This is a genomic window from Motiliproteus sediminis, from assembly GCF_017912535.1.
In the GTDB taxonomy this organism is placed as follows: Bacteria; Pseudomonadota; Gammaproteobacteria; order Pseudomonadales; family Balneatricaceae; genus Motiliproteus; species Motiliproteus sediminis.
Genome location: NZ_JAERQK010000005.1, coordinates 109,303 through 166,369, shown reverse-complemented (window position 1 = coordinate 166,369; position 57,067 = coordinate 109,303). Strand labels below are relative to the sequence as shown.

The window sequence follows — 57,067 nt, the reverse complement described above, 5'->3', positions numbered from 1 at the left end:
TTGAGGAGCGTCTGGAAAGAGTGCTGCAGCAGACCGATCTCAACAACTATGCCTCCGTGCGCGACCTGATCCTGCGCCAGGAAGCCAGCTACCAGCTGTTTATCTCGGCTCTGCAGCAGGGGATGTACGACCTATCCCGCATGATCAAGGGCTCGCGCACCTGGTACGAGGTCTACAAGGAAGACCTGGATCGGGTTGCGGCAGAGAGCAAGGAGCGCTATCTACGCCTGCAGGAGCTAACCCCCGAGGGCCCAGAGCCAACTCAGTGATCGCTGCGCCAGCCGGCAGCGAGGCGCTGAAGCGACATCTCGGTACTCTGCTCACCTAGCGACAGGTATAGCTGATCTTCGCTACGGGTCACACCAAGCTCAAAACCGCTGCCCAGATGAGCGGCCAACGTCTCCAGTACCGCCCAGTCCAACAGCACCACCTGCATCGCATCAACCCCCTTCATCGCGCTGCCGTGCTGCTGCCACCACCGCAGCGCCTGCGGGCCATAAAGGTAAAGACTCAAACGCTCCACCCGCCGCACCTGCTTCTCCAGCCGCTCTTCGTCCGGCTGGCCGAGATCGATCCAGTGAATCACCCGTTCGTCCTGGTCCCGTAGCCAGATCGGCGCCTCGCCGGTGGACGAAATACCACCTCCAAACGCCAGCCCCGGTTCGTACTCCAGTGCATAGGCGATCAGCCGCGCCAGCAAGCGCTCGATCTTCTCCGAGGGATGCAGGACCGGTGACAGCTCCAGAGTTTGGTAGCAGTAGCGGGTCTCATCGGCGATACAAAGTTTGCCCCGCAGTAGTCGCGAACCCTTGCCCATCAGTTCACCTCACCAGGTGTAGCCGGTAGTTGCCAATTGATCGGCTCGCGCCCCTGCGCTTCCAGGTAGCGATTGGCGGCAGAGAAGTGGCGACAACCAAAAAAACCGCGATGGGCCGACAAGGGTGACGGGTGAGGTGCTTTCAACACACAGTGGCGTTCGCTATCAATAAAGGCACCCTTCTTCTGCGCGTAGCTGCCCCAGAGCAGGAACACTACGTTGTCGCACTGCTCGTTGACGATATGGATCACCCGATCGGTAAACTGCTCCCAGCCCTTGCCCTGGTGAGCGTTGGCCTGCCCCTGCTCCACCGTCAGCACCGCGTTAAGCAGCAGTACCCCTTGCCGCGCCCAGGACTCCAGATAACCGTGAGCCACAGGCTGCACGCCGATATCGCTGGCCAGCTCTTTGTAGATATTCACCAGCGAAGGCGGCACCTTAACCCCCGGTTTGACCGAAAAGCAGAGCCCGTGGGCCTGATTGGGACCGTGATAGGGATCCTGCCCCAGAATAACCACCTTGACCTGATCCAGCGGGGTGTAATTGAGGGCGTTGAAGCAATCTCTTGAATGGGGGTAGATCACCTTACGGGCGGCTTTTTCCGCTTGCAGGAATTCACGCAGAGCACCCATGTAGGGCTGTTCAAACTCGGGCCCCAACTGCTGCAACCAGCCGGGTTCGATATTGGGGTTATGGGGCACGGACAGCCTCCAGTTCGTTTAACCAGTCATCGTAGGTGTAGACGCGGCGATGCCACGGCGAATAGTAGCGAAACCGCCCCGGCGCATGGGCAATCACACCGGAGATCACCACGGCTGTAATCAGCACGCCAGGGGCTGCGGTCGCAGGCAGCAACAACCCCAGCCCGAGAGTCACGCATTTCAGCGCGATAAACAGCCCTCGCAGTTGAATCAGCCAGATACCGTGGGACCAGACTTCGCTCAGCAACAACGCCGCACCGGAGAGCAGCGTCAGCAGCAGATAGGGGTGCCACAGGGCGGGATCAATGGGGTAGAGATAAGCCCCACCGACGCCGGCAACGCCAACCAGATGCAGGGTGCGTAGACCGATACGGGTCCAGCGCCCCCCCGGCAGTTCGCGCATGCGGCGGGGAAACAAGCCGCCCGGCGGTATCACTGCACGGGCGGGCGCACTCATCAGCTACGCGGCTGTTCGGGGCGCATATGGGGGAACAACAACACATCGCGGATCGACGGCGAGTCGGTGAAATACATCACCAGACGGTCAATACCGATCCCCTCACCCGCGGTGGGCGGCAGGCCGTACTCCAGGGCATTGATGTAGTCGGCATCAAAATGCATCGCCTCGTCGTCACCGGCGTCTTTCTCGGCCACCTGGGCACGGAAGCGCTCGGCCTGATCTTCGGAATCGTTAAGCTCGGAGAAACCGTTGGCGATCTCTCGCCCGCCCAAGAAGAACTCGAAGCGGTCGGTAACGAAGGGGTTGTCGTCGTTGCGGCGTGCCAGTGGTGAGACCTCGGTCGGGTACTCGGTGATAAAGGTCGGTTGATGCAGACGGTGCTCAACGGTTTTTTCAAAGATCTCGATCTGCAGCTTGCCCAGCCCCCAGCTGTCCTTGACCGGGATATCCATCCGCGCGGCGATCTCACGCGCGGCGTGTTCATTGGCCAGTGCTTCCGCCTTGATGTCGGGATTGAAGTGCAGAATGGAATCGAATACCGACATCCGCTGGAACGGCTTGCCCAGATCGTATTCCAGGGTTTCCATTATCTCGCCGTTTTGATCGCGCACGGTGTTGACCAGCGTGGTGCTGCCGAGGATGTTCTGCGCCAGCGTGCGCAGCATATCTTCGGTCAGATCCATCAGGTCGCGATAATCGGCGTAGGCCTGGTAGAACTCCAGCATGGTGAATTCGGGGTTGTGGCGGGTGGAAAGCCCTTCGTTACGGAAGTTACGGTTGATCTCGAACACCCGCTCGAAGCCACCAACCACCAGCCGCTTGAGGTACAGTTCCGGCGCGATACGCAGGTACATATCGATATCCAGCGCGTTATGGTGAGTCACAAATGGCCGCGCGGTGGCGCCGCCCGGGATCACCTGCAGCATGGGTGTTTCTGCCTCGACGAAGCGACGTTCCGCCAGATACTGACGGATGCCCGACACCACCTTGGCGCGGATTTCGAACACCCGGCGGGATTCATCATTGGTGATCAGGTCCACGTAGCGCTGACGGTAGCGCATCTCGGTATCCTGCAGCCCCTTGTGCTTATCCGGCAGCGGGCGCAGGTTTTTGGTCAGCAGTATGGTCTCTTCCATATCGACGTACAGATCGCCCTTGCCGGACTTGTGCAGCTGCCCTTTGATGCCAACGATGTCACCCAAATCAAGCGACTTGGCAAAGGGTCGAGCGGCTTTGTTGACGTAGAGCTGGATCCGTCCGGTCATATCCTGCAGCACCGCGAAGGCACCGCGGTTGAGCATCACCCGGCCAGCGACGGCAACCTTGATGCCAGCGGCTTCCAGCTCCTCTTTGCTCTTGTCACCGTGAGCGTCCTGCAGATCCTGGGCGTAGCTGTCACGGCGAAAGCTGTTGGGAAAGCCGTTGGATTGGGTATCAGCCTCGCGGATCGCCTTGAGTTTTTCACGACGCTCGGCGACCAGACGATTATCGTCAGTTTGGGTACCCGGCTGCTGGCTGTTGTCAGACATGAAAGTAAAACCTTAGCTAATGAATTCGATAATTAGAGGCCGGCCTTGAGGCTGGCTTCGATAAACTGGTCAAGATCACCGTCCAGCACTTTGTCGCAGTTGCTGGTCTGAACCCCGGTACGCAGATCTTTGATCCGCTGATCATCCAGCACGTAGGAGCGGATCTGGCTGCCCCAGCCGATGTCGGACTTGCTGTCCTCCACCGCTTGCGCGGCCTCGGTCCGCTTGAGCATCTCATGCTCGTACAGTTTCGCCCGCAGCATCTTCCAGCATTTGTCGCGGTTCTGGTGCTGGGAGCGCTCGCTCTGACACTGCACCACGATACCGGTGGGTTCGTGGGTCAGGCGCACTGCGGAGTCGGTTTTGTTGACGTGCTGACCGCCGGCGCCCGAGGCACGATAGGTATCGGTACGCACATCAGCCGGATTGATCTCGATCTCAATGGTGTCGTCGATCTCCGGCGACACGAACACCGACGAAAACGAGGTGTGACGGCGGTTGCCGGAATCGAACGGCGACTTACGCACCAGACGGTGAACCCCGGTTTCGGTACGCAGCCAGCCAAAGGCGTACTCCCCCTGAAAGCTGATGGTGGCACTCTTGATACCGGCCACTTCACCGGCACTGACCTCCTCAAGCTCCACCTTGAAGCCCTTATCCTCGCCCCAGCGCAGGTACATCCGCAGCAGCATGTTGGCCCAGTCCTGCGCCTCGGTGCCGCCGGAGCCGGCCTGAATATCGAGATAGGCGTTGTTGGGGTCCATCTCACCGGAGAACATGCGACGAAATTCCAGCGTTTCCAGTCGCGCCTCTAGACCCGCCACTTCGGACTGGACCTCGGCGACCGTGTCCTCGTCCTGCTCCTCCACCGCCATCTCCAGCAGTTCGCGCAGCTCGGCCACGCCGCTTTCCAGCTCGTCAATGGTCTTGACCACGGTTTCCAGCGCCGAGCGCTCTTTACCCAACGCCTGCGCCCGTTCGGGCTCGTCCCACACAGACGGCTGCTCCAGCTCGCGCTCGACCTCTACCAGGCGCTCATGCTTGGTTTCATAGTCGAGATAGTTTTTCAGGGTAAGAGTCCGCGACTCAATATCTTTGAGCTGTTGAACGATGGGATTAACTTCGATCATCTGCGCCTTCGATCTGCCAAAGGAAAAGCGCCGATTTTACCGTAATGAGGGCGGGGTTTGAATAGCGAAAGACGAAACATGGCGGCAACAAACGCCCCATAGTTACTAGCGTTTCAGCCGTCTACCAGCGCCTCCAGCGACTCCTTGAGGGGAGGATAGTCAGTGATCAGCTTCGCCAGCTGCTTGCGGGGTATCCACAGCAGGTCCACGGCACTCAGAGCCCGCAGTTCGGTGCGCTGAAACCCTTCCAGCAACGCATTGATACCCGCATGACTACCGGGCCCCAACAAGTCGACTGTACGTTCATCTCCAGCATCCAGGTGAACCCGCTCAACCGTTCCACGGGCAATAATGATCAACCCGTCTCCGCCCAAACCCTGCGACAGAATCACCTCACCGGGTTCGTAGATCCGCTGCTCTACCGCATCGGCCAGGTAGCTGATTGCGGTGTCGCTGAGCTGCTGGGTCCACTCACAATCACGCAACAAGGTGTGCGGATCGGGAAAGGGTGAGCGATCCAGTGGCAGGTGATGCCGCTGATGCAACACCTCCTTGATCAACCCCAGCAAGCGGTCGGATTCGGCATCGTCCAGTAGCGCCCGATCCCGCAGCTCTTCGATCATGAACTTCTTCTGGATCAGCAGCGTGCGAAAGGCGCTGTGGGTTTCCGCTCGCCGGGCGATCTCGGGAAACCCCTCGCGCAGGGCCGCCAACAAGCGAAAGCCCTCGCGTTTGCCCAGCAACACCTGCTCCCGCAATCGCCGGCGCAGATCATCATCAGGTGCCAGCTCCGGAATAAACTCCAGCACCTCATTTTGCGCATGGATATAACCACGCAGCACATCATAACTCAGCAGCAGATGACGATACGCTACGTGCGACCCCCACTCCGCCAGTGCCGGAACCCGATGTAACCAGCGCGCCAGCCAGGTGGCCCGACCGTAATCCTCCAAACCGTCACGGGGATGAATCTGCGGCTTACCATCAAGCGCACGCTCGACCAGCTCTATCAGGCGCATGCAGGCCACCCGCCCCAGATAACCATCACGGTACTGCTGCCAGTAACTCTGCCGCTCTGCCTCCAGCAAACGCCGGCGTGACTCGGTATCCAGGTCAGCACTGGTCGGGGGCTCATGCAGTTCGCGCAGGTCGGACTCAGGCAGCAGTGGCGCTAGCGCCCGCTGCTTGACCACCTCCCAGTCCGCCAACTCGGTTAACGACCGTTTGCGCAGCTCCGGCAAGCGGCGCTCCAGCGCCGAACGCATCTGATCCTCCGCCTGCTCGATCATCGCCAGTTTGGCACGCGGCAAGCGATCGATCCCCAGGCGGCGGAACAACCAGCCCAGCGTGCTGCCATTGATCAGGATGGTCAGCGCTACAATCCCGGCGGTGAGAAACAGCACCTGCTCACCCCAGGGTGAACCGATCGCCGGTTCCCGCGCAACGATCAACGCCAGCGCAAGCGCCACCGCCCCTCGAAGCCCACCCCAGCAGAGCACCAGCTGCTTGTCGCGCGACAGCCCAACCCCCTGGCGCCGCAATACCGGCCCCAGGATCCACACCGCAGTGGCACGAATCAGTTGCAAACCGGCGTAAATCAGCAACAACCACCACCAGGTGACGGCATCAAAGGCCTCTACCCGGTCAGCAATCAACAGACCGACTATCAAGAAGATCAGCGTATTGGCCAGGTGCGCCAGCATGCCCCAGAAGTGATGCAGAAACTCCACTGCCTCGGGCGAGAAACTGGCGCGACCACGACCTGCCACCAGAATCCCCAGCGCTACCACCGCCACCACCCCCGAGGTGTGCAGTGCCTCGGCGGCAAAAAATGCCAGATAGGCCACCGCGATCGAGATGGTGGTTTCCAGCAGCGGGTCGTTGTAGATCCGCGAGACAAAAAACAGCGCCCCCCGGCCGATCAAATAGCCGACGCCAGCGCCAAGCACCACGATGCGGAGAAAGTCGAGCGGCACCCCCCACCACCCCAATACGCTCTCCGCCATACCACTGCCGGTCATGATCCCGAAACAGAGAGTAAACACCACGATGGCGGTACCATCATTGAACAGGGATTCGCCTTCCAGCAGGGTTTCCAGACGCTTGCGGGAACTGACCTCACGCAGTAAAGCCACCACGGCCACCGGATCCGTGGCGCTGATCAAGGCACCAAACATAAAAGCCAGCGGCCAGCTCCAATCCCAGGGCAACAGCCAGCGTACCATCAGCGCCGTGAGCAACGCGCAGATCAGCATACCGGGGACCGCCAGCCAGACGATCTGCGGCAGGGTTCGCCGGAGTAGATGGGGCTGCAGTGAATAGGCCGATTCAAAGATCAGAATCGGCAGAAAGAGAAACAGGATCAGATGGGGATCGAGGTCGGTCAGCTGGGACAGGGTAGCATCTAGCCGCGGCCAGCTCTGATGGTCGATCCAGATACGATCGACCACCCCGACCAGCAGCCCCAGAGCGAGCAGAGCGACAGAGTAAGGAATGGCCGTTGCGCGGATCAGGTAGCGGGTCAGCGCCCCCAACAGCAGGGCTGCCACGATGAGCAGAACCAGCTCAACACTTCCCTCTGTCATCCCCGTTCCTTAGCCTGACTCACGTTAGCGCCAGCATAGCGGTGTTTGCTCTGAACCGCCATGCCATGCCCGGCCAGACGGAGTTATCAGCTACCCCAGTTGGTAATCGCCGCTTCCACGTCGTTGTACTGGTCCATGTAATGGGCAAACTGATTACGCATCACCAGCCCGATATTGACCCCCTCGACGACGATATTTTCCACCAGCCAGCTGCCCTCTCCCGTGATGAACATGGAGTACACCACCGCGTAGGACTCTCCGCCCGTGAGACGAATTGTCATCGGCACCTTGGCCAGGCTCTGCTGTTCATTGAAAACCGGTGCCGCCACCTCGACCGCTTCGAGCCGGTCCAGATGCTCCAGCCCTTTGCTGTAGGTAGACACCAGTGTCTTTTTAAATACCTCGGTGAAGCGCAGGTGCTGCTCATTGCTGGCTCGACGGGCATACTTGCCCATCACCTTGCGTGCCACCCGGGGAAAGTCCACCACCGGCGTCAGTTCACGCTCCATCAGCGCAAATAACTGCTCTTCCGGCATCCCAGCCACCAGTTGGCGACTATCGATCAACTGACGCAACGAGGTATAGCTGTTCTGGATTACCTGTTCCGGCCCGGGACCCGCGTGCACCGCAGTTGCCCACCAGGCCAACACAGCCCACAGGGGCCACCACCAATTTACCCTGCGCATCGATACCTCCTCGGTGCGGGTTTTAGCCGATTATTGCTGTTTGGAGCCGATAGCAGCGAAAAGATTCAGCCGCCAAAGTTTTTTATCGCAACCAGACCCCATACCGTGACGGTCAGACTCAAGGAGAGAAACACCGCCGCCGAGCCGATATCCTTGGCGCGCCCGGATAAAACATGCGGTTCGTCGCCGACCCGATCGACCACCGCCTCCAGCGCCGAATTGATCAGCTCGGCCAACAGCACGATAAACAAAGTTGCCAGCAGCAGCGCCATCTCCGCCAGATCCGCGGCCACCAGATAGGACAGCGGCGCCAGCAGCAACGCCAGCACCAGCTCCTGCCGGAACGCGGCTTCGTGGCGCCAGGCGGCGCGAAAACCCTGCCAGGAATAACGGGCGGCGTAGAGGATCCGGACGATGCCGGTACGTCCGGGCTTGCTCATGAATCGAGACCGAACTCACGCGTCAACTGCGCCACCCAAAGCTCGACCCGCTCTTCGGTCAACTCGCTCTGGCTGTCCTCGTCAATCGCCAGCCCGACAAACTGCTCGCCGCTGCCGGTCAACGCTTTGGAAGCGGTAAACTCGTACCCGGCCACCGGCCAGTATCCCACCATGCTCGCCCCTTGTGCCACCAGCTTGTCGTGCAGCAATCCCATGGCATCGACAAACCACTCACCATAGCCGATCTGGTCGCCCAACCCGTATAGCGCAACCTGCTTGCCACTAAAATCGAGCTGGTCAATATCGTCCCAGACATCTTCCCACTCGGATTGCACTTCACCGTAATCCCAGGTGGGGATTCCCATGATGACATGCGAATATTGCTCGACCAGGCTCAGGGGCTCATCGGCGATATCAAACAAGGCCACCTGGTCGCTCCCCAGCAACCGCTGGATCCGCTCAGCGACATCTTCCGTATTACCGGTGGTGGAACCGTAAAAAAGCGCTATCTTCACACCCGCTCTCTCTGTATAGGCAAACAAAAAGGCAGCCGAGGCTGCCTTAACGATTAAGCATCAGATTACTTCTTGGGCGCAAAGGCGTCGAAGGTATCCTGGGTTACCTTCTCCATCTTATCCCGCGCCTCCTGCAGCGCCGCCAGATTTTCGCTGCTGGTTTTGACCAGGGTTTCTTCAACAATTCGCGCAAAATTGCGCTGCAGATCGATCAGCTCTTCCGTGGAGTGACACGCGGGAAGATCCTGAGTCTGCTGCATGGTCGCCTTGACACAGTTCTGGGCACACTCCATCTGCAGCCGGGTCAGTTTTTCGAGCATCTTGGTCTGTATCTCGACCAGCTCTTTCATCGGTCCCAGTGACTCGTTGAGCTTTTTCGACATATCCTGAAACATGAATCCACCCTGTCTCTATACTTGGTGTTATCAATCGATTATAAGCAATGGCCCGAGTTGCTGTACAGCAACAGCGAAGGCGTCATCATCCAGTCACAACCAACCCCGGGAGAATTACACCATGCGCTTGCTGCACACCATGCTACGCGTGACCGACCTGGAAAAATCGATCACCTTTTATACCGAACTACTGGGTATGCGCCTGCTGCGACGCAAAGATTTCCCCGAGGGTAAGTTTACCCTTGCCTTTCTGGGCTACGGCGACGAGTCGGACCATACAGTGCTAGAGCTAACCCACAATTGGGAGGTTGCCAGTTATGACCTCGGCACCGCCTACGGCCATATCGCCATTGAGGTCGAAGACGTTTACGCCGCCTGCGACGACATCAAAAGCCGCGGCGGACAGGTGGTACGCGAGCCGGGGCCGATGAAGCACGGCAGTACCATTCTCGCCTTTGTCGAAGATCCTGACGGCTACAAAATCGAGCTGCTCGGCGGTGGCCGCTAAACGTCATCAAGCTGACACAAGGGGGTGATTAACTGTGCCCCATGCTCACCCTCGGACGCTCCCTGCTGTTAGCCTCTGCAACACTCTCCCCGAGTGCATCCACTTTAGCGACCGCCTCCTGCTCCGATGGCGGCGTTAAGCTGCCACCCCAGGTCCGGATCGATCAACAGCAGCTGCAACTCAACGGTTATGGCACCCGGGACAAGTGGGTATGGCCCGTGTACGTAGCCTCACTTTACCTTTCCGAGCCGCAGGGCGACCCAAAGTCCTTGTTGCAAGCTCCCGGCCCCAAACGCCTGTCCCTGCATTTTCTGCACGAAGTACCCGCCGCCAAGCTTGCCGAAGGCTGGCTTGATGGTTTCAACGCCAATCACACCGCCGCGGAGCTCGCAGCGCTCCAACCCGCCCTGCAGCAAAGTGCGACCTACTTTACCGACATGCAGCCGGGGGACCGGGTCGACCTGGACTACAGTCCCGATCAAGGTACCCGGCTCATGATCAACGGCTCACTCAAGGGCACACTGACCGGCGAGGCTTTTTACCAGGGTGTCCTGAAAGTCTGGCTCGGCGAGCAGCCGACTCAGAACAGCCTGCGCCGATGCCTGCTTGGAATCAGGACCACAGACAGCTGAAAAATGCGGCAAGTGCGGCTAGAATAGCCGCCCCACCATCGACCTGGTACCTAAGATGCCGAACGCCCAATCCCTGCCAGTAGCGCCGCTCTGGCGTCGCCTTGCCGCCATGACTTACGACTCATTGCTGATAGTGGCGCTGTGGATGATGGTGGGTGCCATCGGCGTGGCGTTGAACGGCGGCGAAGAGGTTGGCGGGCCGTTTTTCAACAGCACCCTGTTCCTGATCACCTTTCTGTTTTTCGGCGTGTTCTGGACCCGCAGCGGCCAGACCCTGGGAATGATGGCCTGGCGCTTGCGGGTAGAAAGTGACGACGGTCGGGGCATCAGTTGGATGCAGGCACTGTTGCGCTTTTTCACCGCGGGCCTTTCAGCACTCGTGCTGGGACTGGGATACTGGTGGATGTTGATCGACAAGCAGCAGCGCACCTGGCAGGACCGCTACTCCGAGACCCGCGTGGTGGTGCTACCCAAGCGCAGCAAAAAGTAGCGCATGTTCAACCGGCCCGGCGCAACATCAACGCGCCGGCGACCACACAGACACTGATCGGCGTCAACGCAGCCAACATCGGCGAGAACCCGAATACCAGACTCGCCGGACCCAGCAGATCCTGACTGAACTTGAACAGCAGTCCGACCATTACCCCGACCATAATTCGCTGCCCCAGGGTGACACTGCGCATCGACCCGAACACGAACGAAGTTGCTATCAGCACCAGACCAAAGATCGCCACCGGCATCAACAGCTTGTTCCACAGCGCAAAGCGGTAGCGTCCTGCATTGACGCCCTGCGCATCGAGGTAATCGCTGTAGCTCGCCAGCCCCTGCACCGACATGTTAATCGGCTGCATCGCCAGGTAGCGCAGCAGTTCGGGACGCAGTTCGATCTGCCACACTTCGGAAGCCACATGACGGGTGCGGGTCCGCTCCGCATCGAAATAGGTGGTACTCACCTGCTTGAGGTCCCAGCCGTCACCCCGGTAGTGGCCAAGGCGGGCATAGCTGGCTTCCAGCAACTGGCGCTCGGGACTGATCCGGTAGCGAGTCACCCCGTGCAGGGTTCCGTCGCTCTCCACCGCGTTGGCGTTGATATACCAGTCACCTTCCCGATGCCACAGATTCCACTGGCTGTAGGTAGTGTCGCTGCTGCTGCGCACCTTGGCCTTCAGCACCTCCGCCTGAGGTTCGGTTACCGGGATCACCAGCTCGCCCAGTGCCGCGACCAACGCCACCAGCAGCAACACCGGCTGCATGACGCTGCCCAGAATACGCAGTTTCGAGACCCCTGCAGCGCGCAGCACCGTCAACTCCGAACTGGAGGCCAGAAAGCCCAGTCCCGCCAGACAACCGACCAGCAGAGCCAGCGCGCTGAACTCGTAGATCCGTCCCGGCAGCGTCAACAACAGGTACTGGGAGATGGTAGCGGCGGTATGCTGACTGTTGTCTTTGCTGAGATTGTCGATCAGGGCAAACAGGGAGTCCAACGACACGATCAGCAGCAACACCAGCAGACAGGCCGACAGGACGGTCGAACCGATATAGCGATCCAGGCGATTCATGCCTTGCCTCCCCGGCGCCATACCAGCCCACCCAGCACCGAGCCGATAGCGTCAAACAGCCGCTGCCAAGCGCCACCAAACAGGTGCAGATTGGCCGCAAGCGCCAGCACCAGCCCGTGCACCGCCCAAAGCGCAGCGGGAGACAACCCCTGCTTTTCGATCTTGCTGCGGACACTGGTCAACGCCGCAAGGTACATCAGGTAAATCAGAATCGAGGGCAGCATCCGGGCGTAACGCCCCTGCCGCGGGTTGACGCGACTCAGCGGCACCGCCAGCAGAGTCACCACAATGCAAAGCACCGGTAACGACAAGCGCCAATGCAACTGGGCGCGGTAATCGTCGCGCCCCCCCTGCAACAAGGTTACCGTGGGCAAGGCCTCGGCCTGCGCCACTTCGTCCCTAACCCTCGATTCACGCATCTTGACGCCATACTCTTTAAACCGGATCTCGCGATAATCGGCTCGCCCCGGCACCCCTTCATAACGCACACCGTCATACAGAATCAGAAATCGGCTGCCGCTGTCGGGATCGATGAACTGCAACGCTCGATCGGCGGCAACCACCCCTTGCCGGGGCTCACCCTCATGTCTGCTGCGATCCGCCATAAAGACGTTACGAGCGACCTGGCGCTCCTGTTCCATCCGCTCCACATAGGTGGCGCGGTTGCGTCCCTGAATCTGGAACTGACCCGTGGTCAGGGCGTCAAAATCGGTCGCCGATTCCTGCTCCTTCAGAATCCGCTCGACCTTGGCTGCCCCCAACGGCGTCACCCACAAGCTCAGAGCGCCCACCAGCAGCGCCACCAGTAGCGCAGGCCCCAAGGTCAGCCACTGCAACCGGGCAGGACTAATGCCACAGGCATTAAGCACCGCGATCTCGTTTTCAAGGTAAAGGCGACCGTAACTGAGCAGAATCCCCAGAAACAGCCCCAACGGCAGGATCAGCTCCAGAAACCCCGGTATACGCAGCCCGATCAACTGGAACAGCACACCCGCAGCCAATTCACCGGAGGCGGCATCAGCCAGATACTTGATGAACCGGCCGCTCATGATGATCAGCAGCAACACGCCGGTCACCGCCACCATGGTGGTCAGGACTTCACGTGCCAGATAACGAAAAATGATCAACGAAGACTCACCTTGTAGCCCGCCATAGCGGCCGTGAATATTCTGCAAAATGGACTGATTTGACGTACACTCTCGACACTATTTTCAATGCCTTGGCGTATGGGCGGCATTATCCACCAATACGCGATTAAAGTCTTGCGGAGAGAGCATGGAATTCACGATTAGCTGCGACCCGATCGCCACCCACACCACCGACTGCCTGATCCTCGGGGTCGCCGACGGCGGCAAACTGGGCAAGATTGCCAAAGCCGTCGACAAGGCCAGCAAGGGCGCCCTGAAAACGATCATCGGCAACGGCGACATCAGCGGTAAAGTTGCCTCCACTCTGTTACTCCAGCAACTACCCGGATTAGCCGCCAAACGCGTGCTGCTGATCGGTACCGGCAAAGCCGGCGAGCGCAGCGCTGCGAACTACCGCAAGCTGCTCGGCGCGGCTCTTAATGTGCTCAAGCAAACAGGAATCGCCAGTGCCACCTTCGCACTTGAAGAGGACACGGTAGACGAGCGCGACTGTTACTGGCGCAGCCGTCGACTGGTGGAGCAGGTCGCCGCGGGGCTCTACCAGTTCGATCGAATGAAGAGCAAGAAAGCGGACCCGGTCAAACTGGAAACCGTCGCCATCTACACCAGCGAAGCCGACGAGGAAACCGGCGAGCTGGCGATTCGCGAAGGCGCCGCCATCGCCAACGGCGTCAGCACTGCGCGCGACCTCGGCAACCTGCCCGGTAACGTCTGCACCCCCACCTACCTGGCCGAACAAGCCATCGCCCTTGGTGAAGAGTACGACAACGTCAGTGTCGAAATCCTCGACGAAGAGCAGATGCGCGAACTCGGCATGCATTCGCTGCTATCGGTATCCGCCGGTAGTGACCAGCCAGCCAAACTGATCGTGATCCAGTATCAGGGGGGCGGCGCACGCGCCAAGCCTCAGGTACTGGTGGGCAAGGGGATCACCTTCGACAGCGGCGGCATCAGCCTCAAGCCGGGCGAAGGCATGGACGAAATGAAGTACGACATGTGCGGCGCCGCCAGCGTGGTCGGTACCCTGACGGCGGTGGCCGAGCTGCAGCTGCCGCTGAACGTGGTGGCTATCATTGCCGCCGCCGAAAACATGCCCAGCGGCAAAGCCACCAAACCGGGCGACATCTTTACCACCCTGTCGGGCCAGACCGTTGAAGTCCTCAACACTGACGCTGAAGGCCGCTTGGTGCTGTGTGACGCCCTCACCTACGCCGAGCGCTTCAAGCCGGCCGCCATCGTTGATATCGCCACCCTGACCGGCGCCTGCATCATCGCCCTAGGCCACCAGGCCAGCGGCCTGCTAAGCAATAACGACAAGTTGGCCAAGGAGCTGCTGACCGCCGGCGACTACGCCGACGACCGAGCCTGGCAACTACCCTTGTGGGACGATTACCAGTCCCAGTTGGACAGCAACTTTGCCGATATGCAGAACATCGGCGGCCGCCCCGCTGGCACCATTACCGCAGCCTGCTTTCTGTCCCGTTTCGCCAAAGAGCAGAAGTGGGCTCACCTGGATATCGCCGGCACCGCCTGGGTCAGCGGTAAAGAGAAAGGCGCCACCGGCCGCTGCGTGCCGCTGTTGACCCAATACCTGATTGATAAGAGCTGATCGATAAGAGCTGATTGGTCTGAGCCACCTGTAACTCCCAGGAGAGAAGCCGGCACCGCAGGGCGCCGGCGTTACCGCCGATGCCACGCGCTGATTTTTACGTTCTCCCCGCCCCCGAACCGGAAGCGCGCAGCCGTTTTCTGGTCAAACTGCTGGAAAAGATCCTTGGCCTCGGGCGCCAGCTCTATATCCGTGTTCCGAATGAAGCCGAGATGCGCCAACTCGATAAGCTGCTGTGGGAATACCGCGCCGATGCGTTTTTGCCTCACAGCCCGCTGGCGGAAGGACTGCATTCACCCATCGAGATCGGTTACGGCGACGCGCGGCCCGCTCACCGCGATGTGTTTCTTAACCTTTGCCTTGAACTGCCCGACGTCGCACTGGAGTTTGATCGCATCACCGAAATCGTCATCCAGCAACCTGAAGTACTTGACGCCTGCCGCGCCAACTATCGCCGCTGCCAGCAAGCCGACTTCGAGATTCATATGAACGATATGCGCCCCAAAACGGGTAGCTGACTGTTTCTCGCCGGTCTCGCCCTACTCCCCTCGCAGTGCACGTTGTATAATCGCCGATTCGCCCGGAGCCCGGTACTCGCCGCGCGGCTCCATTACAGCCTGTGACAACGGAAACCAAGACCCCGCAACATGGACAAGACATACCAGCCCCACGCGATCGAACGCTCCTGGTACCAAACCTGGGAGAAAAAAGGTTACTTCGCTCCCTCCGGTGAAGGCACCCCCTACTCCATCATGATTCCGCCGCCCAACGTCACTGGCAGCCTGCACATGGGCCACGGCTTCAACAACGCCATCATGGACAGCCTGATCCGTTACCACCGCATGAAGGGCCACAACACCCTGTGGCAGCCGGGCTGTGACCACGCCGGCATCGCCACCCAGATGGTGGTGGAACGCCAACTGGGTGCGCAGGGTGTCAGCCGCCACGACCTCGGCCGCGATGCTTTCATTGAAAAAATCTGGGAATGGAAAGAGCAGTCCGGTGGCACTATCACCAACCAGATCCGCCGCCTGGGCTCCTCCGTTGACTGGAGCCGTGAGCGCTTCACCATGGACGAGGGCCTGTCCGAAGCAGTTAAAGAGGCTTTCGTGCGCCTGCACGAAGACGGGCTGATCTACCGCGGCAAGCGGCTGGTCAACTGGGATCCGAAACTGCACACCGCCATCTCCGATCTGGAAGTGGAGAACATCGACGAAAAAGGTTTCCTCTGGCACCTGCGTTATCCGCTAGCCGATGGAGCCACCACTGCCGATGGTGATACTTACCTGATCGTTGCCACCACCCGTCCGGAAACCATGCTGGGCGATTCCGCCGTAGCGGTGCACCCGGAAGACGAACGCTACCAGAACCTGATCGGTAAAGAGATTATTCTGCCGCTGGTTAATCGCCGTATTCCCATCGTTGCCGATGATTACGTCGATCGGGAATTTGGCACCGGCGTGGTCAAGATTACCCCCGCCCACGACTTTAACGACTACGAAGTGGGCAAGCGTCACAACCTGCCGCTGATCAATGTACTGGACCGTGACGCCGCCATACTGGCCACCGCCCAGGTGTTCAACGTCGACGGCACCGCCAACAATGACGTCGATACCACGCTGCCCGAAGCCTACGCAGGGCTGGACCGTTTTGAAGCCCGCAAGCAGATAGTGGCGGCCTTTGAAGCGGCCAATCTGCTGGAAAAGATCGACGATCACGCCCTCAAGACTCCGCGCGGCGACCGCTCCGGCGTGGTGATCGAGCCTTGGCTCACCGACCAGTGGTACGTCAGCGCCAAGGAGCTGGCCAAGCCCGCGATTGAAGCGGTGGAAAACGGCGACATCCAGTTCGTGCCCAAGCAGTACGAAAACATGTACTTCTCCTGGATGCGCGACATTCAGGACTGGTGTATTTCCCGCCAGCTGTGGTGGGGGCATCGCATTCCCGCCTGGTATGACGACGCCGGCAAGGTCTACGTCGGTCGCGACGAAGCGGAAGTACGCAGCAAGCACAACTTGGGCGATGAGGTGACGCTACGCCAGGACGACGACGTGCTCGACACCTGGTTCAGCTCCGCCTTGTGGACCTTCTCCACCCTCGGCTGGCCGCAGAATACCGACGCCCTGAAAACCTTCCACAGCACCGACGTGCTGGTGACCGGCTTTGACATCATCTTCTTCTGGGTCGCCCGGATGATCATGATGACCCTGCACTTCATCAAAAACGACGACGGCACCCCGCAGGTACCGTTCAAGTATGTGTATGTGCACGGTCTGGTGCGAGACTCCCAGGGCCACAAGATGTCCAAGTCGAAGGGCAACGTGCTCGATCCGCTGGACCTGATCGACGGCATCGGCCTGGAAGCGCTGGTAGAAAAGCGCACCGCCAATATGATGCAGCCGCAATTGGCCGCCAAGATTGAGAAGCAGACCCGCAAGGAGTTTCCGGAAGGAATCGCCAGCTACGGCACCGACGCGCTGCGCTTTACCTTCTGCTCGCTGGCCTCCACCGGTCGTGACATCAAGTTCGACATGGGCCGTATGGAAGGCTACCGCAACTTCTGCAACAAGATCTGGAATGCCGCCCGCTACGTGCTGATGAACACCGAACAGCAGGATGAGCAGGGCAGCTGCATCGGCGCGCTGGATTGTGGCCAGAACGGAGGCGAGGTGGAGCTGAGCCTGGCCGACCGCTGGATCATCTCCCGTCTGCAGCGCACCGAGCAGCAGGTTGAGAAAGCCTTCGGCGAGTTCCGCTTCGACCTGGCCGCCCAGGCGCTGTTCGAGTTCATCTGGAACGAGTACTGCGACTGGTATCTGGAGCTGTCCAAGCCGGTGCTGTGGGATGAAAACGCCACCGAAGCCCAGCTCCGCGGCACCCGCCGCACCCTGGTAAGGGTGCTGGAAACCGCCCTGCGCCTGGCCCACCCGATGATGCCCTACATCACCGAGGAGATCTGGCAGCGGATCGCACCGCTGGCGGGCAAGAGCGGCGACACCATCATGACCCAGCCCTACCCGCTGGTGAATGCCGAACGCATCGACGCCCAGGCCGAGGCCGATATCGAGTGGCTCAAGGGCGTGATCGTCGGCATCCGCAATATCCGCGGCGAGATGAACATCTCACCGGCCAAACATATTCCGGTCCTGTTCGAACATGTCAGTGACGACGACCAGCGTCGCATTGCTGAGAACGCGCGCTTCCTGCGCAAGCTGGCCAATCTGGAATCGGTTACCGCCCTCACCGCTGACGATGAAGCACCGTTGTCCGCGGTGCAACTGGTGGGCGAAATGAAGGTGCTGGTGCCGATGGCCGGTCTGATCGACAAGGACGCCGAGCTGGCGCGACTGCAGAAAGAGCTCGACAAGCTCACCAAGGAGGTCGCTCGTGTTGGCGGCAAGCTCAACAATCCGAGCTTTGTCGACAAGGCACCGGAGGCGGTGGTGGCCAAAGAGCGCGCCAAGCTGGAAGACGCCGAAAAAGCCAAGCAGGAACTGCAGGCCCAGTACGACAAGATCGCGGCGCTGTAAGCGCGGACTGATCGAGACGAAGCCCGGCATGCCGGGCTTTTTTATGGAGAATGTCCCGTCCTGAATAGTGTTGACACTTTCTGATGAGTAAATCGGGAGGTGTTATGAAATCAAATGCTAAGCGCACCCAGCGCGACTATTCCCTTGGTCAACCTGCCGTTAGGTCAAACTACCGCGAAATACGCCTGGGTATTGGGATGCACAGCCCTGTCGGCGAGCAGCTCCGCTTCGTTCCACCAGCGAAACGCCGCATGCTGCTCATCGCGTTTTAGAACAACCCCGCCAGCCAGCTCAAAGCCGTAGGCCAGCACCACGTAGTGCGTATTGATCCCCGCCTCAGCGTAGTAGTTATCGGGGTAGATATGGTCATAGATACCTAGCAGACGCCCCTGATCCAGCGCCAGTTCGACACCCAGCTCGGTCAGCGAAATTCGTTTAAGCGCCTCCGCCCGGGTTTCGTTCTTGCGAATCCGTCCACCCGGTACAAACCAGTACCCCTGCGCGGGGCGATTATTACGTTGTCCCAATAGCACCCGCCCGTCTGCGGCACGCACAACCAGATCTATCGACACCAGCGGCGTAGCATCGATAATTTGGAGAAAATCCGCTCTGTCAGCCATTAGCATCGCTGTCATAGCTCTGTGATTAACAAGGCAGGCAGAGTAGCCCGTGCTCTGTGGCGCATCAAGTATGCCAGTCGAACACTCAACGTTGGTCGCAGAGGCTCTGCAGACGGTCGCGGCACCAAGGACTATCGAACGGAAGCGTGGGCCAAGGAGTTTGCTTTGACCTGCCACTTTTTCAGCTGGGGAGCGGCCCCGGTTTGCTCCAGGTAATCCGGCACCAAACGGTTGGCCAGCACCGCGTTAGCCCGGTTCTGAACCGGTGGAATCAATGCATCAGCAATATGCACCGCCGTCAGCGGAGTAAACTGGTCATCACCACACAGCTGCGGCGTGTGGTGCAACAGCACCGCTTCGACCACCTGCGCGGGCAGCCCCCAATGAGCCAGCAGGTAAGCACCGATCTCGCCATGGAAAAAACCAAACAGTTTCTTCTCCACCGCACAGATCGAGGCCCCCTTCTCGCCCGATAGCTGCATCACCTTGAGATAGCGATCCGGCGCTTTGGAGGCAATAAACAGGGTGCCGATGTCGTGCAGCAGTCCCGCCACGAAAGCCTGATCCTGAACCGAGGAGTTGGCCCGCATATCCTTGGCGATCTGCATCGCCAGGCGGGCCACCAGCAATGAGCGCTGATTGACCTTCTCGAACGAGAACGCGGCCCATTGGGGATTCTGTGGATAAAGGCTGGCCAAATGACCGGAAAGGGCCAACCCGCGCAACATTCGCAATCCCAGCATCGATACCGCTTCACTGATATTACTGACCTGCCTCTCCAGCCCAAAGAACGCGGAGTTGACCATTCGCAGTACCTTGGCAGCCAAAGCCGGATCTTGCTGCACCACCTCGGCAATCTGGGAAATACTGCTGTTGGCGTTGTTCAGCGCATCGCTGAGCGCCTTATAGATCAGCGGAGCCGCCGGCAGGGGGCCGCCGGTGCTGAGAAACTCGCGATTGAGCGGTTTGTTGATTAGCCGGCTGAGCTTCATCTGGGTATCGATGGCAGCGGCAATGGATTGCGCTGATTGCTGCTCGGTAAAAATACGGTGCACCAGATCACTGGTGCGATTTACCTGGCCGGGACTGACCATTAAACCGGGCAACACCACACGCACCGCGCGGGGCTGCAAATTTTTCGCCTTGATCAGGCAATCCTGATCAAGGTGATGCTTGGCCGACGGCGCGATCACAATCGCCTGGAACGGGGCCTCTTTCAGATAAGCGATCAATGATGCCGAACTGTCCACGCGCAACACATCCCAGCGATAACCGAGATCTCGCACACTTTGAGCCCAGGAAAAACAATCGCCATCCAGGTCAAGCATCATAACCCGTGACGGCTTTGACGGAGGACTGACTCTCGCGTTCATCGTGATCACCCTGAGGTAACTTGGCTAATACGGCATGGTCGCCGTTACCCCTTGATTGTGCGCGCTGTCGAGACCGCCGCTATTGATATAAGCCGCAGATAAAGCAGATTTAGCGGATTAAAACGCGCTTTATTGACATCAATCAACCTGTCCGGAGCCGCAGCGACAAACGGATACAGCTCGGATGACATGGCATCTGCTGCCAACCGCTCTACCAAACACCCCGCCAAGACGGCACCCACAGGCTAAACTGTTTGTTTCTTGATCGCCTCTATAGTTCAGCTCATGTATAATTCGCGCCCTTCATATTTCAGCTGTTGCCAGGTGTTTCTGTTATGACCGACAAACAAAATCCGCGTGTTGGTTTCGTGTCGCTGGGGTGCCCCAAGGCACTGGTGGATTCCGAACGAATTCTCACCCAGCTGCGTCTGGAAGGCTACGACCTGGTCAACAGCTATACCGACGCCGACGTCGTGGTGGTCAACACCTGTGGCTTTATCGACGCCGCCAAACAGGAATCACTGGACGCCATCGGCGAAGCGATCAAGGAAAACGGCCGGGTCATCGTGACCGGCTGCATGGGCGCGGACGAGCAGGCGATTCGGGAAATTCACCCACAGGTACTCAGCGTCAGCGGACCGGAACAGTACGAGCAAGTGGTTAATGCGGTGCACGAATGGGTACCGCACCAAGAGCAGCACGACCCCTTCGTCGACCTGGTGCCACCACAGGGAATCAAGCTGACGCCGCGCCATTACGCCTACCTGAAAATTTCCGAAGGCTGCAACCAGAGCTGCAGCTTCTGCATCATCCCTTCCATGCGCGGCAAATTGGTCAGCCGCCCGGCGGGCAAGGTGATTAGCGAAGCCGAAGGGCTGGTGCGGGCCGGGGTCAAAGAGATTCTGGTGGTGTCGCAGGACACCGGCGCCTACGGTGTCGATACCAAATACCGCACCGATTTCTGGGACGGACGTCCGGTCAAGACCCGCATTCTGGACCTGTGCGAAGCACTCGGCACGCTCGGTGTCTGGGTGCGCCTGCACTACCTCTACCCCTACCCCCACATCGACCAACTGATTCCGCTGATGGCGGAGGGCAAGATCCTGCCCTATCTGGATGTGCCCTTCCAGCACGCCAGTCCGCGCATCCTCAAGCTGATGAAACGGCCGGGCGACGTCGATAATCTGCTGGAACGGATCCAGAACTGGCGTGCGCAATGTCCGGACCTGACCATCCGCAGCACCTTTATCGTCGGCTTCCCCGGCGAGACCGAAGCAGACTTCCAGCTACTGCTCGATTTCCTCGAAGCCGCCCAGCTCGATCGCGTCGGTTGCTTCCAGTATTCACCGGTCGAAGGCGCCCCGGCCAACGATCTGGGTGAAGAGCCGGTAGCGGACGAGATCAAGCAGGAACGCTGGGAGCGCTTCATGACTACCCAGCAGCGGATCAGCGAAGCGCGGATGCAGGCCAGAATCGGCACCGAGATCGATGTCCTGATCGACGAAGTTGGCGATGACGGAGCTGCCGGCCGCAGCAAGGCGGACGCCCCCGATATTGATGGCAACGTTTATCTGGAAGGAGCCACTGGGCTGCAGCCGGGCGACATTGTCAGGGCGCGGGTGATCGACGCTGATGCCTACGACCTCTGGGCTGAACCGGTCCGCTAATTAGTGAACCGCCTCACACTATTCGGCACTTACTAGTGGACCCTTTTTCCGCCATCCGTCGGTGCTCGTTATCGCCATAGCACCACTATGACTATGACTCCGACTCGCACCTGGGGTGGCGAAAAACGACTTCGTTCTCATGTGCCACCCAATGCGAAGCAGCACGCTAGCGCTGCAGCGTCAGCGCCAGATCCAGCATACTGGGGTCGAGCTGCTGACGCTCACCGATGGCCGCCAACGGCACCGCCACCACCGCACGGTCCTGAATCCCCAGCATCACCCCCTGCTGGCCGTTAGCCAGATAAGCCACGGCCATGGTGCCGAGACAGGATGCCAGCACCCGATCACGGCCGGTGGGGTTGCCGCCGCGCTGGGTGTGCCCCAGAATGCACAGCCGCGGTTCATGCCCCCGCTCCTCCAACGCCTGCGCCAACCGCTGAGTCCGCCCCGGCTTGCGCCCCTCAGCGACCAGAATGATGCTGGAGCTGGCTTTGCCACTCTCACGGCTTTCCCGCAGGCTGCGACAGACCTGATCCAGATCGATGCGCCGTTCCGGCACCAGTATCAGCTCCGCCCCTCCGGCAATGCCTGCCTGCGCAGCAATAAACCCGGAGTTGCGCCCCATCACCTCCACCAGAAACAGGCGCTCATGGGAGTTGGCGGTATCACGAATACGGTCGATCGCATCCAGAGCCGTATTCACCGCCGTGTCGAAGCCGATGGTTTCATCGCTACCCTGGATGTCATTATCGATGGTGGCCGGAATGCCGATCACGGGAAAGCCGGTCTCTTCATACAGCAGCCGCGCCCCGGTGAGCGAACCGTCACCTCCGATCACCACCAGGCCATCGATCTCCATCTCGCGCAGTTGCTCCGCGCACTGCCAGCGCACCGGCGCTTCGCGAAACGCGTCACAACGGTCACTCTTCAGTTGGGTGCCGCCGCGATGCAGAATGCTCGCCACCGAGGCCGACGTCAGCGGGCGCATATCACCGTTCACCAGACCGGTAAAGCCGCGCGAATACCCCAGCACATCGACCCCTTCCGTACGGGCACTGCGAACGACCGCGCGAATAGCCGCATTCATACCCGGGGCATCACCGCCACTGGTGAGCAAGGCGATGCGTCGTAACGGGCGAACCGGTTCAAGGGCTGGCAATCGGTACATAGTCTGGATCCACTGTAGTTTTCCCGCAGCCTAGCCGCACAAGATGACGAAACCGCGACAATCAACAGACTTGGCAGGTTGGCGACAGTTGCGCCACAATGTAATCACCCGCGCCCATGGGCGCTTTTCCAATGTCTGATCAAAGGTTCATCGATGTTCATCAAGATCAAAAAGAACTGCGGTATTTACATGGAACACAACGGCATGGACAAAGGCATGGTCATGCCGGTAACCAGCCACTTTCTGATCAACCTGAATCACGTTTCCGAAATCTCGTTCTACACCATCAAGGAGGATAAACAGCGCCAGAATCTGGAGCATGAATCCTTTATTATCCCCAAGAACACCCGCGTTATTCACTTGACCATGGACTACCGCTATTCAAGCCATCAGGAAGACCTGCCGGGCTTCCAGAACCGGCAGATCAACCAGCGGGCACACTTCAAGCTGTTCTTCCTGCCAGAGTGTCCGGGCGAGTATGAAGTGTTGCGCGCCCATATCGAAAAACAGGTGTGCAACATCTGACAAAACGCTCCGAGCACGCCCGGTTTATCCCCCAACTCACACCACCAAGGAGGGCGGTGTCATGCCTCACCCCGCAGCGAACTGGCCACTCTCTGGCCTAGCAGCAACCCCGGCACTGCAGCCTTGGTTTGTTGCCGATGCCAGCGCGTTACTGGCACTGACCGGCCCGACCCCGACCGACAACCTGGCGGGACTCACTAGCGCGCTGCATTGGCAGAGCGATCTTAGCGGTGGCTGGCTCCAGCTCAGCCACCGACTCGGCAAAGACCTGCAGCGTCTGGGCGAACAGCTCGATGCCGGCGTTTTCCCTCTGCCTACGCTGCCTGTGTTCAGCAGCTGGCGGACCGCCTGGCTCACCCTGCTGCGCGAGCAAACCGGCACGCTGATGGATAACGGGCAAGCCCCCGATCCGCTGCAGGCCGACAACGACCGCATCGAAGCCCGCTATGCAGAACTGCTCCGGGAGCTGGGAGCGCGCTGTCTGGATGACGTTGGCGGTTTTGATCCTGCTCGAGCGGAGGCCCTGCTACGCACAGCATCCGGCCTGTTTTTCCTCAGCGTTACGCTGCTGGAGCTGGGGCAACTGGAGCGCAACTACCACAGCCTCGGGCTCACCCGTTTGGCAGCGCTGCGGGAGTTACTCAAGGCTATGCTGATGGCGTTAACGGCCACCTCTTTGCCGCACCCACATCCCTACCGCCGCTACACAAACGGCGAACCGCACGAAAGCTTTGCAGACTATGTTGAGGGCCTTCGCCAACGGATCAGCTGTTTTTATCGCGGCAACGCCTTTGATCTGGTGCGCTTTAGCGAACAGAGCCCGGCGGCCACCATCGGCGCCTGCCGCTACCGGGTTGTCCCCGGGTCGCAGCTGCACGGCGCTGAGCTGCGGCAGTTTCTACCCCTGGACGAGGTGCCCCAGCAGCAGGGCGTACTCTACCTCAGCAGCCCGTTGATCAATCGTGCTGAAATTTTCGATCTGGCACCGGGCAAGTCGGTGGTGGAAGGGCTGCTACAACGGGGCTATCAGGTTTATCAGGTAGCCTACCCCGATACCGGAGCCGGTGAGTCCGACCTTGACCTCGGATTCTACGGCAAAACCATACATGACCACTGTCTGGCGCTGATACGAGAGCAGCACCCGGATGCGTCACTCAATGTGATGGGCTACTGCATGGGCGGCACGCTGGTGCTCCCCTACCTCGCCCGACGCGCCGAAGAGCGGGCTGCACGGGGATTGCCCATGGATGTGGAAAAAGTGGTACTGATGGCAACGCCGGTCCGCTTCGATGACGGACCCAGCGGCCATGGACCGATGCGCCATCTGATTCGCCACCATTACGACCCCGAGCTGATGAGTGATTTCTTCGGTCAGACCAATATCCCGCCACAAGTGATCGAGTCCGGCATGAACCGCATCCAGCCCGGGGTGCGCTACAGCGTAACCCGGGGCTTCTTTGAGCGTGCAACCAGTATTGAGGCGATCAACGATGCCGCCCCCTTTCTGAACTGGTTGTTTCATGGTACTCGCTTCCCCGCCCGCGCCCATCGGCAGTGGATCGAGCAGATATTTCTCGGCAACAGCATCTGGCAGGGGCGGTACTCGCTTCCGTCAACGCTACCGGAACTGGACGGCCAGCCGGTGAACATGGGTAGCCTGGCCGACGCTGGCGTGGCGATCATGGATTATCGCGGCGAACGGGATCCAATCTCACCGCTGGGGTCCTGCGTCGCCAGCGAAACCTGGGGGAGCGCGGCCTCAACCACAACCACCTCACCGCCACTGAACCGCACCATCGAAAAGAACATTGGTCATATCTTCGTGGTCAGTCGCAAACATCTGGCCGAGTTTCTGGCACAGGCAGACAGTTTTTATCAGGACCGCCCACCCGGCTGATAACCCACCTGCCCGCCCCTTAAACATCAGCTGTAACCGATATAATTGGACGTATCTGCAGGGCAGCCAAAATCACTTTATCGAGTCTCATCCTCGCAAAAAAGCGCCGTATTACCGCGGTTTCGGTCAAACACATGATTTACATCAGCCCCGCCAAGTACCCCAAGTGCTAACTTTTGCAGATACGCTGGCGCTTGCCGGCAAACGATCAACACAACCTCGGATTTTTATGGGTCACCGAAGCGTTGAAAAGGGATTTGGATTAATCGAGCTGCTGGTCACGCTGGCGGTTATCACCATGGTTATATCGATCGGCATCCCCAGCTACGAGAGCTTCACCAAGAAGAACCGGGCGGTTTCGCGACTCGACGAGATCAACTCTGCGCTGCGTCTGGCGCGCCAGGTAGCGATCGAACACAATTTTCGTGCCCGCGTCTGCGCCAAGTCCGGTTCCGGCCTGAACACCAACACCTGTGGCAACGCTACCGACTGGAACAACGGCTATCTGGTGCAGATGGAAAGTTCGGCGGCCTACGGATCGTGGGACAGCAACACCCTGATGAACAAGTCCTTCGCCAGTGACAACACCCAGACCGCCGTGGCCAAGACCAGCACCTCGACCCTACTCAACCAGGTGGTGTTTAACTCCACCGGCAATCTGGACAGCGCCAGCGGCCCCAACGTCGCCATCACCATCAGCCTTGGTGGCTGCACCGCCACCACCTCCATCAACATTTCCGGGCGGATATCGACTACGCCGCTCAGTGGCTGTTAAGGAGGGGGAGCAAATGATGCGTCAACAACGCGGTGTCACCATGATCGAAGTGCTGATCGCCATCCTGATCTTCGGCGTTGGAGTACTGGGCGTGGCGGGATTGAACCTGAGCGGCCAGCAAACCAACCAGAAGGCCTACCAAAGCCTGCTGGCTACCTGGAAAGCCCAAGAACTGGTCGAGACCATTCGCGCCAATTCCGGCAACGTGGCTTCGTACCTCAACACCTACACCAGCATCCCGACCACCAGCGACGATTGTATTGCATCCGCCTGCAATGGTACCGAAATTGCCACCTACGACTTGGCGACCTGGTTCAGCTCCCTGGGCGATTCATTGCCCAGTAACACTCTGGGTGCGGTCTACGCTGCTTCAGGAACTGACGACTATGTGGTCTACGTCATCTGGGATAACCGCGATGATAACCAAAGCTGCGAGATTGCCGAACACACTCCGTCCACCACTCTCCTCCTGACCTGCGTTCGGATGGAGTTCAGCCTATGATGACTCGCCATGAACAGCAGGGGTTCTCGCTGGTCGAGCTGATGATCGCCATGACCTTGGGGCTGATCGTCACCGGCGCTATCCTCAAAACCTTTATCGCCAACAGCCAGTCGATGGAGCTGCAACGCGCTGCAGTGGGATTGCAGGAAGAGGGCCGTGCAACGATCGACTACATCACCCGCTACGTGCGCATGGCGGGCTTTCGCGAAACCAGCCTCGAAGAGGGCTCCCTCAGCGATGGCCTCAGCGGTGCCGCCAGCAGTATCAGCATCAAGTTCAAGGCTGCCGCGTCCAACGCGACCGGCTCAACTGACAACCCCAAGCCAATCGCCGTTCTGCGCGACTGCCTCGGCACCATGGTCAGTAACGCCGCCGAAAGCGTCAATCTGTTCCAGCAGGTTGGCAACGAGCTGGTGTGCCAGGCCACCATCAACGGCGGTAGCGCTGCCAGTGCAGCCCTGATCAGCAACGTGCAGGAGCTACGAATTCTCTACGGCGTAGACAGTGACGGCGACGGCATCGCCAACCAGTACAAGACCACCACCGGCAGTGACGACGTGGTACTACTCAAAGTCTGCCTGCGTCTGCGGGGAGGCGCGGACATCGTCTCGCCAGCGGCGACCTATAAGATGTGTGATGGCAGCGATGACGGCACTCCCTCGCAAAAACTGGAACGCCGGATCGAAACCACCATCGCCCTGCGCAACCGGGTAGGGAGCTGACGATGACTGCACTAAGACGACAGCAACGCGGGGCCACCCTGATCATCGCCCTGATCTTTCTGGTAGTGCTAACCGTGGTGGCGCTCAGCGGTATGCAAACGGCCAGCACCGAGATCCAGACCGCCCGTCGGGTCAAAAGCCAGATGGACGTATTCAACGCTGCGGAAGAAGCGCTGAAGTACGCCGAGAACGTAGTACAGAACAATTACGCCGACCCTGTTGATTTTTACGCGGCGCTGCCCAGCGATGGCCTTTATCTGGGCACCGACATCGAAAGCGCGGTATCTAACCTCAGCAGTATTCAGGCCCTGCTTAACTCACCGTCAGTCGCCCTGTCCAGTGCCACCACTTCGTCAACAGACACAGAGGGCAGCTTCTTTATTGAATATATGGGCCCGCTGGCCTCGCCCGGCAATGGTGGCGCGGCCCCCACCGATCGCTACCTCTACCGCATCACGGCTATCGGCCAGATGAGCAGCGGCGGGCAGCGCAAGATGGTGCAATCCTATTACGTTACGTCGCCTTGATGGAGGAGACCATGGAACTCAAGCTTACAATCGGACTGATAGCCTCGACGCTGACCTCGGCCGCCCTGGCTGCCGACCTCAGCAGCTTTCCACCCACCAGCACACCGTTTGGATCGATCGCTCCACCGGCACTAACCGGATCAACCATCAGCGACGGAAACCAGAAACTCTACCGGGTCTGGTTCGACAACGTTACCCTGGAAGGCGACCTGCTGCGACACGCCATCGACAGTGGTGGCGCGGTCACCTCGACAGCGGACTGGAGCGCGGCAGCCGCGCTGGACGCCCGCAGCTATGATTCGCGGATCGTATTCAAAGGCAGCGATGGCTCCTACGATCTGTGCACAACAACGGCCAGCAATCTGGAAAAGTACATCTGCGGCGACAACACCAATGAACTGTCGGTGGGTGGCACCGCCGCATATCGTGATCGCAGCTCAAAGCTCGGCACACTGATTCATGCCAATCCTGCGTTCGTCGGTAAACCCACAGAGCGCTACACCTTCGACGATTACCTGTCGTTTGTGAACACCCATCAGAATCGCGCCAAGCGTATCTACGCCGGTGCGAACGATGGCATGCTGCACGCTTTCGACGACTCGGGCAATGAGGTGTTCGGATTTATCCCCTCCCTGATTGAAAGCGGGTTGAGCAACTGGGCCGCGTCAACCAGTTCCCATAGTTACAGTGTCGACGGTCCGTTGGTAGTGAACGATGCCCACCATAACAGCTTTACCACCAGTACCAAGTGGAAGACACTGCTGGTCGGCGCGTTGGGATCAGGCGGCAAAGGCTACTTCGCCCTTGACGTCACCACCCCCAAAACATCTTCCGACAGCATCAGCACCATCGCTGGCAGCAAGATGTGGGAGTTTGCCCCTACGGGTATCGGTTACACCTACGGCGCACCGATAATCGCCCGTAGTAATGCCAACAGCAGCAACTGGGTGCTGATCGCTCCTAACGGCTACGATACCGGCGGTGAGCCGATTCTTTATATCCGCGATATCAACAGCCCCACCACGGTGATCAAGGACTTCGACAATCTGCTGACACCCTCTACCGCGCCGCAAGGCAACGGCCTGAGCTCTCCTCGCGGCATCGACGTCAACGCGGATCATAAAGTCGATTATGTCTATGCCGGCGACCTGGACGGCAATGTCTGGCGCTTTGATCTCACCAGCAGCACCGCCAGTAGTTGGAGTGCCACCAAGGTATTCACCGCCGCCGATAGCTCCAGCAATCCCCAGCCGATCCTGACCGCACCGGAAATCGGTGCACTGCCCGACGGTTCATTGATGGTCTTTATCGCCACCGGCGACCCCTATGGCATTTCCAGCGCGGCCACGCACACGCTCTATGCTTTCAAGGACACCCCCACCGCTGCACTCGGATCTCCCTACGCCCGGGCCAACCTGCAACAACGTACGCTAACATTGACCTCCAACAGCAACTACAAAACCGTGGATGAAAGCTCCAGCCCTAACAACAGCGCGGTTAACTGGAGCACCCAGAAGGGCTGGTACCTGGACCTGGCCGCGGATGAGCACATCCTGCAGCCGCCGCAACTGCATGACAGCCGCATCCAGTTCATGATTCACGACCTCGGCACTGGCGATAACTGGTTGACCCACCTGGAATACACCGATGGGCGCCTGCCGGACGAAGTGGTCTTCGACCGCAATGGCGATGATGTACTTAGCCCCGTCTACGACAACGTGGACTATGTCGACGGTACCGACACCGGTGACCTGGTGATCGCCATGCGCATCAATGCCGATCTGACCTCTGGCCCGGCCATCGCCGAACGTGACAGCAGTGCGCTCAGTTACGTCAATCTCTGGAACCAAGGCATGGCGGGCAGCGCCGGCACCACCACCACGACCACCACCTATGCGGCCGCATCTTGCTCGGTGATGACCTTCAACCGCTTACGCGTAGTCAACGACGATATCAACGTCACCTTTACTTTCACCGGATATACTGCAGAGGGTAACATTGAAGCATCGATCACCGTTGACCCCGAAGAAAAGGATGATAACGCACGTAGCCCCGGCCTCGGCTCCTACCCCTCCAGTGCAGGGGCCGGCACCGGGGTTAACACGACAACTGGCAACACTGAAAACTGGTTCGGTCTCGACCTGCAGGTGCTCGCAGATACCGTTGGTTCCAACGATACCCGCCTTCAGGTGACCTACCATGGGCCGTATCGGGTCAACGGCTTCACCCTGGCAAGCAGCAGCAAAATCCACCGCATCGACGACGAAGACGATGCTGCGATCAAGACCTGCCAGTGCAGCAGCGCCAACTATGACACCAAGTCCTGTTCGGGATGCACCGATTGTCAAGAACGCACCTCACGTTATGACTACGATACCGCGAAATCCTCGGTCACATTTACCGGTAAATCATGGTCAGATCTGAATAAATCCAATAGCTACACGCCGACCACAACAACAACCACCACCACCGGTGCCACCACTGCCACAGCGGCCAGTGGTAATCAGGGCAGTCAGCTCCAAAGCGGTGATGACAGTGCCACCGGTCGTATTCGCTGGAGGGAGTTGACCTTCTAATGAAGCAGCAACAGGAAAAGGGATTTACCCTGCTGGAGCTGATGATCGCCGCGGCGATCATCAGCATTCTGGCAGCGATCGCCTACCCGGCGTATCAGGACAACGTCAAACGCAGCCATCGCAACGAAGCCATACTGGTGTTGCAGGATATCGGCTCAGCGATGGAAACCTACGCTCTGACTCAGGGCAATGGCCAATACGATGCACCTAATCTGGCGGCCGTTTATACGCTCGATTCCAGCAAGCACCCGGCTATTGATCGGTATGCTTTCACCTTGGTCAACACGGCGACCAGTTGGGCAGTGACCGCCACCCCCATCGGCGTACAAGCGGGCGATGGTCCATTAATCATCTACTGGGATGGACGCCGCGGCTGGGACAGCGACAACAATGGCATCTACGAGCCGATCGACATTTAAGCCCCCTGAAGGCGAGTCAAAACATACCTCTGGCTGACAGGGAAAGCGCCTGTATGCATACAAACAGGTATGGCATCGTGCTCGGCTCCGCGTCAGAACAGCTCCCCCTGCTGCTCCGTCAGACGGGCAAAGCTGTCGTTAACGAACGGCAGAATGGCGTCGGCTACCGGTGCCAACTGCTTGTCAACGTAGTGCTGGTAGTCGATGTTTGACTCGCGGTAGGCCAAAGGCTCCGGCCCATTAACCGTCATCAGGTAGTGAACGCGCCGCCGCCCCGGCTCCCAGGGTATCCCCTGTGCCATTGCCCGCTGCCGCTCCAACCGCGCCGCACGCACATGCGGAGGCTGGCTGCGCTGGTACTCATCCAGCGGCTGCCGCAGCCGTTTGCGATACACCAGCTGGTCATCCAGCTCACCGGCGCGCAGGGCGGCGACGGTATCACAGAGGTATGTCTGATAGGATTCGCCGGCAAAGATGCGCCGATACAGCTCCTGCTGGAACTGGCGCGCCAACGCGGTCCAGTCGCTGCGGACCGACTCCAGTCCCTTGAACACCATGCGCGCCTGCTTGCCTTCGCCCACCACGCCGGCATAACGTTTTTTGCTGCCCTTTTCGGAGCCACGGATGGTCGGCATCAGAAAACGCCGATAGTGGGTTTCGTACTCAATCTCCAGAAAGCTTTCCAGCGCGAACTCATCACTTAACCGCTGCCGCCACCACCCGTTGAGCTCGGCAGATAACTGCTGGCCAATCTGATCCGCTTCGTTAGCCGTCACTGCCCGGTTCAGCCAGACGAACAGCGAGTCCGTATCACCGTAGATAACGGTATAACCGCGTTCATCAACGTAATCAGCGCTCTCCGTCAACACCTGATGACCGCGCAGGGTGATGGAGCCGGACAAACGCTGATCAAAGAAACGGCACTGGGGTGAACCCAGCACGCCGTAAAACGCATTCATAATGATCTTGATCGCGGTCGCGAGCGGCGTATTGGCAGCGGCCTTGGCCTTGTCACGCGCACGCCAAAGCTCCGCCAGCAACGCCGGCAAAATCGGCTCGCCACGATCGAAGCGCGCGCCATTAAACCCCTCAACGGTGGCCGTATCAGCCAGTGCCGGTGCACGGTACAAACCGGCCGGATCCACCAGAAACGTGCGAATAATGCTGGGGTATAGGCTTTTGAAATCCAGCACCAACACGTGATCATAGAGACCGGGGCGCGAATCCATCACATAACCACCGGGGCTATCGAGCCCTTGGGCACCGGAGGCGTAGGCCGGCGCCACCATGCCCTGGCGATGCATCCGTGGCAGATAAAGGTGGTCGAAGGCCGCCGCCGACCCACCCACCCGGTCCATGGTCAGGCCGGTAAGTGATGCTCGCTCGACCAGGTACTCGGTCAGCCGCGCCACCGCGAATATCTCCAACACCAGTCGGCAGTCTTCCAGATTGTAGGCGGCCAATTCGACCGGGTTTTCCCGGTACAGGCGGGTAATTTCAAGCCCGCGATTACCACTCCCTTCAATCAGTTTGCCCCGCCCCAGCAACTCCTGCGCGACATTGTCCAACGCAAAACTGTCAAATTGAAAGGTAGAGCCGCGCAGGGCTTCTATACCGTCCACCAGCACCCGCCCGGGCAGCGTCGCACGCCACTGGCCGGCGGCCCCCTGCCGCACCGACAACGGCGCACCGCCGCGCCCCAGATGCAGGGATACGCCACAACGTTCGGCGCAGCGTACCAGATAGCGTATATCGAACTGGATCAGGTTCCAGCCCACGATCAGGTCGGGATCAAAGTCAGCCAGCTCCTGTTCCAACGCCTTCAACAGCGCCCTCTCATCCGGTAAAAAGCGCAGGGTAGCGCTATCCTCGCCCTGCCCCTTCATCAGCACCCGCTCCAGTCCTTCACCAGCCAAGCCAATGCTATACAACTCATGATGATCAATGGCGGTTTCGATATCGAGGGACAACAATCGCAGTCGGGGACGGTAATCACTGGCGCGCAAACGGGGGTCGTGTAGTGGCGACCGGACGCCGCCGGGCCATTGTTCAACCGTATCAGCCTCAACTTCCATCCCGGCGCCGATAAAGCGCTCCATCAGGTAACGTTCGGCGGGGCGAATATCCTCTTCATACAGGGTGACGCCTGCGGCACGCAGCACATCACGGGCGCGGTAAAGGCTGTCAAGAGCGGGCAGGTAAAGGGCATTGACCGGTTGCAGGTCGACATCGCAGAGCCTGAGCTCGGCCGTTCGCCACCCCGCTATCCGGGCGAGACTCTGCTCCACCAGGGTCTGCTGCGCACGCGGGTAGAAGCATACTGCCTCCTGCCCCTCGACCCGCAGCTCCAGCGGCCCTTGATCGCTGCTGACCCAATATTGAAACACCAGCCCCTGTGGTGAGGGCAGGCACTGCTGGGTCAGCAGAAAGGCGTGGGTCATGGCTGGACGAAAGGAGCGACCACCTGCAGGTCGGGGAACGCTGCGCTCACCGCAGCCTGATCCTGCTCAAGGAACAGCAACTTGAGGTTGGGCCCGGCGTCCATGGTGAAATAGAGCGGCAATCCTTCGGCGCGCAGTTGCCAGATACGCTGCATCGCCGCCACAGACTCGGGCTGCCAGTACAGCAATGGCGGCCAGGAGGCAATCATAGTGGCATGCATCGACAACGCATTCCGCTCTGCCGTCTGCCCCAGCAGGGTGAAATCCTGCGTAATAATCGCCTCACGAATCTTCTCGAGGTCGGTGTTCGCCTGTAGCGGCCAGCTTTGATAGAGATGGGCCGTTTCTACCGTTCGCTGCATGCCCGCACGCGACCCAACCGGTTTGGCGGCAGCTGCCACCGTCAGCAACCCGATCCGCAGCGCCGGCCAGTTGGCGGGCAAACGCACGGCCACGCTATCCATACCGTCTTCACGCACCCCCATCTGCCACTCGACGAAGCCATCAAAGATGGAGCGGCTGGCACTGCCACTACCCATGCGGGCAAAGGCTGACAATTGCGCCGGCGGGCTGTTGAACCCCATCAACTGATCGAGCGCCTTGGCCAGCGCAGCAAAGCCAGAAGCCGAGGAGGCCAATCCAGCGGCGGTGGGAATGTTGTTGCGGGTTTCAATCCGCAGCCGCGGTGCGTCCTCGCTGCGGAACAGATCCAGGTAACTGACTATCTTGCGGCTAAAACTGTCATCCTCGGCAACCGGCTGATCATTCAGCAGCACCTCATCCTGCGCCGCGTCGATGCAACTCAATCGGGTATGACTACCCAGTCGACCAAGGCTCACCGACAGGCTGGGATTGACCGGCAGGTTGAGCTCCGCATCACGCTTGCCCCAATACTTGCTCAGTGCAATGTTGCTGGGCGCAAACGCCTCCGCCACGCTGCACACCGGCAACCGGGTCGCCGGCAGCAGCTTGGCAATGACATCTTGCTTACGCATAATCCGCCTCCACGCCACGCGCTGTAATCGTCACCGGAATCTGGGTGTAGGGCATATCAATACCCTCCAGGCGTCCCAACGCTACTGCACAGTCGCCCAGCCCGGAACCGGAGATTTTGGCTCCCAGAACCCCTTCAGCTTCGCGCATGCGGGCGACCATATCTGCCATCACCCGGTCGTTGACACCCAAGGAATCGAGCAGACCGTGGTAGTAGTTCATCAACCAGCCAAACTGATCCCAGTCCTGCTCCTCAAACGCAGCGATAGCCCGCTCGGAAACTTCACCCATCAGCCGGTAAAGCTCATCGTACAAATTTGGCGACAGGTTGCGTGCTGATGCCACCCGGCGCAGCACTTCCGGCGTTGGCGTTTTGTAGCCGGCATAGCAGAGGCTTAGCGGCGGGGCTGCCTTGAGCGGGTGGTACTCCACCGGTTTGGCCCGGTACGCCACCGCCCCACCAAAGGTGGCTGCGGCGATATCCGCACCGGACCCGCGACCCTGCACCTGCAACACGGTTTCCCGCGCCGAATCGAACACCTGCTGGCGGTCCAGGTCAGTGTCGAGCCAGTAATACAGTGCGGCGACGACGGCAACGGTAACCGCGGCAGAAGACCCGAGCCCCACCTGATGGGAAAAGTCGGAACGGATGGAAAGATTAAACCCGCTGGGGATACGGTCGCGCAACTGGCGCACCGCATGGAGCACAAACTGCAACCGTTTGTCGTCATGGAGTGCGTCAAGGCTACTCTCATAGTCACCCAGGGCCGACTCGATCTGCACCAGGCGCGAGGCGAGCGGCTTCAGCCGGATATGAATTCGCTGGTCCACCGCGCAGACGATAGCCCGGTGCCCAAACAATACCGCGTGCTCACCCATTAACATCAGGGTGGCAGGGGCAGACGCCCTAATTTCGTACTCTTGTGCCATAAGAGTCCAGCTCCAGATCCATCAGTTGGTACTCGGCGGGAAGTGCCGGCGGTACATCGTTGTGAGGATGATAAACCAGTATCAGGCCGCCGGCATCGCCAGTCACAGCACCGGCACCACTTATCTTGGCGGCACCGCCGGCTGCTTCAATGTCGTCGATGCACTGCTGCACCCGATCGGGAACCACCCCGATGTCGGTCAACAGCCGATGATTGGTGCGAATCGCCGCGGCGATGGCCGCTCTGTCCTGCTGCCGCAACCCCTGTTCCAACGCCGCGGTCACCGCGGCGAAGCGCTGCCAGATCGTGCTGCTGCCAAAGCGCTGACGGATCAGCTCAACGCACTCGCCGGTACTCACCCGCGGAGTGCCGCTGTTAGCCAGCCACCAACGACCGGGCAGCGCGGCAGCCAAGGGCTCGGCATCACCGCAGCAGAAGCGCATCACCCCCCCCCGCACCGACAAGGCCGGATCCAGACCACTGCTGCGGCCGTGCTGCAGCGCCTCAACCCGGGTCACCAGAGCTTGCAAGGCGTCGCGCGCCAAGGGACGACCACAAAAAGCACTGACCGATGCGACCAAACTTGTACACACCGCAGCCGACGACCCCATGCCGGATCCCAACGGAATCGAGCTGCTGAGCCGGATCCGCAGCCCTTGTTGCAGACCACCCGGCGAATACTGATGAAGCCACTCCCCCAACGCGCTCCACAGCAGTTCGTCGGCCGTGGCAACCTTATCAATGGTTAACTGGCCGGCTAGATAGGCAGCATGACGTTTCAGCACCTGTTGTCGCAGGTCGGTAAGATCCGACAATGCCAGCGCACGTTCGATAGAGAGATCGGGAAGTGATAAAGCCAGTCGGTCGCGACGCCCCAGAGCGGTAACCTGGCAGCGCGCATAACGCTGCACTGCGGCGGCCAGTGCGGGCGCGCCATACACCACGGCATGCTCGCCGCTCAGAATCACCTTCGCGGGAGCGGTTGCAATCATTAGCGTGCGCTGTAGATCCGCTTGTGCTGGCTGATACCCGCAAGACGAAAGTGGCCGCGGGTCTTGGGTTCGAACTGGTGGTCGCCGCCATCGATCGGATGGGTAGCGTGATAGAAACGCAGGTAGGCGTTGTAATCGAGCTCCTCACGTTCAGCCAGCATGCGTGCGTGCTGTTCGCTGTGCAGATGGGCCTTATAACCGGGGACGATTCGGCCACTGAAGAACTCGGCTACGCAGCCGGAGCCGTAACTGAAAAAACCGATCCGGCGGCCACTTAGATCCTGATCAGCATTATCCAGCAGCGAGTTAAGTCCGATGTACATTGATGCCGTATAGCTGTTACCCAGAATGCGGTTGTAGTGCAGCGTCGGCTCAATGCGCGCTAACAACGCTGCACTGTCCGCCGAGCTTTTGCTGAACTTGGCCAACTGCAGCTGCGCTTTCTCCGCCATACGGCTAAACGGCAGGTGATAGCAAACGTAATCAAGCTGGTCAAACTCAACCCCGGACACCTCATGGTAGTGACTCCAGGCCTGCTTCAACGCTTTGAGATAGATCTTGGTAGAATACTTGCCATCCACCAGCGCGGTCGAGCGGTAATTGGGCCGCCAGAAATCCATGACATCTTCGGTGTAGTGACCGGATTCCGGCTCAATTTCGACCAGGCGGGGATTAGCACTGATCAGCATTGCCACCGCACCGCAGCCCTGAGTCGCTTCACCGGAGGAATCCAGGTCGTAACGGGCAATATCGGACGCCAGCACCAAGACTTTCTGCTGCGGATTGCGCGCCACCAGCGCACACGCCATCTGCAAGGCCCCCGTGGCGCTGTAACACGCCTGCTTTAGTTCCACCACCCGACAACGGGCAGGAAGCTCCAGCAAGCCGTGCACAAAAATACCGGCAGCCTTGGATTGATCGATGCCGGTTTCGGTGGCGAAGAGTACGGTGCTGATGCTCTGTCTATCGATCTTCTCGACGATCGGCAAAGCCGCGTTGGCAGCCATGGTGACAACGTCTTCATCCAGCGACACCATGCCCATCTTTTCCTGGCCTATGCCCAGATAGTATTTATCCGCTTCGATCTGCTGAACGTCGGCGAGGCTTTTCAAGTCGAGGTAAAAGTTCGAGGTGGCGAAACTGATATCATCAATACCGACAGACATACTATCCAATCATCCTTCCAGCCCAGTCAGAATCAGGGCATCATTCAAACGCAGCTCGCTCAGGTCGGACGCTCCGAGCAAAAACATCGCCGTAACAAATTCACGTCGTAATCGTTCGATCACGCTTATCACCGCGTCCGGTGACTCCATCGCCGGACGTAAAAAAGGCGCCGCCATTCCACAAAGCGAGCCGCCAAGTATAACAGACTTGACCATATCGATGCCCGTCCGGACACCACCGCTGGCGATAAAAACAGCATTGTCCATGAACGGCCTTGCCAGCTGCAATGCCAGCGGTGTTGGAATACCCCAATCCTGATACAGCAGGCCGAGCTCTGTCCCCCCCTGCTCCGGCTGGCGATGGTGCTCGATGCGACTCCAGGATGTTCCGCCAGTGCCGGCAAGATCAAAGTGACGCACCCCCGCCGCCAGCCCCAGAGCGACATCCTCAGGCGCCAGTCCTGCACCGACCTCCTTCAGAATCACCGGTACCGACAGATCAGCCGCCACTGTCGCGATCGCTTTGTCGAGTGCGGAAAAATTGGTATCGCCCTCGGGCTGAACCGCTTCCTGTAAGGGATTGAGGTGCAGATAAAGCGCATCAGCCTGCAAGCAATCTACTGCCTGTTGACAGTGCCCAACATCAAAACCGTAGTTGAGCTGTACCGCACCAATATTTCCCATCAACAGAGCGGACGGCGCCCAACGGCGCAACTCGAAGCTTTCCCGCGCGTCCGGATGAGTAAACATGACCCGCTGCGACCCCACGCCCATCGCCACCCCGGTAGCCTCAGCGGCAATCGCCAGGTTGCGATTGATGCGCGTTACCAGCTCGTGATCGCCACCGGTCATGGAGGAGATCAGCAGCGGAAAGCTGAGCGACTTGCCCAATAGCTGCACCGACGGATCGACAACGCTCAGATCAAGCTGCGGGAGAGCCCGGTGGCGCAGATGAATCCGGTCGAAATAGGCACAGCTGCGATCCGTGGCGCGATCGGCTTCGATCGCCCGGATATGCTCTATCTTACGGTTGTTGGTCGGATCTGACATCAGCGCTCAAGCTTGAGATGGGATTCCATCAGCTCACCCGGATTAGTTTGGGCTGCGAGCAGCGAAAGCTCGCCACAGAGCACGGTCGCTGCACACCAGATCGCCAGCCGACGGGCGTTGGCCCCCGGTTCTCGCTCCTCTTTGCAACCCAGTGCGCGCAGGTTGTCCTCGACGAAATCAAGCCCTTTACCATTGCCTACACTGCCCATAATCAGGTTCGGCAGGGTGGCCGAGAAGTAGAGGTCACCATCACGCACCTCTGCATGGACCATCCCTTGAGAGCCTTCAACGATATTGGCGGCATCTTGCCCCGTTGCCAGAAAGAACCCCAGCAGCATGTTGGCATAATGCGCGTTGGCGCTGCGCAAGCCGCCGGCGACCAGGGTGCCGATCAGGTTCTTCTTGACGTTTAGCTCGACCATCAACTCCGGGGTGGTTTTCAGCCGACGTTGGCACAGGTCACGCGGTATCAACACTTCAGTAATCACATACTTGCCGCGACCGAGAATACCGTTGACGGCGGTGGCTTTCTTGTCAGAGCAAAAATTGCCCGATATCGACACGTAGGATAGCAGCGGGTACTGCTGCAAAATCCAGGGAAACAGACGATCAGCGGCATGAGTAACCATGTTGTGCCCGGAGGCGTCGCCGGTAGTAAACTCCAGACGCAGATAGATCAGATTGGCAACGAACTGGACGTTGATATCGATCAGGCGGGCAAACCGGCTGCTCTCAGCCACTACCGCATTGAGTTCGTCCAGACGCGTTCTGAGACTGCTGACCGCCTGCAGGGCAACGCCGGCGTCGGGAGCCTCCAGCAGGATAGAGCGGCTCATACGCTCGTCCATCAGTGTCGCACGAATCCCACCGGCCAATTTGGTTACCCGCGCACCGCGCCCCACTGAGTGCCACAGCGGGGTCTCGTAGGTCGCCAAGGGTACCATCAACTCGTCATTGACTTCGTCGCCGGTCACTTTCACCGGCCCTACATGACGCATGGGGACCGACGCGGTGGATATTTTGTGTGCTTTCATTCGACTCAATCGCAAGAAACTAAAAAAGGGCTGACCAGCCCCTTTTTACGGTTCTGCCCAGCCGCTTGCCCAGCCGCCGGCAGGCTGCCGCGATTGTAGCGGCGACCACTTTTATTTGCAATTCGAGCCCCCGCCGTCGCGCCCCTCCAAGCGGTAGCCGTGCTGGTGTACCGTCTTGATATCAAAGCCGGTTCCATCCAACAACAACGCCTTACGCAAGCGACTGATGTGCATGTCGACGGTACGGGTGTTGACTTGCTGACTCACCCCCCAGACCTCCGCCAGCAAACGATGGCGGGACAATAACTCATTCTGATGCCGGAACAGGTAGGCCGCCAGGCTGAAATCCTTGCCGGTAACCGCAATCGGCTCTTCAAACCGGGTAATCAGGTGCTGGGCATGATCGATAACGAAGGGGCCGTAATGCTCGATATCGGCGCGCGGACGGCGGCAGAAACGATGCGCCAGTACCTCCAACCTGGATACCAGCTCCTGCGGCTGCAACGGCTTGACCACATAATCATCGGCGCCGTACTCCAATGCCCGAACAATCTGGTCCTGCGCCCCCGAGTCACTGATAAACAACAGCGGCAAACGGCCCTGGGCATGGTTGACACCGCGCTCCACCAGCTCAAAGCAGCGATCGTCGTCGCAGTTACAATCCACTAACAGCAGATCATAACGTTCACTATCGAGGCAGGCGAGGAACTCTTCAGCGTTGGAACAACAGGTATAGCGGTGACCGGCATCAGCCAGCCAGGCCATCAGACACTCAGCCAGATTACGCTCGGCTTCCAAAATTGCTACGTACAACAGACACCCCTTCTTGCCCGGCATCAGCAAGAACGATTGGTTAGCTTAAGTATAGGCAGAGACCACGCGGCAGCGATGCAAGCTACCACTGTCTGTGAGTACAAAAGAGTGGGATCAGTTCCCGCCGGAACGGGAACTTCCAGCGGCCAGCTCGGCACGGCGCTGGCTCAGAAAGCGATAGCGCTCCTGCTGCTTGCTGTTCATCGCACCGATACTCATACGCAGCAGTTTGGAGTTGCACAGCGCCAGTATTTCACCGCTGCGTTCCGGCTGCTGACGGATCAGCTCGTAGCCGGTCTGGACCAGATTCAGCATCACGCTGGGGCTGTTGGGAACGGCATCCAACGCCGCCATAAAGGACTTCAGCGCGTCATCAAAATGCCCCTTGCGGTAGGCATTCATACCCGCCAGATTATGCTGACCCCACTCGGTTTCGCTAAACACTCGCCGGTTGAACTCTGTGCGGTACTCCTCAACCGCATCCTGCTGATTGGTGCCTTCCACTCCCTCCAACAGGTTATCCAGCTCCTCGGCCTGCTGGCCATCACTGAGCTGGCGAAACACCTCAAAGGCATCCTTGGCGGCCACATTAGCGCGACTGATATCACCGGATTTCTTGTAGGTTTCAGAGGTCATCAACTTGGATTTGAAGCGGATCAGCTGATTGTCGAAGTACTGCTCAACGACATCTTCCAGCGTCCGCACCGCTTCGGTCGAAGCTTCAGACGACTGCATACCGCCATGGGGAGAGACCCGCGTTTGCAAACAACGCGCCAGACCAAAGTAATTGTTCTGGTGCTTGTAAACGGAATGACGGGCAAAACGAACGGCACCGCGAAAGGCCTTGATGGCGGTATCCCAGTCACTGTTTTCGCTGGCCACGTCCCCGAGCCCCGATTGTAACGCCGGCGCCGTGGGCAACACCTGAATCGCTTTCTCCAGAACCTTCTGCGCGTCTCCGTTACGACCGACGCCACGATAAACCCGCGACAGCCAGTCGTAGGCTTCGATGCTGTCCGGCACCTTGCCCAACAACTGGTTAAAGTAGGCCAGTGCGTCTTCGTAAAGACCTTGATGGTAGGCACAAATACCCAGACCCGTATGACTCCAGGGCAGGTCCGTATCCGCCTGAACCCGCTTGAAGTGCTCCGCGGCCTCCGCCCAACGCTCAAGCTTGAGCAACAGCCGACCGCGCACCCGGTCGAGATAGCTGCGCAGCGATGGGAACTGGCGCAGTAATTTGTCCATCACCAGCAGCGCCTTATCCAGCTCATCGTTGTCTACCAGGGATTCGACCGGATAGACCGCCTTTTTGACCTTAAGCAGCTTTTCCAGCCGCTGGTGAAAATAGACCGGCTGGACCGGCTTGAGAAACTGGGTATCAGCGATCACATCGACGGAATCATGGGACAACAGCTCGCTTTTCTCGGGACTCACCAGCGCGTAAATATCAACCGCACGGCGCAAGCCTTCGCGACTGGCTTCCTCGATCACCTGAAACCCGTTTTTCTCTCCTTCGCCCAGACGATACTCCACCAGGCACACGTCGAACGGCTGGCTCCGCAGCAGATTGAACGCCATGTTCGCGGACGACGCCACCAACACATCCCGCGCACCGGTCTCCGCCACCAGCGCGCGCAATTCGCCCAGATCTTCCAGCTTTTTGGCGACGATCAATACCGACTTGTCAGCCAGGTAGTTTGCCATGGAGTGGTCTCAGTTCAGAAAAACGATCCAATTATCTGATGATTACATAAAAATAAAGCCTTGGGGCATAAACCCCAAGGCTTTCCTGTGACATCGACGAAATTAGTCGTTCAACAGGTCTCGCCCTTTGCCAGCAGCGATGCGCATACGCAGCGCGTTGAGCTTGATGAAGCCGGCTGCGTCCTGCTGATCGTAAGCGCCTGCGTCATCTTCAAAGGTCGCAATCGACTCGTCAAACAGGCTCTGCTCAGAGCTGCGCCCGACCACATCAACATTACCCTTATAGAGCTTCAGCCGGACCTTGCCGTTCACGAACCGCTGCGAGTAGTCGATCATGCTCTGCAGCATCTTGCGCTCTTCCGACCACCAGAAGCCGTTGTAGATGATCTTGGCATAACGCGGCATCAGCTCGTCTTTCAAGTGTGCCACTTCACGGTCAAGGGTGATCGACTCGATCGCACGATGGGCCCGCAGCATGATGGTTCCGCCCGGAGTTTCATAACAGCCGCGGGACTTCATGCCGACAAAACGGTTTTCAACGATATCCAGGCGACCGATACCGTTGGCACCACCTACCTTGTTCAGATAGGTCAGCACCTCTGCAGGGGTCATCGACTGGTCGTCAATGGCAACGACGTCGCCCTGCTGGTAAGTCAACTCAATATAGGTAGGCTGGTCCGGCGCTTCTTCGGCAGAAACGCTCCAGCGCCACATATCAGCTTCCGCTTCAGTCCAGGGATCCTCCAGCACACCACCCTCGTAAGAGATATGCAACAGGTTGGCATCCATGGAATAGGGTGACTTCTTACCCTTCTTCTTGAAGTCGACCTCGATGCCGTGCTCATCACAGTACGCCATCAGCTTGTCACGGGAGTTCAAATCCCACTCGCGCCATGGAGCGATCACCTTGACACCCGGCTTCAACGCGTAGGCACCCAGCTCAAAGCGCACTTGGTCGTTACCTTTGCCGGTAGCACCGTGAGAGATGGCATCAGCACCGGTTTCATTGGCGATCTCCACCAAGCGTTTGGCGATCAGCGGGCGGGCGATGGAGGTACCCAGCAGGTACTCACCTTCGTAGATAGTGTTGGCGCGGAACATCGGAAACACGTAATCGCGGACGAATTCTTCGCGCAGATCTTCGATATAGATCTCTTTAACCCCGAGCGCTTGTGCTTTGGCGCGCGCCGGTTCAACTTCCTCACCCTGCCCCAGGTCAGCGGTAAAGGTCACTACTTCACAGTTATAAGTTTCCTGCAGCCACTTGACGATGACCGAGGTATCCAGCCCGCCGGAATAAGCCAGCACGACTTTCTTGATATCTGACATTACAAAGCTCCACTCAACGATCCCGCCGGACGAGACCCTAGACTCTGACGAAGGACCGAGAATTATACACGCATTACCCGATACGGAGGAAACACCTCCGCGCAGGATGACCGACAAAACGGAGGGGTTACTGTTCGCGTTCCAGGCGCACCGTTACTCGACGATTACGGGCGCGATTCTCCTGACCACGGTTATCAACCACGGGATAGCGTTCGCCATGATAGCGGGTGGTAATCATCTCTTCACCCACCCCCGCCTGAGCCAGATATTGGCTCACCGCTTCGGCACGCTGGCGTGACAGATCACGATTGGACAAACGGCGCCCAACATTGTCGGAATGGCCATCGACATAGATCGTGGTGATCGAGGGATCGTTCTTGACGTACAACGCCACGGTATCGAGTCGCTTTTTGGTAGCATCCGACAGGCGCCACTGCCCTGACGGGAACAACACCGCCGAGCGGGCAATCTGGCGATAATTCACAGGTAGCAGCGATGCTACACAATCCACGTAGCTTTCATATGCCGCACCGAAATTGGCCGCTGAAATCGCCACTTTGACCGGCTCTGTCGTCCCCATCCACTGACCGTTGGTGAAGGTCGGCAGATAGCCACTGGACAGTGACGCCAACATATCGCGCGCCATGAGCGAACGAACCCGCAGGTCGGTATCGCGACTCTGATCCTCAATCATACCGATCTGGCGCGGCGCGCGTCCGGCCCACCAGGAAGGCGGCTCGGAGGTGATGCGGGTCTGCTTGCCCATCAAGGATGCGCGCGCGGAGCGCAACACAAACTGCACCTCTTCGCCTGCATTATGCTCAAACACAGCGGTACCAAAGTCCGGGATTGACTGGGTAAGACGACAGGAAAATCGTGACGACTCCAGCTGCCAGTCCGTCGCGTCCAAAGGCGCCTGAAAGGTAACGGCAGCTGCTGCCACAGACAACAGCATCAGAGCCGCCGCCGCCATGCCACGACCAAGCCCCCGCAGCGGCCTTTGGCCCGTCACCATTTCGCTCGTTACCATACGATTAACCCGAGTTATCAAAAACGCTCTTACCCGCCTGTCTGTTGTCGTCAGCCAGCGGCAAAACTTTAACATATCGCACGCCAGGAGTGGCCGTAATGACTCATCCGGAAGCGGCTGTTAGAATGCCCCGAGATCCATACAGAGAACACCGCCTGATGCAACGCCTTGAAATTACCCGCCCTGATGACTGGCATGCCCACCTGCGAGACGGTCTGGTCCTTGGCGATACGGTACGCGACATGGCCCGCTACTTCGGTCGCGTCATCGTCATGCCCAACCTGGTTCCGCCGGTCACCACCACCGCCCAAGCCTGCGCTTATCACGAGCGCCTGCAAGAGCAGATGCCGTCGGCACGGGGATTTCAACCGTTGATGACGCTATACCTCACTGACAACACCAGCGCTAACGAGATCCGCGCAGCCAAAGCCAGCGGCAAGGTTTTTGCCGCCAAACTGTATCCGGCTGGCGCCACCACCAACTCGGCTTCGGGTGTGACCGACCTGCACTGCATTTACCCCGCACTTGAGGCGCTACAGGAAACCGGCATGCCCCTGCTGGTGCATGGCGAAGTCACTGATGCCGACATCGACATCTTCGACCGCGAAAAGGTCTTCATCGAGCGCCACCTGCGCCGACTGGTCACCGACTTTCCCGGCCTCAAGCTGGTCATGGAACACATCACTACCCGTGATGCAGCAGAGTTCGTGGCAGCAGGCGCGGATACACTGGCTGCCACCATCACCCCGCAGCACCTGCTCTTCAACCGCAATGATTTGCTGGTTGGCGGCATCCGCCCGCACCTTTTTTGCCTCCCTGTCCTCAAACGCAACATCCATCAGCAGGCACTACTCAAAGCAGCAACCTCCGGCAGCCCGAAGTTTTTCCTCGGCACCGACTCGGCGCCCCACGCCAGAGATGCCAAAGAAACGGCATGCGGCTGCGCCGGCTGCTACAGCGCTACCGCCGCCATTGAGCTTTACGCCGAAGCGTTCGAACAGCAAGGAGCGCTCGACAAGCTGGAAGGCTTCGCCAGCCATTACGGCGCCGACTTTTACGGTCTGCCCCGCAACAGTGACAGCATCGTTCTGGAGAAACAGCCCTGGCAACAGGCCGACACACTGAGCTACGGCAACAGCGTGATCGTTCCGCTGGGCGCCGGAGAAACCCTATCTTGGCGCGTCACCCGCGCCTGACCACGAACAAGGAGTTTTCGTGACCAAGCTGTCTCATCACGAGCCACTGATGGCGGAGCGCTTTCGCGGCTACCTGCCGGTAATCATCGATGTAGAAACGGCCGGCTTTAATGCCCGCACCGACGCCCTGCTGGAGGTTGCCGCCGTCGTAGTCTCCATGGACGAAGAGGGGATGCTGCTGCCGGAAGAGGCCGTTGCCTGCAATGTCGAGCCCTTTGAGGGCGCCAACCTGGAACGCTCTGCCCTCGACTTTACCGGCATCGATCCATACTCCCCCCTGCGCGAAGCCCTGGCGGAAAAAGAGGCGCTCGAAGCCCTGTTTAAACCGATTAGAAAAGCGGTCAAAGCCTCCGGCTGCAAGCGCGCAATTCTGGTCGGCCACAACGCTTCATTTGATCTCGGGTTTATCAACGCAGCGGTCGAGCGCTGCGGCATCAAACGCAACCCCTTCCACCCCTTCTCAAGCTTCGACACGGCCACCCTGGCTGGACTCGCGTTCGGCCAGACTGTACTAGCACGCGCTTGCGAGGTGGCCGCGATCAGTTTCGATAGCAAAGCCGCCCACTCCGCCGCCTACGACGCCGAAAAAACCGCCGAACTGTTTTGCCTGATCGTCAACCGCTGGAAAGAACTGGGCGGATGGGATCTGGTTCTGGCCACCCAGGAAGAGTACTGAGCCCGTATAAAAAAACACCCGCATCAGTGATGCGGGTGTCGGGGCTAACCTGAGTGTGTTTTTAGATGCTTTATCAAGCACCTTTACTCATGTAAAGCTTACAGATTGTCTGCGTTATCCGACAGATAAGCAGCGACACCATCCGGTGATGCATTCATACCCTTGTCACCCTTCTGCCAGCCGGCCGGGCACACTTCACCATGCTCTTCATGGAACTGCAGCGCATCCACCAAACGAATCAGTTCGTCCATGTTACGCCCCAAAGGCAGATCGTTAACGATCTGTGACCGAACCACACCGTCGGTATCGATCAGGAACGCGCCACGGAAGGCAACACCGCCGGCAGACTCGACATCGTAGGCCTTGCAGATGTCGTGATTCATGTCGGCGGCCAAGGTGTAACCGACCTGACCGATGCCACCCTGGTTGATCGGGGTATTACGCCAAGCGTTGTGGGTGAAGTGAGAATCGATAGATACACCGATCACCTCAACGTTACGCTCCTTGAACGCGTCCAGGCGGTGGTCCAGCGCAATCAGCTCCGAGGGACACACAAAGGTGAAGTCCAGCGGATAGAAAAACAGCAGGCCGTACTTCCCTTTGATCGCCTGCTTGAGGTTAAAGTCAGGAACGATCTGGCCATCGCCCAGTACCGCATTGACGGTAAAATCGGGTGCTTCCTTACCTACGAGTACGCTCATTGATAACTCTCTCCCTTGCTATAGAAGTGACTCATATATATAGACAATAGCTGGCCACTCGGCCAGCGACGGCGGTTCAGCCTTCGGCTGAGGCCGCGGCTTGCTTGATCAGAGGCTCCAGTTCGCCGGACTGCGACATTTCAACAATGATGTCGCAACCACCCACCAGCTCGCCATTGACCCATAGCTGCGGGAAAGTGGGCCAGTTGGCATATTTGGGCAGCTCAGCCCGGATTTCCGGATTCTCCAGAATGTTGACGAAGGCAAACTTTTCTCCACACGCCATCAGTGCCTGGGCGGCCTGCGAGGAGAAACCGCACTGCGGAAATTTCGGCGTTCCCTTCATATACAGAAGAATGGAATTACTCGCGATCTGCTCTTTGATCGTATCGACCACACTGGACATTCGTTCACCTTCGTTGCATCAACAATAAAACTTGAAGCGCTACCGCACTGCGGTAGTGCTGGCGCATTATAACCATAACCAAGCAAAATAGTCAGCTATAGCCATCCCTTTTCTTCGGCCGCTGTCCTACAGCACCCAAGAGCAGGTCTATACTCTCCCCATACGATGCCCTAAAAGCCCTACGAATGACAACAGTTCCGCGGTTTGCCAACCCCTTAGCAGGGGTCTAGAATGTCGCCTTTTTTCACCTTTTGTACGGCAACCACGGCAACACGACACGGAGATAGCACCCATGGCCTCAAAGGCGCTGATGAACACTTACGCCAGAATGTCGGTTGCGTTTGAACGCGGTGAAGGGGCCTGGTTATACGATGCCGATGGCAACAAGTTTCTTGATGCCCTGAGCGGCATCGCCGTCTGCGGGCTCGGCCACGCCCACCCGGCAGTCACTCGGGCAATCAGTGAGCAGGCCGCCCAACTGATCCACACCTCAAACCTATACACCATCCCGCTGCAGGAGCAGCTGGCCGAGCGCCTGACTGAGCTGTCCGGCATGGATCAGGTGTTTTTCGGCAACTCCGGCGCAGAGGCAAACGAAGCAGCCATCAAGCTGGCGCGACTGCATGGCCACAAACAGGGTATCAACAAGCCCGCCATCGTGGTGATGGAACAAAGCTTTCACGGGCGTACGCTAGCCACCCTAAGCGCCACCGGCAACCGCAAGGCACAAGCAGGGTTCGAACCACTGGTCAGCGGCTTTGTGCGCGCGCCCTTCGATGACATCCGCGCACTGGAACAGATTGCCGACAACAATCAGGATGTCTGCGCCATTCTCCTTGAGCCGATTCAGGGCGAAGCAGGTGTACGCATCCCCTCTTCCGACTACCTGCGCCAGATACGTGACCTTTGTGACCGCAAAGGCTGGTTAATGATGCTCGACGAGGTGCAAACAGGTAACGGACGCTCCGGGACCTTCTTCGCCTATCAGCAGCATAATCTGCTACCCGACGTGGTCACTACTGCCAAAGGACTGGCCAACGGCGTGCCTATCGGTGCCTGCCTGGCGCGCAACGACGTCGCCAGCCTGATGGGACCGGGCAGCCACGGATCCACCTACGGCGGCAACCCGCTTGCCTGCGCTGCTGCATTGGCGGTGCTGGACACGCTGGAACAGGACGGACTGATGGCGCGGGCAGCAGAACTGGGCGGATGGATGGTCGCCGCACTGCGTGAAGAACTTGACGGCACCGAACACATTCGCGATATTCGGGGCAAGGGCCTGATGATTGGCATTGAGTTTGACCAGCCCATCACCGAACTGGCAGTCCTCGCCAAGGTGAAAGGAATTCTGATCAACGTGACCGGCGGCGGCCATATCGTCCGCCTGCTACCGCCCCTCATCACCAACGACACCGAAGCCAATCTAATGGTCGGTGTTATCAGCAAGCTGATCAAGATCGTTGTAGGCGACGACCGACTTAACCGCCGCGGCTAATTCAGCACACAACCACGAAATGGAGCAGTCACCCCCGGTCTGACCGGGGGTGTTGAAGGTATTTGTTATGGCAGCACGACATTTTCTGACCCTCAAGGATCTCACCAGCGACGAGCTGAATGGCCTCATCCAGCGCGCCGTCGCACTTAAAGCCAAGCGTAACCGGGGGGAGATCTACGAACCGCTGAAAAACCGGGTACTGGGGATGATTTTCGAAAAGTCATCGACCCGCACCCGGGTATCCTTTGAAGCCGGTATGGCTCAATTTGGCGGCAGCGCCATCTTTCTGTCACCACGCGATACCCAGCTCGGCCGCGGCGAGCCGATTGAAGACAGCGCCCGGGTCATTTCGCGGATGGTAGATATCATCATGATCCGCACCTTCGATCACAGCTTGCTGGAAACCTTTGCCGCCCACTCCAAGGTTCCGGTGATCAACGCATTGACCGACGACTTTCATCCCTGTCAGCTGCTGGCCGACGTACAGACCTTTGTCGAGCACCGGGGCAGTATTCAGGGCAAGGTCGTGACCTGGATCGGCGATGGCAACAACATGTGCAACTCCTACATCAACGCCGCTGCCCAGTTCGACTTCAAATTGCGAGTCGCCTGCCCGGAAGGCTTTGAACCGGACCCGGCACTCACGCGCCAGCACGCCGATCGCGTCGAGATCCTGCGCGACCCCAAAGCGGCAGCCAGCGGCGCCCACCTGATAGTTACCGACGTCTGGGCCAGCATGGGCCAGGAAGAGGAGCAGGCCGAGCGGGAGCAGCAGTTTGCCGGCTATCAAGTATCGCCAGCGCTCATGGATATGGCTGCCGAGGACGCCCTGTTCATGCACTGCCTGCCCGCCCACCGCGGAGAAGAGGTCAGCGTGGACATGCTCGACGATCCCCGCTCGGTGGTGTTCGATGAAGCCGAAAACCGCCTGCACGCGCAAAAAGCACTGATGGAGTTTCTCCTGCTGGGACCGGTACAGGACTAATCCGCCCCGGCGAGAGATGCAGCGCTCCGCTCGATTACGTCTATACTTGAATTTCACTCATACAAAGAGCGGCCAACCCTGCCGCTCGACAACGTTTAACCGACAGGGAGTGTGAGTATGATCGAGCTGCGCCACCTTAAGACCCTAGCCGCCTTGCGAGATACCGGCAGCCTGGTCGAAGCGGCGGAACGCGTCTTTCTGACCCAATCAGCGCTCTCTCATCAAATCAAAGATCTGGAAGAGCGCCTCAACTGCTCCCTGTTTATCCGTAAGACCAAGCCGATCTGCTTCACCAGTGCCGGCCAGCGTCTGCTGCAGCTCGCCGATGAAGCGTTGCCGATGTTCCGCAACGCTGAGCGTGACATAGCGCGTCTGGCGGGCGGCGAGGCGGGACGTCTGAACATGTCGATCGAGTGTCACAGCTGTTTCCAGTGGCTGATGCCTACCATCGACAATTTCCGCGAGAACTGGCCCGAGGTGGAGATGGACCTGGCCAGCGGCTTTAATTTCTCACCGCTGCCGGTACTAGCGCGCGGCGAACTGGACCTGGTTATCACCTCGGATCCGCAACCTATCAACGGCATCTGTTACGAGCCGCTGTTCGCTTATGAGATGCTGCTGGCGGTTTCCAACAAACACGCCCTCGCCCGCAAGAACCATATCGAACCGGAAGACCTCTGTGACCAGACCCTGATCTGTTATCCGGTCGATCGCAACCGACTCGATGTTTTCACCCGCTTCCTTGACCCCGCCGACGTTGAACCACGCGAGATCCGTACCGCCGAAATGACGGTCATGATGTTGCAACTGGTCGCCAGCGGACGAGGCGTATGTGCCCTGCCCAACTGGGCACTGACCGAGTACCTGGAGCGCGAATACGTGAGCGCCCGTCCGCTGGGCAGCAAAGGGGTATGGTCGACTCTCTACGCCGCCATTCGCGATGATCAAAAAGACGCCGAGTTCATGCGCGACTTCATAGCCACTGCGCGAGAAACATCGTTTCAAAACCTGTCAGGTATCCGTACCACCCCAAAAAGCTGAGCCGCATCGCCCATCCCGCCCGCACTGGTCAATCCCAGTGCCAGCACGTACACTAGCCGGTCTGTTTTTTTAGCAACTCCGGATAAGGACGACTCGATGGCGGTCTGGACCCCCGAAAGCTGGCGCGCAAAGCCGATACTGCAACAACCTCTCTACAATAACGCCGACCAGGTCGCGGCCGTGGAAGCCACTCTGGCCCGCCGCCCGCCACTGGTATTTGCCGGTGAGGTGCGCGCCCTGCGCCGTCAGTTTGCCGAGGTAACAGCCGGCCGGGCCTTTCTGCTGCAGGGTGGTGACTGCGCCGAGAGCTTTGCCGAGTTTCACGCCGACAACATCCGCGACACCTTCAAGGTTCTGCTGCAGATGGCGGTGGTTCTCACCTTCGCCGGCAGCTGCCCGGTGGTCAAGGTGGGCCGCATGGCCGGCCAGTTCGCCAAGCCCCGTTCCGCCGATATGGAGCAGATCGACGGCACCGAGTTACCTAGTTATCGCGGTGATATCGTCAACGATATCGGCTTTACCGCCGAAGCTCGACTACCTGACCCGGAGCGCCTGCTGCACGCCTATAATCAGGCAGCGGCTACCCAAAACCTGCTGCGCGCATTCGCCCAGGGCGGCTTTGCCGACCTCAACCAGGTTCACCGCTGGAACCTGGACTTCGTCGAAGCCAGCCCCGCCGGCGAAAAATATCAGGATCTGGCGGCACAGATCGACCAGGCACTGGCATTCATGGAAGCCTGCGGCATCAGTGGCGGCAACACGCCTCAGATCCATGAAACCTCGCTCTACACCTCCCACGAAGCCCTGCTCCTCAACTACGAACAGGCGCTGACGCGGAAGGACAGCCTCACCGGCAACTGGTACGATTGTTCCGCACATATGCTATGGATCGGCGACCGCACCCGCCAGCTCGACGGCGCCCACGTCGAGTTCCTGCGTGGTGTCCACAACCCCATCGGGGTCAAGGTCGGCCCCAGCATGAACCCCGATGAACTGATTCGCCTGATCGACATTCTTGATCCGGACAACAGTGGCGACCGCCTCAACCTGATCGCCCGCATGGGCGCCGACCAGGTGGTGGAAAAGCTGGCACCGCTGGTACGCCGCGTGCGCGACGAGGGGCGCCAGCTACTGTGGAGTTGCGACCCGATGCACGGCAACACCATCAAAGCCTCCAGCGGTTACAAGACCCGCTCGGTCGACAGCATTCTCAAGGAGATGAAAGGCTTTTTCGAGGTACACAACGGCGAGGGTACCCGCGCCGGAGGGGTACATTTCGAGATGACCGGCCAGAACGTTACCGAGTGTATTGGCGGCTCTTTCCAGGTCACCGAAGAGAAGCTGGGGGATCGCTACCACACCCACTGCGATCCGCGTCTGAACGCCGATCAGGCGTTGGAGCTGGCGTTCCTGATAGCCGACACCCTGAAAGCGGCCCGCCAACGCTAGACAATGAGTGAACGGGAACAGCTGCGCCGGCATCTGCTGGCGCTGGAATCGGAACTACGCCGCCTCAAACTGTGGCAGCCATCGCCGCCCAGCGCCGACGCCCTGGCCAGTAGCGAACCCTTTTGCGTTGACACCCTGAGCTTGAGCGAATGGCTGCAGTGGTTGCTGATTCCCCGAATCAACGCCCTACTGGATGGCCAACTCCCCCTGCCCGCCGGCTGTAACATAACGGCGCTGGCGGAGGAGAGTTTCAAGAACGAGGAGCAGGACTGCAGCCGGCTCATCCAACTAATCGGGGCGATTGACGCATCCATCACGCGCGCCGACTAAGGCGCGCGTTGCTCAGTACCAACGAGCTTACAACAGCCCGTCGAGGACGATATCGTTGTAGCTCAGAACCCCTTCAACACTGTCCGCGCCGATAACCGGCGCCACCGAAATACCCACGTTTTCGAACAGACGTGCACAGTAGCGCACATCCATCTCCGGACGTACTGAGATCACCGGCTTGGTCATGATCTCGTAGACGTTAACCCGCTCGGGCGAGCGGTTCTTGGCGATCACCTGTTTGGCGATATCGGACAACAACACCAGGCCGTACTCATCATCTGCATGGCGTTTCTTCACAATCAGCACGCGGGTGCGTCGCTCCCGCGCCACCTCCAGCGCTTCGGCAATAGTCATCAATCCTTCGACTTCTGCGAAGTCCGACTTCATTACGTGACTGGCACGCACCACTTTCTTGTCACTCATAGCGCTTCCTCGACGGCACCCGACAGTTTACGAACCTGATGGGCTACGCCCACCGCGTCTTCAAGATCGAGCTGCACCGCGATACCGGTGCCGGGCTCGGTGTCGAAACACCCCACCTCGGCGATGGTTTCCAGAATCGTGCGGCTCTGGTGCTCCTCGACGATAAACAGCACCACATCGCGCTGGGTTTCCAGCGAAAGGCCAAAGAAGGTCTTGGACTTGTTTACGCCTTCACCACGCGCGTTATTAATCACCGTCGCGCCGGTCGCCCCTGCCTCCCGCGCAGCTTTCATGACCGCATCGGTCTTGGAGTCCTCGACAAAGGTAATAATCAGTTTGAAATGCATATGGGTCTCCGCTGCACTCCTAGAGGTGTTTATCGCCAGCAAGCGAGGCTTGCGGCTCCGGTTGTTGTTCGTTTAGCCGTGCTTTTTTGCGTCGTGACGACTGCCATTCACTGAGCTGGGCGTATCCCATGACCGACATCATCGGAAACAGGCTGGCAAAGGCGATCAAACCGAAGCCATCGATAAGTGCACTGCGCCCCGGAACAGTTTCCGCCAGCCCCAGTCCCAGCGCCGCGACCAGCGGCACCGTGACAGTGGAGGTGGTCACTCCGCCCGAGTCATACGCCAGCGGTACGATTAGCTTGGGGGCAAAGAACGTCTGAATTACAACCACCACGTAACCCGTGATAATGAAGTAATGAATCGGAAGGCCACTAACGATGCGGTATGCACCCAGCGCTATGCCAACAGCCACCCCCAGCGCCACGGCAATACGCAAGCCCCAGACGCCGATCGCGCCACCTGATACCTCGTTGGCTTTGATAGCCACCGCGATCAGCGAGGGTTCAGCAATGGTCGTACTGGCGCCAATGGCAAAGGCAAAAATATAAACCCAGTAATAATCGTCCCAGCGCAGTACCTCGCCGGCACTGGCGATACCCGAGCGGATAAACTCGGGATCGGTAAGCTGCTTGGCCATCAGCTCACCCACTGGGAACAGAGCTTTTTCCAACCCCATCAGAAACAGCGCCAATCCCAGCAACACGTAGAAGAAGCCGATCAGCACTTTGCGCAGATTGGCGATCGGACGACGGATCACCAGAAACTGAAAGCCAAACAGAATGGCCGCAATCGGAATCACATCGACAATGGTCGCAAGAAAAATGTCCAGCAGTTCAAGCAGCAACGCCATCAGATCACCATCCCGTAAGCCATCACGAATATCATCGGCGTCAGGGATGCGAAGGCGATCAGACCAAAGCCATCGATCATCGGATTACGCCCCTTGATCGATGAGGCCAACCCCACACCCAGCGCAGTCACCAGCGGAACGGTAATGGTCGATGTGGTCACACCGCCGGAATCGTAGGCAATGCCGATAATTTCCCGCGGCGCGAAACCGGTCATGATCACCACCAGGACGTACCCACCGATAATGAGATAATGGATCGGCCAGCCCTTGATGATCCGCACCACGCCGATCACGATCGCCAGCCCCACGGAGAAGGCTACCGTCAGCCGCAGGCCGTTGGCATAGGATTTCTGCGCTTGTTCGGTGGGTTCGATCATGCCGCCCTCTGCCGCCACCTCCGCAGCTTCCGCGGAGACCGCGATCAATGCCGGTTCCGCCACCGTTGTACCGAACCCCAGAGCGAAGGCAAAGGTGACCAGCCAGAACACACTGCCTTTGCGCGCAAAGGCGTGAGCCATGCTTTCACCGATGGGAAACAACCCCATCTCCAGGCCATAGATAAAGAAAGTCAAACCCAGAACGACAAAGAGCACCCCGGTCAGCAGGCCGATCAGATCCGGCAGGGGCTGTTGAAGCACGACCAGCTGAAAGAACGCGATGACCAGAATGATGGGAGCCAGATCACGCAGGCTGCCCATCATCGACCGGGCCAGGGCCAAGAGCGATTGCTGCAAGCCGAAATCCTCGTTAAATCCTTGATGATCGGGGAGTATAGAGAGGCTTTTCGCGCGATTCCTAGACTTACCTCAATGTTTGACCAATCAGACGCAGTTTCTCTGTCCGACTCAACTGTTTGATACGGTACTCCTCGCGGCTGGCGCTGGAGCGGTCGGGGAAAGCGCAGCAATAAACTTGCCGACGGGGCGGATCGGAACGGAAGAACTTGGCGCCACGGCCGCACTGATGCTCCGTGAAACGACGCTGCGGATCGGTAGTAATACCGGTATACAAACGCCCGCCTTCCGTTTCAATGATATACAGATACCAGCCCGTGCTAGCGGTCATGATTTTTCCGTGTCCCGGCCGAAATGGTAGAATGCGCGCCAGTTTACCATTGAACTCATGACCAGCCAGTAGTAACCCAACCATGACTGCCATACAGACCCTGACCGATTTTCTTCGCGCCACTGACGCCAGCTTTCGCTTCTTCGATCTCGGCCGCCGGCTGAGCAAGCTGCCGCAAGACAGCTTTCTCAAGTTCGAACGCAACGAGATCGCCTATCCTCTGCCCCATCTGCGTCAAGCCTGGATCGCGGTCCTGCTATGGAACCCCAAGCAAAGTGGCCAGCACCTGATCTGGTTTCTGAAATTCCCGCTGGATGAGCAGGGCAAGCTGGTGCTGGCTGCACGCGATGACTTCCTGCAGCGCCTCGCGCGCAGCGTCAGCGGCAACCTGCTGGAGCAGGCGGCTGAAGAGGACCCACTAAAAGACAATCCCTTCGCATTCAAGCCCGCCGACGACAAGATGGCCGCATTCCACGCCCGCGCCACCGCGATTCTCAAGCAACCACCGTCCGGCTATTACGAGCCCGCACGCCAGTACCTTGCCGGAGTTACCCCGCGTGACCAGTGGCAAGCGCTGGGGCTGCAGGGCCTGGCCGATCTCTGCGCACGACTGGATGAGCGCGACAATGACCGGCTGCTGGCCAGCGCCCTCAACGACCTGCCCGACGCGCCGCTGCAAGCGCTATGCACTCAGCTGGAGCATGTCGATCCGGGGCACCGGGTCACCCAGGCCCTGACCGAGCGTCTGCGTCAGCAACTGAATCAAGTGGGTGAAGGTAACGATGTGGTGGTCAGCACACTGGTGCGGGCGCTGTCCCAGTCCCAGTCGGACGGGCTGCGAATAGGCGCACTGGAGCAAGTGCTTAGCACACCGGCGGGCGGTTCGGTGGAAGTTCTGGCGGCGATCGGCTCCCGCTGCTGGGGTGACCTTATGCAGCCGGCGCTGCGCCAGCGTTTCCTTGAACAGCTGGCCGCCAGCGAAGCTGGACAGGATGGCTTCAATCGCATGCTGATTGACCTGATCTTTATTCCCGGAATGCGCCCCTGCATCATGGACAGCCTGCGCAACCCCGAGCGTAGCGAGGCGCTGTCAGCCGCCATCGGCGGCTTCTTCAGTGCCGCCAGCCAGGCCGCACAAAGCTAGGGCACCAGCCACCGCCAAGAAGAGGTTCAAGACCCCTGGCGATAGTCATCCGGCAGTTGCAGATCCAGACCCCAGTGTTCCATACGGGTCTGCGCCTGCTGGCGAAAATGGGCCCGCACCGGACTCCCCTTGGGCTTGCTGAGATAGAACAGCAGCGTTGCCGCCTGCTCCGGCGTAATCCCCTGCTCTTCACCCCAACGGGTAATAAACTCGCTCAAGGTATTGGAGCTTTTGTCCGGTAGCGCCATCGGTACCGGCAGATCCAGCGATTCACCATTGACCACCCGCTGACACAGAGTGCGGTAGTAATGTTCAAAGTCACGGAACACCTGCGACTTTTCTTCGGTTCGTAATCGAAACCAGTCCGTCGCACGCCCCGCATGATAAACCGCCGGGTGGCTCCAGTCGCGGTCGCGCGGATGATCGGCCGCAAAACAGGCTTCGCGGTAGGCCTCCA

58 protein-coding genes (2 of these 58 running past the window's edge) are annotated in these 57,067 nt (G+C 59.1%); 24 read left to right on the top strand and 34 right to left on the bottom strand.

Features of this window, described 5'->3' with window-relative positions; translation table 11 throughout:
- On the top strand, positions 1-269 hold the end of the coding sequence (locus JJQ76_RS11290; RefSeq protein WP_210396922.1) for a hypothetical protein. 277 nt of this gene lie to the left of the window's left edge; the window shows 269 of its 546 coding nt (coding positions 278-546); its start codon lies off the left edge, out of view; it ends in the stop codon at positions 267-269.
- Here JJQ76_RS11290 and JJQ76_RS11285 read toward each other — a convergent pair.
- The 10 genes from JJQ76_RS11285 to JJQ76_RS11240 all read right to left on the bottom strand — a co-directional run bounded on the left by JJQ76_RS11285 (position 263) and on the right by JJQ76_RS11240 (position 9,258).
- Positions 263-817: a YaeQ family protein gene (locus JJQ76_RS11285; protein ID WP_210396921.1), complete on the bottom strand. Its 555-nt coding sequence runs from the start codon at positions 815-817 to the stop codon at positions 263-265. The genes JJQ76_RS11290 and JJQ76_RS11285 overlap by 7 nt on opposite strands.
- Entirely contained in the window at positions 817-1,518 is a 702-nt protein-coding gene (gene ung, locus JJQ76_RS11280; RefSeq protein ID WP_425515232.1) for a uracil-DNA glycosylase, read from the bottom strand. The genes JJQ76_RS11285 and ung overlap by 1 nt, the downstream gene beginning before the upstream one ends.
- Entirely contained in the window at positions 1,508-1,975 is a 468-nt protein-coding gene (locus JJQ76_RS11275) for a hypothetical protein (protein WP_210396920.1), read from the bottom strand. Before JJQ76_RS11275 ends, ung begins: the two co-directional genes overlap by 11 nt.
- Positions 1,975-3,507, bottom strand: a complete 1,533-nt coding sequence (gene lysS / locus JJQ76_RS11270; protein ID WP_210396919.1) for a lysine--tRNA ligase — start codon at positions 3,505-3,507, stop codon at positions 1,975-1,977. Before lysS ends, JJQ76_RS11275 begins: the two co-directional genes overlap by 1 nt.
- Before the next feature lie 32 nt (positions 3,508-3,539).
- The gene (gene prfB, locus JJQ76_RS11265; protein WP_210396975.1) at positions 3,540-4,634 is read right to left on the bottom strand and encodes a peptide chain release factor 2; all 1,095 of its coding nucleotides are present in this window, start codon (positions 4,632-4,634) and stop codon (positions 3,540-3,542) included.
- Between the two features lie 116 nt (positions 4,635-4,750).
- Positions 4,751-7,222 carry a cation:proton antiporter gene (locus JJQ76_RS11260; protein ID WP_210396918.1) on the bottom strand — a complete coding sequence of 824 codons (2,472 nt, stop codon included), beginning with the start codon at positions 7,220-7,222 and terminating at the stop codon, positions 4,751-4,753.
- 86 nt (positions 7,223-7,308) lie between these two features.
- Entirely contained in the window at positions 7,309-7,908 is a 600-nt protein-coding gene (locus JJQ76_RS11255; protein WP_210396917.1) for an MlaC/ttg2D family ABC transporter substrate-binding protein, read from the bottom strand.
- A 65-nt stretch (positions 7,909-7,973) separates the two neighbouring features.
- Complete coding sequence (locus JJQ76_RS11250) at positions 7,974-8,348, bottom strand: diacylglycerol kinase (RefSeq protein ID WP_210396916.1); 375 nt, start codon at positions 8,346-8,348, stop codon at positions 7,974-7,976.
- Positions 8,345-8,863: a flavodoxin FldB gene (gene fldB / locus JJQ76_RS11245; RefSeq protein ID WP_210396915.1), complete on the bottom strand. Its 519-nt coding sequence runs from the start codon at positions 8,861-8,863 to the stop codon at positions 8,345-8,347. The genes JJQ76_RS11250 and fldB overlap by 4 nt, the downstream gene beginning before the upstream one ends.
- Positions 8,864-8,928: 65 nt before the next feature.
- A complete protein-coding gene (locus JJQ76_RS11240) occupies positions 8,929-9,258 on the bottom strand; it encodes a phasin family protein (RefSeq protein WP_210396914.1) in 330 nt (109 codons plus the stop codon).
- Positions 9,259-9,379: 121 nt separating this feature from the next.
- Between JJQ76_RS11240 and gloA the strand changes: the two genes are divergently transcribed.
- Genes gloA through JJQ76_RS11225 form a run of 3 tightly spaced genes read left to right on the top strand, consistent with a single transcriptional unit; the run spans position 9,380 to position 10,888 of the window.
- Positions 9,380-9,766, top strand: coding sequence for a lactoylglutathione lyase (gene gloA / locus JJQ76_RS11235; RefSeq protein WP_246480610.1), 387 nt, complete (start codon positions 9,380-9,382; stop codon positions 9,764-9,766).
- 41 nt (positions 9,767-9,807) lie between these two features.
- Positions 9,808-10,398: a chalcone isomerase family protein gene (locus JJQ76_RS11230; RefSeq protein WP_210396912.1), complete on the top strand. Its 591-nt coding sequence runs from the start codon at positions 9,808-9,810 to the stop codon at positions 10,396-10,398.
- Positions 10,399-10,453: 55 nt separating this feature from the next.
- A complete protein-coding gene (locus tag JJQ76_RS11225; RefSeq protein ID WP_210396911.1) occupies positions 10,454-10,888 on the top strand; it encodes an RDD family protein in 435 nt (144 codons plus the stop codon).
- A gap of 7 nt (positions 10,889-10,895) precedes the next feature.
- Here JJQ76_RS11225 and lptG read toward each other — a convergent pair whose 3' ends face one another.
- Positions 10,896-11,957 carry an LPS export ABC transporter permease LptG gene (gene lptG, locus JJQ76_RS11220; RefSeq protein ID WP_210396910.1) on the bottom strand — a complete coding sequence of 354 codons (1,062 nt, stop codon included), beginning with the start codon at positions 11,955-11,957 and terminating at the stop codon, positions 10,896-10,898.
- The gene (gene lptF / locus JJQ76_RS11215; protein WP_210396909.1) at positions 11,954-13,084 is read right to left on the bottom strand and encodes an LPS export ABC transporter permease LptF; all 1,131 of its coding nucleotides are present in this window, start codon (positions 13,082-13,084) and stop codon (positions 11,954-11,956) included. Before lptF ends, lptG begins: the two co-directional genes overlap by 4 nt.
- 148 nt (positions 13,085-13,232) lie before the next feature.
- On the opposite strand from lptF, the gene JJQ76_RS11210 reads away from it, so the two are divergent.
- The 3 genes from JJQ76_RS11210 to JJQ76_RS11200 all read left to right on the top strand — a co-directional run bounded on the left by JJQ76_RS11210 (position 13,233) and on the right by JJQ76_RS11200 (position 18,244).
- Positions 13,233-14,714, top strand: a complete 1,482-nt coding sequence (locus JJQ76_RS11210) for a leucyl aminopeptidase (RefSeq protein ID WP_210396908.1) — start codon at positions 13,233-13,235, stop codon at positions 14,712-14,714.
- 80 nt (positions 14,715-14,794) lie between these two features.
- Entirely contained in the window at positions 14,795-15,232 is a 438-nt protein-coding gene (locus JJQ76_RS11205) for a DNA polymerase III subunit chi (protein ID WP_210396907.1), read from the top strand.
- A gap of 129 nt (positions 15,233-15,361) precedes the next feature.
- Positions 15,362-18,244, top strand: coding sequence for a valine--tRNA ligase (locus tag JJQ76_RS11200; RefSeq protein WP_210396906.1), 2,883 nt, complete (start codon positions 15,362-15,364; stop codon positions 18,242-18,244).
- Between the two features lie 164 nt (positions 18,245-18,408).
- Here JJQ76_RS11200 and JJQ76_RS11195 read toward each other — a convergent pair whose 3' ends face one another.
- The gene (locus JJQ76_RS11195) at positions 18,409-18,864 is read right to left on the bottom strand and encodes a GDP-mannose mannosyl hydrolase (protein WP_210396905.1); all 456 of its coding nucleotides are present in this window, start codon (positions 18,862-18,864) and stop codon (positions 18,409-18,411) included.
- A 131-nt stretch (positions 18,865-18,995) separates the two neighbouring features.
- On the bottom strand, positions 18,996-20,237 hold the full coding sequence (locus tag JJQ76_RS11190) for an HDOD domain-containing protein (protein ID WP_210396904.1): 1,242 nt from the start codon (positions 20,235-20,237) through the stop codon (positions 18,996-18,998).
- Positions 20,238-20,572: 335 nt separating this feature from the next.
- Here JJQ76_RS11190 and rimO point away from each other — a divergent pair, with 335 nt between their 5' ends.
- Positions 20,573-21,904, top strand: coding sequence for a 30S ribosomal protein S12 methylthiotransferase RimO (gene rimO / locus JJQ76_RS11185; RefSeq protein ID WP_210396903.1), 1,332 nt, complete (start codon positions 20,573-20,575; stop codon positions 21,902-21,904).
- Positions 21,905-22,070: 166 nt separating this feature from the next.
- Here rimO and pfkA read toward each other — a convergent pair whose 3' ends face one another.
- On the bottom strand, positions 22,071-23,072 hold the full coding sequence (gene pfkA, locus JJQ76_RS11180; RefSeq protein WP_210396902.1) for a 6-phosphofructokinase: 1,002 nt from the start codon (positions 23,070-23,072) through the stop codon (positions 22,071-22,073).
- Positions 23,073-23,225: 153 nt separating this feature from the next.
- Here pfkA and JJQ76_RS11175 point away from each other — a divergent pair, with 153 nt between their 5' ends.
- The 8 genes from JJQ76_RS11175 to JJQ76_RS11140 all read left to right on the top strand — a co-directional run bounded on the left by JJQ76_RS11175 (position 23,226) and on the right by JJQ76_RS11140 (position 31,015).
- Positions 23,226-23,597, top strand: coding sequence for a hypothetical protein (locus JJQ76_RS11175; protein WP_210396901.1), 372 nt, complete (start codon positions 23,226-23,228; stop codon positions 23,595-23,597).
- A gap of 61 nt (positions 23,598-23,658) precedes the next feature.
- Positions 23,659-25,494: a hypothetical protein gene (locus JJQ76_RS11170; RefSeq protein ID WP_210396900.1), complete on the top strand. Its 1,836-nt coding sequence runs from the start codon at positions 23,659-23,661 to the stop codon at positions 25,492-25,494.
- A gap of 229 nt (positions 25,495-25,723) precedes the next feature.
- A complete protein-coding gene (locus JJQ76_RS11165; protein WP_210396974.1) occupies positions 25,724-26,269 on the top strand; it encodes a GspH/FimT family pseudopilin in 546 nt (181 codons plus the stop codon).
- 13 nt (positions 26,270-26,282) lie between these two features.
- Positions 26,283-26,771 (top strand): type IV pilus modification protein PilV, encoded by a 489-nt coding sequence (gene pilV, locus JJQ76_RS11160; RefSeq protein WP_210396899.1) that lies wholly within the window; start codon positions 26,283-26,285, stop codon positions 26,769-26,771.
- Positions 26,768-27,493: a PilW family protein gene (locus tag JJQ76_RS11155; RefSeq protein WP_210396973.1), complete on the top strand. Its 726-nt coding sequence runs from the start codon at positions 26,768-26,770 to the stop codon at positions 27,491-27,493. The genes pilV and JJQ76_RS11155 overlap by 4 nt, the downstream gene beginning before the upstream one ends.
- A gap of 2 nt (positions 27,494-27,495) precedes the next feature.
- Positions 27,496-28,020, top strand: a complete 525-nt coding sequence (locus JJQ76_RS11150) for a pilus assembly PilX family protein (protein WP_210396898.1) — start codon at positions 27,496-27,498, stop codon at positions 28,018-28,020.
- Positions 28,021-28,031: 11 nt separating this feature from the next.
- The gene (locus JJQ76_RS11145; protein WP_210396897.1) at positions 28,032-30,596 is read left to right on the top strand and encodes a pilus assembly protein; all 2,565 of its coding nucleotides are present in this window, start codon (positions 28,032-28,034) and stop codon (positions 30,594-30,596) included.
- A complete protein-coding gene (locus JJQ76_RS11140; protein ID WP_210396896.1) occupies positions 30,596-31,015 on the top strand; it encodes a type IV pilin protein in 420 nt (139 codons plus the stop codon). The genes JJQ76_RS11145 and JJQ76_RS11140 overlap by 1 nt, the downstream gene beginning before the upstream one ends.
- Positions 31,016-31,107: 92 nt before the next feature.
- Here the strand turns inward: JJQ76_RS11140 and JJQ76_RS11135 are convergent, their stop codons facing one another.
- The 11 genes from JJQ76_RS11135 to JJQ76_RS11085 form a co-directional block, all read right to left on the bottom strand.
- Positions 31,108-33,456 carry a DNA polymerase II gene (locus tag JJQ76_RS11135; RefSeq protein ID WP_210396895.1) on the bottom strand — a complete coding sequence of 783 codons (2,349 nt, stop codon included), beginning with the start codon at positions 33,454-33,456 and terminating at the stop codon, positions 31,108-31,110.
- On the bottom strand, positions 33,453-34,451 hold the full coding sequence (mvaD, locus tag JJQ76_RS11130) for a diphosphomevalonate decarboxylase (protein WP_210396894.1): 999 nt from the start codon (positions 34,449-34,451) through the stop codon (positions 33,453-33,455). Before mvaD ends, JJQ76_RS11135 begins: the two co-directional genes overlap by 4 nt.
- On the bottom strand, positions 34,444-35,379 hold the full coding sequence (mvk, locus tag JJQ76_RS11125) for a mevalonate kinase (protein WP_210396893.1): 936 nt from the start codon (positions 35,377-35,379) through the stop codon (positions 34,444-34,446). Before mvk ends, mvaD begins: the two co-directional genes overlap by 8 nt.
- On the bottom strand, positions 35,357-36,370 hold the full coding sequence (locus JJQ76_RS11120) for a mevalonate kinase family protein (protein ID WP_210396892.1): 1,014 nt from the start codon (positions 36,368-36,370) through the stop codon (positions 35,357-35,359). Before JJQ76_RS11120 ends, mvk begins: the two co-directional genes overlap by 23 nt.
- Positions 36,370-37,536: a hydroxymethylglutaryl-CoA synthase gene (locus JJQ76_RS11115; RefSeq protein WP_210396891.1), complete on the bottom strand. Its 1,167-nt coding sequence runs from the start codon at positions 37,534-37,536 to the stop codon at positions 36,370-36,372. Before JJQ76_RS11115 ends, JJQ76_RS11120 begins: the two co-directional genes overlap by 1 nt.
- A 9-nt stretch (positions 37,537-37,545) precedes the next feature.
- Positions 37,546-38,586, bottom strand: a complete 1,041-nt coding sequence (fni, locus tag JJQ76_RS11110) for a type 2 isopentenyl-diphosphate Delta-isomerase (RefSeq protein ID WP_210396890.1) — start codon at positions 38,584-38,586, stop codon at positions 37,546-37,548.
- Positions 38,586-39,620 (bottom strand): hydroxymethylglutaryl-CoA reductase, encoded by a 1,035-nt coding sequence (locus JJQ76_RS11105; protein WP_210396889.1) that lies wholly within the window; start codon positions 39,618-39,620, stop codon positions 38,586-38,588. Before JJQ76_RS11105 ends, fni begins: the two co-directional genes overlap by 1 nt.
- A 111-nt stretch (positions 39,621-39,731) precedes the next feature.
- Positions 39,732-40,433 carry a response regulator transcription factor gene (locus JJQ76_RS11100; protein WP_210396888.1) on the bottom strand — a complete coding sequence of 234 codons (702 nt, stop codon included), beginning with the start codon at positions 40,431-40,433 and terminating at the stop codon, positions 39,732-39,734.
- A gap of 114 nt (positions 40,434-40,547) precedes the next feature.
- On the bottom strand, positions 40,548-42,140 hold the full coding sequence (locus tag JJQ76_RS11095) for a tetratricopeptide repeat protein (RefSeq protein WP_210396887.1): 1,593 nt from the start codon (positions 42,138-42,140) through the stop codon (positions 40,548-40,550).
- Positions 42,141-42,242: 102 nt separating this feature from the next.
- On the bottom strand, positions 42,243-43,469 hold the full coding sequence (locus JJQ76_RS11090; protein ID WP_210396886.1) for an argininosuccinate synthase: 1,227 nt from the start codon (positions 43,467-43,469) through the stop codon (positions 42,243-42,245).
- Between the two features lie 127 nt (positions 43,470-43,596).
- A complete protein-coding gene (locus JJQ76_RS11085) occupies positions 43,597-44,499 on the bottom strand; it encodes a flagellar protein MotY (RefSeq protein WP_246480601.1) in 903 nt (300 codons plus the stop codon).
- Between the two features lie 158 nt (positions 44,500-44,657).
- Between JJQ76_RS11085 and pyrC the strand changes: the two genes are divergently transcribed.
- Together pyrC and rnt are read left to right on the top strand one after the other, a co-directional pair.
- Complete coding sequence (gene pyrC, locus JJQ76_RS11080) at positions 44,658-45,695, top strand: dihydroorotase (protein ID WP_210396885.1); 1,038 nt, start codon at positions 44,658-44,660, stop codon at positions 45,693-45,695.
- A 49-nt stretch (positions 45,696-45,744) separates the two neighbouring features.
- Positions 45,745-46,371, top strand: coding sequence for a ribonuclease T (gene rnt, locus JJQ76_RS11075; RefSeq protein WP_210396971.1), 627 nt, complete (start codon positions 45,745-45,747; stop codon positions 46,369-46,371).
- Positions 46,372-46,469: 98 nt separating this feature from the next.
- Here rnt and JJQ76_RS11070 read toward each other — a convergent pair whose 3' ends face one another.
- Positions 46,470-47,072, bottom strand: coding sequence for a peroxiredoxin (locus JJQ76_RS11070; protein ID WP_210396884.1), 603 nt, complete (start codon positions 47,070-47,072; stop codon positions 46,470-46,472).
- A gap of 76 nt (positions 47,073-47,148) precedes the next feature.
- On the bottom strand, positions 47,149-47,478 hold the full coding sequence (gene grxD, locus JJQ76_RS11065) for a Grx4 family monothiol glutaredoxin (RefSeq protein ID WP_210396883.1): 330 nt from the start codon (positions 47,476-47,478) through the stop codon (positions 47,149-47,151).
- 292 nt (positions 47,479-47,770) lie between these two features.
- Between grxD and JJQ76_RS11060 the strand changes: the two genes are divergently transcribed.
- The 5 genes from JJQ76_RS11060 (at position 47,771) to JJQ76_RS11040 (ending at position 52,778) form a co-directional block, all read left to right on the top strand.
- Entirely contained in the window at positions 47,771-48,973 is a 1,203-nt protein-coding gene (locus JJQ76_RS11060) for an aspartate aminotransferase family protein (RefSeq protein WP_210396882.1), read from the top strand.
- Positions 48,974-49,040: 67 nt separating this feature from the next.
- Positions 49,041-49,958 carry an ornithine carbamoyltransferase gene (argF, locus tag JJQ76_RS11055; RefSeq protein ID WP_210396881.1) on the top strand — a complete coding sequence of 306 codons (918 nt, stop codon included), beginning with the start codon at positions 49,041-49,043 and terminating at the stop codon, positions 49,956-49,958.
- 117 nt (positions 49,959-50,075) lie between these two features.
- Complete coding sequence (locus JJQ76_RS11050; protein ID WP_210396880.1) at positions 50,076-50,999, top strand: LysR family transcriptional regulator; 924 nt, start codon at positions 50,076-50,078, stop codon at positions 50,997-50,999.
- 96 nt (positions 51,000-51,095) lie between these two features.
- Positions 51,096-52,448 carry a class II 3-deoxy-7-phosphoheptulonate synthase gene (locus JJQ76_RS11045; protein WP_210396879.1) on the top strand — a complete coding sequence of 451 codons (1,353 nt, stop codon included), beginning with the start codon at positions 51,096-51,098 and terminating at the stop codon, positions 52,446-52,448.
- 3 nt (positions 52,449-52,451) lie between these two features.
- Positions 52,452-52,778, top strand: coding sequence for a YqcC family protein (locus JJQ76_RS11040; RefSeq protein ID WP_210396878.1), 327 nt, complete (start codon positions 52,452-52,454; stop codon positions 52,776-52,778).
- Positions 52,779-52,805: 27 nt separating this feature from the next.
- Here JJQ76_RS11040 and JJQ76_RS11035 read toward each other — a convergent pair whose 3' ends face one another.
- The 5 genes from JJQ76_RS11035 to JJQ76_RS11015 all read right to left on the bottom strand — a co-directional run bounded on the left by JJQ76_RS11035 (position 52,806) and on the right by JJQ76_RS11015 (position 55,466).
- Positions 52,806-53,201 carry a CBS domain-containing protein gene (locus tag JJQ76_RS11035; protein ID WP_210396877.1) on the bottom strand — a complete coding sequence of 132 codons (396 nt, stop codon included), beginning with the start codon at positions 53,199-53,201 and terminating at the stop codon, positions 52,806-52,808.
- On the bottom strand, positions 53,198-53,548 hold the full coding sequence (locus tag JJQ76_RS11030) for a P-II family nitrogen regulator (RefSeq protein WP_210396876.1): 351 nt from the start codon (positions 53,546-53,548) through the stop codon (positions 53,198-53,200). The genes JJQ76_RS11035 and JJQ76_RS11030 overlap by 4 nt, the downstream gene beginning before the upstream one ends.
- A gap of 19 nt (positions 53,549-53,567) precedes the next feature.
- Positions 53,568-54,401 (bottom strand): DUF1538 domain-containing protein, encoded by an 834-nt coding sequence (locus JJQ76_RS11025; protein ID WP_210396875.1) that lies wholly within the window; start codon positions 54,399-54,401, stop codon positions 53,568-53,570.
- Positions 54,401-55,102: a DUF1538 domain-containing protein gene (locus JJQ76_RS11020; RefSeq protein ID WP_210396970.1), complete on the bottom strand. Its 702-nt coding sequence runs from the start codon at positions 55,100-55,102 to the stop codon at positions 54,401-54,403. The genes JJQ76_RS11025 and JJQ76_RS11020 overlap by 1 nt, the downstream gene beginning before the upstream one ends.
- Before the next feature lie 100 nt (positions 55,103-55,202).
- Positions 55,203-55,466, bottom strand: a complete 264-nt coding sequence (locus tag JJQ76_RS11015) for a GIY-YIG nuclease family protein (RefSeq protein ID WP_210396874.1) — start codon at positions 55,464-55,466, stop codon at positions 55,203-55,205.
- 82 nt (positions 55,467-55,548) lie between these two features.
- Here JJQ76_RS11015 and JJQ76_RS11010 point away from each other — a divergent pair, with 82 nt between their 5' ends.
- Complete coding sequence (locus JJQ76_RS11010; protein WP_210396873.1) at positions 55,549-56,610, top strand: DUF3549 family protein; 1,062 nt, start codon at positions 55,549-55,551, stop codon at positions 56,608-56,610.
- A gap of 26 nt (positions 56,611-56,636) precedes the next feature.
- Here the strand turns inward: JJQ76_RS11010 and JJQ76_RS11005 are convergent, their stop codons facing one another.
- Positions 56,637-57,067, bottom strand: the 3' portion of a protein-coding gene (locus tag JJQ76_RS11005; protein ID WP_343232528.1) for a replication protein P. Its footprint extends 262 nt past the window's final position; only the last 431 of its 693 coding nucleotides appear in the window; its start codon lies beyond the right edge, outside the window; the stop codon is at positions 56,637-56,639.

Coding starts and splice junctions, on each gene's coding strand:
- rimO (WP_210396903.1), top strand. CDS start 20,573: ATGACCGACAAACAAAATCCGCGTGTTGGTTTCGTGTCGCTGGGGTGC.
- JJQ76_RS11175 (WP_210396901.1), top strand. CDS start 23,226: ATGTTCATCAAGATCAAAAAGAACTGCGGTATTTACATGGAACACAAC.
- JJQ76_RS11095 (WP_210396887.1), bottom strand. CDS start 42,140: ATGGCAAACTACCTGGCTGACAAGTCGGTATTGATCGTCGCCAAAAAG.
- JJQ76_RS11135 (WP_210396895.1), bottom strand. CDS start 33,456: ATGACCCACGCCTTTCTGCTGACCCAGCAGTGCCTGCCCTCACCACAG.
- JJQ76_RS11155 (WP_210396973.1), top strand. CDS start 26,768: ATGATGACTCGCCATGAACAGCAGGGGTTCTCGCTGGTCGAGCTGATG.
- JJQ76_RS11040 (WP_210396878.1), top strand. CDS start 52,452: ATGAGTGAACGGGAACAGCTGCGCCGGCATCTGCTGGCGCTGGAATCG.
- mvk (WP_210396893.1), bottom strand. CDS start 35,379: ATGGCACAAGAGTACGAAATTAGGGCGTCTGCCCCTGCCACCCTGATG.
- JJQ76_RS11050 (WP_210396880.1), top strand. CDS start 50,076: ATGATCGAGCTGCGCCACCTTAAGACCCTAGCCGCCTTGCGAGATACC.
- lptG (WP_210396910.1), bottom strand. CDS start 11,957: ATGAATCGCCTGGATCGCTATATCGGTTCGACCGTCCTGTCGGCCTGT.
- JJQ76_RS11145 (WP_210396897.1), top strand. CDS start 28,032: ATGGAACTCAAGCTTACAATCGGACTGATAGCCTCGACGCTGACCTCG.
- JJQ76_RS11190 (WP_210396904.1), bottom strand. CDS start 20,237: ATGAACGCGAGAGTCAGTCCTCCGTCAAAGCCGTCACGGGTTATGATG.
- JJQ76_RS11045 (WP_210396879.1), top strand. CDS start 51,096: ATGGCGGTCTGGACCCCCGAAAGCTGGCGCGCAAAGCCGATACTGCAA.
- JJQ76_RS11010 (WP_210396873.1), top strand. CDS start 55,549: ATGACTGCCATACAGACCCTGACCGATTTTCTTCGCGCCACTGACGCC.
- JJQ76_RS11140 (WP_210396896.1), top strand. CDS start 30,596: ATGAAGCAGCAACAGGAAAAGGGATTTACCCTGCTGGAGCTGATGATC.
- JJQ76_RS11120 (WP_210396892.1), bottom strand. CDS start 36,370: ATGATTGCAACCGCTCCCGCGAAGGTGATTCTGAGCGGCGAGCATGCC.
- JJQ76_RS11090 (WP_210396886.1), bottom strand. CDS start 43,469: ATGTCAGATATCAAGAAAGTCGTGCTGGCTTATTCCGGCGGGCTGGAT.
- pyrC (WP_210396885.1), top strand. CDS start 44,658: ATGCAACGCCTTGAAATTACCCGCCCTGATGACTGGCATGCCCACCTG.
- mvaD (WP_210396894.1), bottom strand. CDS start 34,451: ATGCGTAAGCAAGATGTCATTGCCAAGCTGCTGCCGGCGACCCGGTTG.
- pilV (WP_210396899.1), top strand. CDS start 26,283: ATGATGCGTCAACAACGCGGTGTCACCATGATCGAAGTGCTGATCGCC.
- JJQ76_RS11085 (WP_246480601.1), bottom strand. CDS start 44,499: ATGGTAACGAGCGAAATGGTGACGGGCCAAAGGCCGCTGCGGGGGCTT.
- JJQ76_RS11025 (WP_210396875.1), bottom strand. CDS start 54,401: ATGGCGTTGCTGCTTGAACTGCTGGACATTTTTCTTGCGACCATTGTC.
- JJQ76_RS11225 (WP_210396911.1), top strand. CDS start 10,454: ATGCCGAACGCCCAATCCCTGCCAGTAGCGCCGCTCTGGCGTCGCCTT.
- JJQ76_RS11210 (WP_210396908.1), top strand. CDS start 13,233: ATGGAATTCACGATTAGCTGCGACCCGATCGCCACCCACACCACCGAC.
- JJQ76_RS11205 (WP_210396907.1), top strand. CDS start 14,795: ATGCCACGCGCTGATTTTTACGTTCTCCCCGCCCCCGAACCGGAAGCG.
- JJQ76_RS11165 (WP_210396974.1), top strand. CDS start 25,724: ATGGGTCACCGAAGCGTTGAAAAGGGATTTGGATTAATCGAGCTGCTG.
- JJQ76_RS11030 (WP_210396876.1), bottom strand. CDS start 53,548: ATGCATTTCAAACTGATTATTACCTTTGTCGAGGACTCCAAGACCGAT.
- JJQ76_RS11035 (WP_210396877.1), bottom strand. CDS start 53,201: ATGAGTGACAAGAAAGTGGTGCGTGCCAGTCACGTAATGAAGTCGGAC.
- argF (WP_210396881.1), top strand. CDS start 49,041: ATGGCAGCACGACATTTTCTGACCCTCAAGGATCTCACCAGCGACGAG.
- rnt (WP_210396971.1), top strand. CDS start 45,745: ATGGCGGAGCGCTTTCGCGGCTACCTGCCGGTAATCATCGATGTAGAA.
- pfkA (WP_210396902.1), bottom strand. CDS start 23,072: ATGTACCGATTGCCAGCCCTTGAACCGGTTCGCCCGTTACGACGCATC.
- JJQ76_RS11255 (WP_210396917.1), bottom strand. CDS start 7,908: ATGCGCAGGGTAAATTGGTGGTGGCCCCTGTGGGCTGTGTTGGCCTGG.
- JJQ76_RS11060 (WP_210396882.1), top strand. CDS start 47,771: ATGGCCTCAAAGGCGCTGATGAACACTTACGCCAGAATGTCGGTTGCG.
- gloA (WP_246480610.1), top strand. CDS start 9,380: ATGCGCTTGCTGCACACCATGCTACGCGTGACCGACCTGGAAAAATCG.
- lysS (WP_210396919.1), bottom strand. CDS start 3,507: ATGTCTGACAACAGCCAGCAGCCGGGTACCCAAACTGACGATAATCGT.
- JJQ76_RS11170 (WP_210396900.1), top strand. CDS start 23,659: ATGCCTCACCCCGCAGCGAACTGGCCACTCTCTGGCCTAGCAGCAACC.
- JJQ76_RS11070 (WP_210396884.1), bottom strand. CDS start 47,072: ATGAGCGTACTCGTAGGTAAGGAAGCACCCGATTTTACCGTCAATGCG.
- JJQ76_RS11150 (WP_210396898.1), top strand. CDS start 27,496: ATGACTGCACTAAGACGACAGCAACGCGGGGCCACCCTGATCATCGCC.
- JJQ76_RS11200 (WP_210396906.1), top strand. CDS start 15,362: ATGGACAAGACATACCAGCCCCACGCGATCGAACGCTCCTGGTACCAA.
- JJQ76_RS11195 (WP_210396905.1), bottom strand. CDS start 18,864: ATGGCTGACAGAGCGGATTTTCTCCAAATTATCGATGCTACGCCGCTG.
- JJQ76_RS11105 (WP_210396889.1), bottom strand. CDS start 39,620: ATGAAAGCACACAAAATATCCACCGCGTCGGTCCCCATGCGTCATGTA.
- JJQ76_RS11240 (WP_210396914.1), bottom strand. CDS start 9,258: ATGTTTCAGGATATGTCGAAAAAGCTCAACGAGTCACTGGGACCGATG.
- grxD (WP_210396883.1), bottom strand. CDS start 47,478: ATGTCCAGTGTGGTCGATACGATCAAAGAGCAGATCGCGAGTAATTCC.
- JJQ76_RS11285 (WP_210396921.1), bottom strand. CDS start 817: ATGGGCAAGGGTTCGCGACTACTGCGGGGCAAACTTTGTATCGCCGAT.
- JJQ76_RS11230 (WP_210396912.1), top strand. CDS start 9,808: ATGCTCACCCTCGGACGCTCCCTGCTGTTAGCCTCTGCAACACTCTCC.
- JJQ76_RS11015 (WP_210396874.1), bottom strand. CDS start 55,466: ATGACCGCTAGCACGGGCTGGTATCTGTATATCATTGAAACGGAAGGC.
- JJQ76_RS11020 (WP_210396970.1), bottom strand. CDS start 55,102: ATGATGGGCAGCCTGCGTGATCTGGCTCCCATCATTCTGGTCATCGCG.
- JJQ76_RS11260 (WP_210396918.1), bottom strand. CDS start 7,222: ATGACAGAGGGAAGTGTTGAGCTGGTTCTGCTCATCGTGGCAGCCCTG.
- JJQ76_RS11275 (WP_210396920.1), bottom strand. CDS start 1,975: ATGAGTGCGCCCGCCCGTGCAGTGATACCGCCGGGCGGCTTGTTTCCC.
- fni (WP_210396890.1), bottom strand. CDS start 38,586: ATGTCAGATCCGACCAACAACCGTAAGATAGAGCATATCCGGGCGATC.
- JJQ76_RS11250 (WP_210396916.1), bottom strand. CDS start 8,348: ATGAGCAAGCCCGGACGTACCGGCATCGTCCGGATCCTCTACGCCGCC.
- JJQ76_RS11115 (WP_210396891.1), bottom strand. CDS start 37,536: ATGTCTGTCGGTATTGATGATATCAGTTTCGCCACCTCGAACTTTTAC.